Raw genomic sequence first — 44455 nt, 5'->3', positions numbered from 1 at the left:
ACTTCCGCCTCATCGAATCCGAGGCCGATTCGGAGGTCAAAGAACCGGTTCGCGTCAGCATTTTCGCCAGCTCGGGCGACCACATCGTCACCACGTCGCGCAACCGCGACGGCGACTATCTGGCCTCGACCGTGGTTCCCCTCGACGAAGTCGTGGTCACCGCCTCCAACCGCGCTTCGCTGTATGAGAGCTTTTACGAATCCGCGCTCAAGCAGAAGCTTCCGGGCGACGTCATCATGAAGCTGCTGCGGGTCCATTCCTACGATGTGGACTTCAAGCAGAAGGTTCGCCCTGGGGACACGTTCGAAGTCTTCTTCGAGGGCGACGGCACCAGCGAGAAAGCCGGCGAGTTGCTTTACACGTCCATGACGGTGGGCGGCGAGACTCGCAAATTCTATCGCTTCCGCACCCCTGACAACACGATCGACTTCTATGACGAGAACGGGTCCAGCGCGAAGAAATTCTTGATGCGCAATCCCGTGAAGGGCGGCCGCCTATCGTCGGGCTTCGGCACGCGCCGCCATCCGCTGCTCCGCCGCATCCGCATGCACACGGGCGTGGACTGGGCTGCGCCGGCAGGCACCCCGATCCTGGCCGGCGGCGATGGCACGATCGAGATGGCCGAGCGCCATGGCGGCTACGGCAACTACATTCGCATCCGCCATGCCAACGGCTTCGCCACCGCCTACGGGCACATGACCCGCTTTGCCACCGGCTCCAAGCCGGGCGCCCGCGTCAAGCAAGGCCAGATCATCGGCTATGTCGGCACGACCGGCCGCTCCACCGGCCCCCACCTTCACTACGAAGTCCTGGTCAACAACAAGTTCGTCAACCCGATGACGATCGCCGTGCCCCGCGGCCTCGAACTTGATGGTCGCAACCTGGCCGCCTTCCAAAAGGAACGCCGCCGCATCGATGCCCTGATGGAACTGGATCCCGTCACCAACCGCATCGCCCAAGCCGACATCCAATAGGGACTTTTCTCGCGCTTACCGCCTAGCGGCTACTTGAGCGCTTGATCCCTCGCCCCTTCACCGAGCGTTTGGCCTCCGGCACGTCCAAAGACTTGCGCGTACCCACCGAGCATCAGCGCTCGGTATGAAGTCGGAACCCTCAAGCCAAAATGGCCGGGGCAAGCCCCGGCCATTTCCAGATCAAACAAGAGCAGCGAAGCTGCCGAAGCTGCCCTAAGCCGCTTCCTTGGCCGTCGCGCCGTTGAAGGTCAGTTCGCCGGCGCGGACGGAGACGTCGACCGTTTCGCCGTCATGGACCTTGCCTTGCAGGATCATCTCGGCCATCGGGTCTTGCACGTATTTCTGGATCACGCGCTTGAGGGGCCGCGCGCCGTAGGCGGGGTCGTAGCCCTTGTTGCCGAGCCAGGTCTTGGCCGTCTCGTCCAGCGTCAGCGTGATCTTGCGATCGGCCAGCAGCTTTTGCAGGCGCTGCATCTGGATGTCGACGATGTTGGACATGTGCTCGCGGCGCAGGCGATGGAACAGGATGATCTCGTCCACGCGGTTCAGGAACTCGGGCCGGAAGTGCGAACGCACCACCTCCATGACCTGGGCTTCGACCGCGTCGGAATCCTCGCCCTCCGCCTGGTTGACCAGGAACTCGGAGCCGAGGTTCGACGTCATGATGATCAGCGTGTTGCGGAAATCGACCGTACGGCCCTGCCCGTCCGTCAGGCGCCCATCGTCGAGCACCTGCAGCAGGACGTTGAACACATCCGGATGCGCCTTCTCGATCTCGTCGAACAAAATAACCTGGTACGGACGCCGGCGGACGGCTTCGGTCAGCGCACCGCCTTCCTCGTAGCCCACATAGCCGGGAGGCGCGCCGATGAGCCGGGCCACCGCGTGCTTCTCCATATATTCGGACATGTCGACGCGCAGGATCGCGTGTTCGTCGTCGAACAGAAATTCGGCGAGCGCGCGGGAGAGCTCCGTCTTGCCGACGCCGGTGGGGCCTAAGAACATGAACGAGCCCAGCGGCCGGTTCGGATCCTGGAGGCCGGCGCGGCTGCGGCGCACGGCGGTGGAGACAGCCTTGACGGCCTCTTCCTGGCCGACCACGCGGCGGGCAATCTCGGTCTCCATGGCGAGCAGCTTCTCGCGCTCGCCTTCCAGCATCTTGTCGACGGGAATGCCGGTCCAGCGGGAGACGACGGCTGCGATCATGTCGGGCTCGACGACTTCCTGGGCCAGCCCGCCGGACGCGGACTCGCTCTCTTCGACCTTTTTCAGCTTGGCTTCGAGATCGGGGATCACGCCATAGGCGAGCTCGCCCGCTTTCGCGAGGTCACCCTCGCGTTGGGCCTTCTCGAGCGCTATCCGCGCCGTATCCAGATCTTCCTTGATCTTCTGCTCGCCGGCGAGCTTGTCCTTCTCCTCCTGCCAGCGCTGGGTGAGCACGTTGGCGCTCTCCTCGAGATTGACGATCTCTTTCTCGAGTTTCTCCAGCCGGTCCTTGGAAGCGGTGTCGGTCTCTTTCTTCAGGGCCTCGCGCTCGATCTTGAGCTGCATGAGGCGCCGGTCCATCTCGTCCAGCTCCTCGGGCTTGGAGTCCACCTGCATGCGCAGGCGCGAGGATGCCTCGTCCACAAGGTCGATGGCCTTGTCGGGGAGGAAGCGGTCGGTGATGTAGCGGTTGGAGAGCGTAGCCGCGGTGACGAGAGCCGCATCGGAGATACGCACGCCGTGATGCAGCTCGTACTTCTCTTTCAGCCCACGGAGGATCGAGATCGTGTCCTCCACGGTGGGCTCGCCCACGAACACGGGCTGGAAACGCCGCGCCAGCGCCGCATCCTTCTCCACATGCTTGCGGTATTCCTCGAGCGTGGTCGCGCCGACGCAATGCAGCTCGCCGCGCGCGAGCGCCGGCTTCAGCAGATTGGAGGCGTCCATGGCGCCGTCCGTCTTGCCTGCGCCCACAAGCGTGTGCATCTCGTCGATGAAAAGGACGATCTGGCCTTCCGCGGCCTCGATCTCGGAGAGAACGGCCTTCAGCCGCTCCTCGAACTCGCCGCGATATTTGGCGCCCGCGATCAGCGCGCCCATGTCGAGCGAGAGCACCTTCTTGTCCTTCAGGCTCTCCGGCACATCGCCTTTAACGATGCGCTGCGCCAAGCCTTCGACGATGGCGGTCTTGCCGACGCCGGGCTCACCGATCAGCACCGGATTGTTCTTCGTGCGGCGGGAGAGAACCTGAATGGTCCGGCGGATCTCTTCGTCCCGGCCGATGACCGGGTCCATCTCGCCCTTCTCGGCGGCCTCGGTGAAATCGCGCGTGTATTTCTTCAGCGCATCGTATTGCTGCTCGGCGCCCGCGCTGTCGGCAGTGCGGCCCTTGCGCAGATCGTTGATCGCTTCGTTGAGGCTCTGCGGTGTGATGCCGGCCTCTTTCAGGATCGCGGCGGTCTCGCCCTCGCCGGTCATGGCGAGTGCCTGCAGCGCGCGTTCGACCGTGACGTAGCTGTCGCCGGCCTTGGTCGCCATCTGCTCGGCCTGGTCGAGCGCGCGGCCAAGCGCGGGCGTCATCTGCGGAGACTGGGCGCCGGAGCCGGAGACCTTGGGCAGCTTGGCAAGCGCCGCATCGGTGCGGGCGAGCGCCGTCTTTGGGTCACCGCCGGCCCGGGCGATAAGCCCGGCGGCCATCCCCTGGTCGTCGTCCAGAAGTGCTTTGAGGAAGTGTTCGGGGGTGACTTGCGGGTTGCCGTCGCGCAGCGCAATCGTCTGTGCGGCCTGCAGAAAACCCTTCATGCGGTCGGAAAGTTTCTCGAAATCCATGTCGATCCCTCTTTAGGCGGCCAGAAACGAGGGCAGGCCAGAATTGATGAATTGGGGTGGGCACCACTGAGGATGGGTCATATCAGCGGCGTGTTAACGGACATATAGCGACGGTTTTCTCTCAGAAAAGAGGGGCTTGCCTTGCTCTGCCGCAAAAAATGGCAGCATCGCGATGCTATCGCGTCTTCAAGATACGCTGCCAGAGCGTACCGCCGAGATATTTTGAGAACACGACGAAATAAGCGATGACCGCGGCGAAGAAGACAAAGGCGGGCCCGCCTTCCAGCTCGAAGCCTTCAGCCGTCAGATTGCCCGTGGCGTAGCCGATGACATAGCCCGCGACGAAAAAGATGGTGAAGAAATCGAGAATGCCGGCCAGAACCTTCCGCCATGTGGAGACGGGCTTGGCTGTGGACGTGTCAGACTGTGTATCGGTCATGGGCCCCTCGCTCAAATCGCGCGGAGCCCAATCTAACCGTTTGCGCTGTGTGCGAGAAGCCGGAGGCGGCTAGTTCACAGCGCCGGAAGCGCCTTCGCTTTCCTCGGCGACCGCCACCTCGACAGGCTGATCGGAACCATTCCCTTCCGTGGCGCCGATCGCCTCGGCGGCAGGACTAGCTTCCGCGGCAGGCTGAGCTTGCGGGCTGGATTGCCCCTCTGCGGCTGCTTGAGACCCGTTCCGCCGCTGCCGGCCCCGTGCGCGGCTACGACCCTCGGCCGACGCACCGCCGGCCTCCTTGACGTCGGACTCGGCTCCCTCGCCCGCACCACTCTCAGCACCGTCGTCGCCATCCTGCCGGTTCCGGCCGCCGCTGCCATTGGACTGCTGCCCTTGCGGCTGATCTCCGGCCTGCGGCGCCGCGCTGGCGGCCTGCGAGTGAGCCGCCATGATGATGCGGTTGTAGTGCTCGGCATGCTGAAGGTAGCTCTCGGCCGTGACCATATCGCCCGACGCCAGCGCATCACGCGCGAGCGACATGTACTTCTCGGCGACATGGGACGCGGTCCCCCGGATTTTTACATCCGGTCCGTTTGATTCGTAATTCCGCGCCAGTGGGTTCTGGGGCTTCCGGCTACGGCCGCGACCCCTGCGATTCTGTTGTCCTTGCCTCATAAGCCCTATTCACCTGATTGGCGGCGCATACGCCGCACTCATCACTCCCTGGTCTGTGATCATCGGCCAAGACCAACCGAGCATGCTAAGCGCCCGGAAAGCCGGCTTGGCCTTGCTAGTTTTTTCAGCGGTTCTTGTTCTTGCTGCCTTGTCTCAGTCGGTGTCCGACGCGAAGCGAAATGCCTCTGGTGCTAGCGTCGGTACGGCAAATTTGTTTTGCGATACGACGGCTCCTGAACGTCTCGAGAGGCGCGGGGCGCCTGTCAATCGAGGTTCTGAAAGGATATCCGCGGTGTTGCCACGCAACCGGCGAAGCCTAATCCCTGCTGCGGCTCGCCATATAGTCTGATTTCTTGGGTAGAACCTAGCCTGAACATCCAGATTTTCCAAGCATATTTTTGGCTCATCGCAGGCTCCGACCTGCGCGTGGTCACGACAACTTGGCACAAACACAACGGGGAAGACCCGCAAGATCGGACCGAACTCCATCGTCTGCGACGATCAGCCCCCCTGCCCGAAAGATGTCCACAACGCTCCCAGCCTGAGTGCACCCGATCTCCGCCAGCAAGGCACCGCCCGGGGCAAGAAAACGCGGCGCGCCGGCGGCGATTCGCCGATACGCGTCTAGCCCATCGATGCCGCCATCGAGTGCAGCCAGGGGATCGTGGCGGGCGACCTCCGGTGCGAGCCCCTCGATCTCCGCGCTGGCGATATAGGGCGGGTTCGAAACGATGATATCGTAGCGCCCGGCCAGACCCTCGAACCAATCGGCGGTCGCGAACTGCACACGATCCGCAACACCGAGTGCCGCCGCGTTGTCACGGGCCAGTTCCAGAGCGCCGGGATTGATGTCGGTGCCGGTGCCGACCGCTTCAGGCAACTCGGCAAGGAGCGTCACGAGGATGCACCCCGACCCCGTTCCGAGATCGAGAAGGCGCAACGGCCGCCCGCGGAACCCGTCGCTTCCCGCCTGATCCAGGACGGCTGTGACCAATGTTTCCGTATCGGGACGGGGATCCAGCGTGTGCGCATCGATCTTGAAGTCCCGGCCGTAGAACTCGCGTGTCCCGCGGATACGGGAAACCGGCTCGCCTGCGAGGCGGCGCGCAACATAATCGTCAAAGCGCGTTTCGCATGGCGCGCTCAACGGTGCGCGGCCATTCACGATCAACGCTTCGAGCGACAACCCGGTCGCCACTTTCAGAAGGGCGCGCGCATCGAGCGCGGCCGTAGCGATCCCGCCTTCCCGCAGAACCTGGGTGGCGCGGGCCTGGGCCGATTGGAGGCTCAGGCTCACGCCTCGCTCTCCTCCATGGCCGCGAGCTGACTGGCCTGATCCTCGGTTGTCAGGGCCTCGACGATTTCGTCGAGCGCCTGCTCGCCTTCCAGAACCATCTGCAGCTGGTGCGAGGTGAGACCGATGCGGTGATCGGTGACCCGCCCTTGCGGAAAATTATAGGTGCGGATGCGTTGCGATCTGTCACCCGATCCGATCTGGCTGCGCCGGTCCTGGGCCCGCTCGGCGTCGAGCTTCTGACGCTCCAGATCGTACAGCCGCGCACTCAAGACCTTCATGGCCTTGGCCCGGTTCTTGTGCTGAGACTTCTCGTCTTGCTGGATGACCACGAGACCCGTGGGCAAGTGGGTAATGCGCACGGCGCTGTCTGTAGTGTTCACCGACTGCCCGCCCGGACCGCTGGCTCGGAACACGTCGATACGCAGATCTTTTTCGTCGATCTGGATGTCCACGTCCTCGGCCTCCGGCAGCACGGCAACCGTGGCCGCGGACGTGTGAATGCGCCCTTGGGCCTCGGTCTGCGGCACGCGTTGAACGCGATGCACGCCGGATTCGTATTTCATCCGCGCGAACACGCCCTTGCCCGTGACATTGGCGATGATTTCCTTGTAGCCGCCCGTCGCGCCCTCGCTGGCGGACAGGACATTGACCTTCCAGCCATGCCGGTCGGCGAAGCGCTGGTACATGCGGTAGAGGTCGCCTGCGAACAACGCCGCCTCGTCGCCACCCGTGCCGGCGCGCACTTCAAGAATCGCACTCTTCTCGTCGGCCGCGTCCTTAGGCAGGAGCTGCACTTTGAGCTCATGCTCGAGCGTCTCGATCTTCTCGGAGAGAGGCCCGATTTCCTCCTCGGCGAGGGCGGTCATGTCCGCGTCGGAACGGTCGTCGAGAATCTCCTGCAGCCCTTGCTTTTCGGTTTGGGCTTCGCGCAACGCGTTGATCGTACCGACAATAGGATCGAGCTCCGCGAATTCGCGGGACAACTCGACATAGCTGTCCTGATCGGCGCCGGAGGCGAGGCTGCCTTGTATGGCCTCCCAACGGGCAACGAGCTTATCGAGCTTCTCAGCGGGAATCGTGGTCATGGTTCAAGGAAATGAGGCTTAGAAATTGTTCGGCAGCCGGTCGGCTTTGCGGCTGCGCGGGTCGTCGGGATCGAGAACCGGATCCGACGTATTGAAACCCGACGAAAGGCCGCCGTCGCCCGAGGATCCGCCGAGCACCATCCATAGGCCAAGCAGCAGGATGACTGCAAGCAGACCGATGATCCCCCATTTCAGAAGGGGTGACCTGGAGGACTTGGGTTCCTCCTCTTCCTCATCCACGAGTTCGAGTTCGGGTTCGCCCGGAAAGCTGGCGTCGTCCGCCTGAGGATAATCGCCGCCCAGCGCCGGGTCCGGCACGGTGTTGGGATCGGGCGCATAACCGGGCTGCTGAGGATAAGGCTGCGGCTCGCCGGGGAAACCAACATCCGGAAAACTCGCGTCTGCCTGTGGCTGCGGTGCTGCCGGTTGAGGCTGCGGCGGCTGCCCCAGCTGATGGGCGGGACCGTCGGCGCCGGGCCAAGCCGTATCGAGCTGGCCGGGAGCCCCTTGCGGCGCCTGCGGCGCAGCGCCGGGCTGGGGCGCAGCGCCCGGCCAGGGTGCCTGCGGCCCGCCCTGCGGCTGTGGTGCGGCGCGTGGTTGCGGCGGCGTTGGTTGCGGTTGAAGCGGCCGCGGCGACTGAACCTGCGGAGCCTGTGGCTGCGGCGCTTGGGGGGGACGGGCTTGCGGCTGCGATGGTTGCGTCGCCTGAGGCTGGGCGGCCTGCGGCGCTCCCGCCGGCGCACTCGGCCAGGCCGGTGTTTGCTGCGGGGCCGCCTGCTGTGGCTGCGGCCTGGGTTGTTGCGGCGCCGGCTGCTGCTGAGGCTGCGGCGTTCCATTGGCCCAACCTTGCGGCAGCTGTCCCGCCTGCTGCGCCGGCTGGCCCTGTGGCGTAGCCGGATGGCCGCCCGCCGGCGGAACCATGACCGGAACGTCCTGGACGGGCTTCGGCCCCAGTTCGACGACGCCGGCTTCAAGCTGGGCGTAAATGCGGCGGAGCAAGGGACGCGTGTCGAGATTGAGAAGCGTGCCGTAGGCGCTGACCACGCGGCACGTCTCCGGCCATGGCGGCAGGGCAAAGATGGCACCCTGCTCCAGCGCCTGCACGACTTCGACGGGCGCCGCGATGCGCGACGCCAGATCCGCCTCCGTCAGATTGCTCGCGGCTCTGAGGTCCCGAAAAAGATCGGCCACTTCCGCGTCATAGCCGGCAGACATTACTTCCAATCCCGTGAGTGCAACGCCGCGACTCTCCTGGCCGTGCGGCCGAAGAGCCTACCCAATAGCATCCGATCCGGGCGCAAATCCGCGCAACCGGAAAGTCCCCCTATAGCAGATTAACACAAGCCCAATGGCTGAGAGTTTGCAAGCCTTTGGCGCGCGGAGCGGATTCTCAAAAATCGTCGCACGACTCCGAGATGCAGTTCCGTCTAGATCTGTACCCCTGTTTCGGCCGCAAAACGCTTCAATTCTTCGCGCAAGGACGTCGACTTGACATCAAGCAACTCATCCAGCCGCGCCTGCAGGCTGGACGCATCGAGCGACAACACCATGGCCTTGACCGGCCCCACCGAGGCTGGCGCCATGGAAATCGTGCGGAATCCGAGACCGATCAGCGCCATGGCTTCGAGGGCCTTCCCCGCCATCTCGCCGCACAGCGTGAGGGGCGTGTTGAACCGCTCGGCCTCGCGAACGATATGCCGCAGCGCGCGCAGTGACGTCGGGCTGAGCGAATCGAACCGGCTCGACACGCGCTCATTGCTCCGGTCCGCCGCAAACAGGAACTGCAACAGATCGTTCGACCCTACGGAGACGAAATCCGTCAGAGGCAGAAGGTGGTCGAGTTGCCACAACAGCGCCGGCACCTCGACCATGGCGCCCACCATCAGCTTGGACGGCTCCGGCCGGCCGTGGGTCTTCAGCAGGGTCAGTTCGTGGTCGATCAGCGTGCGGGCGGCCTCGAACTCCGACACATCGGAAATCATCGGCAGGAGGATGCGCATTTCGCGCCCGTGCGCGGCGCGCAGCAAGGCGCGGATCTGGGTGCGGAACACCGCGGGCCGGTCGAGGGCCATACGGATCGCGCGCCAGCCGAGGGCCGGGTTTTCCTCCGCCCCGCCGCGGAAATAGGGAATGACCTTGTCGCCGCCGACATCCAGGGAGCGGAACACCACGGGACGTCCGGCCGCTTGGTCGAGGATCGACTTGTAGAGCTTCGTCTGCTGCTCGAGCCGAGGAAACGTCTCGGAGATCATGAACTGAAGCTCGGTCCGGAACAGCCCGATCCCGTCCGCGCCGGATTGCTTCAAGTGCGGCAGGTCGAACAACAGGCCTGCATTGATCTGCAGATTGACGCGCTGATCGTCGAGCGTGACCGCCGGCACCTCGCGCAACGCGGCATATTGGGCCTGCTTGCGGGCCTGGAAGCGGACCTTGTCGGAATAGGCGTGGACCACTTCCTGAGTCGGCCGCACATGCAGCTCCCCGCCCTGGCCGTCGAGGATCACCGCGTCGCCGGGCTCGACCATCTCGACCACGCCCTTGCACTGGGTGATCGCGGCGATCCCGAGCGCGCGGGCAACGATCGCCACGTGGCTGTTCGCGCCGCCCTCTTCCAGAACGAGGCCGCGCAGCCGGTGGCGGTCGTAATCCAAGAGCTCTGCCGGCCCCATCGTCCGCGCGACCACGATCGCATCCTCCGGGAGCGCGCCGGTGGAGGCCGTCGCCGTCTCCCCCGAAAGGAAGCGCAATAGCCGGTTGGACAGGTCTTCGATGTCATGCAGCCGGTCGCGGAAACGCGGGTCCGGCATGCGCATCATCCGTGCACGCGTATCATTGCGAACGCGCTGCACAGCCGCTTCGGCGGTCAGACCCGTCGCGAGCGCCTCGTCAAGGCGCCGGCGCCAGCCATGGTCGTGGGCGAACATGCGGAACGCTTCGAGCACTTCATGATGCTCACCGGCGCGCGCGAGATCGCCGCGCTCCATCATCTCGTCAATCTGGCCGGTCAGTTCCTCGATAGCCTGCTGCAACCGGCTCCGCTCGTGCTCCGCGTCCTCGGCGATCAGCTTGGTGATCACGATCCGGGGTTCGTGCAACACGATGTGCCCCAGCGCCACGCTCTCGGAGATTGGCTGACCGACGAAACGGACGCTTTGATCGCGCCCCTTCTCCGCCGTCACCTCCTCGGAGAGGATCCCGCCCGACGCCAGCGTATCGGCGATGACCATTGCCGTGGTCTGCAGCGCCTCGACTTCTTCGTCGCTGTACTGGCGCATGGTGCGGTTCTGCACCGTGAGAACGCCGATCGTGTGCCCGCCACGCAGGATCGGCACGCCGACAAAGGAATGGTAGATCTCCTCGCCGGTCTCGGGGCGGAAGGAGAAGGCCGGATGGTGCTGGGCGTCCGCGAATTGCTTCGGCTCGGCCTGCTCGGCGACAAGCCCCACGAGACCTTCGCCGGGCTTCAAATGCGTGTTGTGGACCGCGCTCACATTGAGGCCCTCGGTGGCCACGAGTTCGAGCGAGCCGTCACGGCGGCGCAGGTAGAGCGAGCACACCTCGGCCACGATGTTGGAGGCGATCAGCATCACCACCTTGTCGAGGCGTGCCTGCGCACTCTCGTGTTCCGCCATGACCTCACGGAGGCGGCGGAGCATCTGCCTTGGAGCACCAACGGATGCAGCCATAACGATAAGTCCCGGACCATCCGCCTGGTCGGCGGATCTCGAGCTTCCCCACTGTGAACGGCTAGAGTAGCCTAATTTTTCGCGTCTAAGCGCCGTCCAACCCAAAAAGGGTATGCAAGGTTCGCACCGCAAGCTCGGCATAGGCGGCGTCGATCAATACGCTAATCTTGATCTCGGACGTGGATATCGCCTCGATATTGATGCCCTTTTCGGCAAGCGCGCTGAACATTTGGGCTGCAACACCCGCGTGGCTCCGCATCCCGACGCCAATGGCCGAGACCTTGGCGATATCCGTTGCTCCGCGCAGATCCAGGTAGCCGATCTCGTCCTTGGCCGATTTCAGCACCTCGAGCGCCCGATCGAGATCCGCGCTCTGGACGGTAAAGGTCAGATCCGTCGACTTTCCATCTTCGGACACGTTCTGAACGATCATGTCGACATTTATATGAGCGTCCGATAGGGGGCCGAACACGCGCGCAGCCACGCCCGGTTTGTCGGCCACCTTCAGCAGCGTCACCTTGGCTTCGTCCCGTGCGTAAGCAATTCCACTGACGACATTCTGCTCCATGATCTCATCCTCATGGCAAACGAGTGTACCAATCCCCTCGCCCGTGTCGGGGTTGCCGGGTATATCCGGCGCATCGAAGCTGGAGCGCACGAGCACGGGCACGCTCCATTGCATGGCCATTTCCACCGAGCGGGTCTGCAGGACCTTGGCTCCTTGCGACGCCATCTCCAGCATTTCCTCGTAGGAGATGCGATCCAGCCGGTGGGCCTTGCTGACGACGCGCGGGTCGGTCGTGTAGACCCCGTCCACGTCGGTGTAGATATCACAGCGATCGGCCTGAAGCGCGGCGGCGAGCGCCACGGCACTCGTATCGGACCCACCCCGGCCGAGCGTCGCGATCCGGTTGTTCGGAGCGATGCCTTGGAAGCCGGCACAAACGGCGACTTCGCCGCCGAGCATCGCCGCCTTGATGTTGTCCACGTCGATGCCGGTGATGCGGGCCTTCTGATGCGCATCGTCCGTATGCACGGGGATCTGCCAGCCCTGCCACGAGCGCGCGCTCACGCCCATGGACTGCAGCACCAGGGCCAGGAGCCCCGACGTCACCTGCTCGCCCGACGAGACAACCGCGTCGTACTCACGGCAATCGTAGAGCGCCGACACGTCCGCCCCTCCGTTGCCGTCGGCCTTGTAGCCCCAAGCCTCTTCGACCCAGGCGACAAGCCTGTTGGTCTGGCCGGCCATGGCCGAGACCACGACGGCGCAGGCGTTCCCGGCATCGTGCTCGCGCTTCACATGCGCGGCCACGCTGCGGATCCGATCGATATCCGCGACCGAGGTGCCACCAAATTTCAATACAAGCAGAGACATACCGGCTCACAAGAAGAGGGCCGGCCCTTGGGATCGGGACCGGCCGGAACTTTCGGGTCTTTCTACTGATAAGGGTTGCAGGCTGCAACAGGCACGCGGGACTTCGGCCATTGCTTTGACGGGGCGAGGCATGGCCTTGACAGGGCGCGGCGCGGCGCCGCCAATGCGGCCATGACCGCATCCCAGGATACCGCCGCGCCGGCGGCCCCTTCCACGCTCGACTCCGGCGAAGTGGCGCAATTCGCGAAACTCGCCGACGAATGGTGGGACGAAAGCGGGCCGTTCCGCCCGCTGCACCGGCTCAACCCGGCGCGGCTCACCTATATTCGTGACCGCATCTGCGCGCAGTTCGGACGGGACCCCAAGGACCCGCCGTGCCTCGAAGGTCTCAGCGTGCTCGATATCGGCTGCGGGGGCGGGCTCGTGTCCGAGCCCCTAGCCCGCCTCGGGGCGACGGTGACCGGCATCGATCCCGGGCCCGAGACCATCGCCGCCGCCAAGGCTCATGCGGACGGCACCGGCCTCGCGATCGGCTACGAGGCGACGACGGCGGAGGCCGTTGCGGAACAAGGCCGCCGGTTCGACGTCGTCCTTCTACTCGAAGTGGTGGAGCACGTCCCCGATGTGCCGGCGTTCCTCGCCCGGCTCGCGCCTCTCGTGGCCGATGGCGGCGTCATGATCCTCTCGACGCTGAACCGGACACTCAAGTCCTACGCGCTCGCCATTGTCGGCGCGGAATACGTCCTGCGTTGGGTCCCTGCGGGCACGCATCAATGGGACCGGTTCGTAACGCCCGAGGAATTGAAGGCGGCTCTCGCCGACGCCGGGCTGCAATCCACTGACCTTACCGGCATGACCTACGATCCGTTGGCGGACGATTGGCGGCTGTCACGCGATACGGACGTCAACTACTTCGTGACGGCGACGCCCGCAGCGCCTGTCTAGGGCACGCCGGCATCACACGTCATGCGAATGAAAAACGCGGATCACCGCAAAACCCTCAACGGAAATCCTATTTTCCGTATGATTCTCGCGATTCCTTGAGAAACGTCGGCCGCTCGGTTGAGAACCGTGAGGCGGTCATGTTAGCTTCGCGAACCTAAGCCAAAACAACGACACCTCCCTACGGGACCGCTTCGGCGCGTCGCCATGACGCCCCGCATGCCGTTTCAGAGACGGAATGCGGGCGCGTGCAATTTCGCGTGCTCATTCTAACGGGGGGGGCACTTAACCCGGGAGGACGAATGCTAGATGAACACCAATTCGACGAGATCAACGACGCCAAAGCGACGATGGATCATATCTACGATCACGCCGATCCGCGCGCCTATTTTCGCGAGCTTGAAAGTGTTGGGTACAAAATCCCTGGAACAGCCAAGCCAATCCTCCAACAGTTGATCGGGTTGCGGCACGAGAAGACCGATGAGACGGTCCACGTCCTCGACATCGGTTGCTCCTACGGCATCAATGCAGCGCTGCTGAAACACGACCTCTCCATTCAAGACCTCTACGATCGATGGACTCGCTTGGAGCAAGCCGGCACCACCGCCCAAGAGATCGTCGAGCAAGACTCCGACTTCTTTGCCCAGCTGGAACAGGTCGAAGACATCGAGGTGATCGGCCTCGACGTTGCCGGGAATGCGGTCGCGTATGGCGAGAGAGCGGGTCTCCTGGATCAAGGGCTCGCAATGGATCTCGAGACCGAGTCTCTCCCGCAGGATGTCTGGCCAGATCTCGCTCCAGTCGACTTGGTGACGTCGACTGGATGTGTCGGCTACGTGACGGAGAAGAGCTTCGAGGAACTCCTACCGGCGGTCACCAAGGGCAGGCGCCCCTGGTTCGCCAACTTCGTACTGCGCATGTTTCCGTTCGACGCGATTGCGGAGACCCTCGGCAGAGCGGGCTTCGTGACGGAGAAGCTCAGCCAGCGGCTGTTCGTCCAGCGGAGATTCGCATCCAGGGACGAGCAAGACAAAGTCGTAGAGCAACTGACCGAGCGGGGCATCGACCCTTCGGGCAAGGAGACGGAAGGCTATCTCCTGGCTGAACTCTACCTTACCCGCCCGCGCGACGAGGCGTTGGACATCCCGATCGAACGCTTGCTGGCGGCCTAAGTCCGGCGCACGGCCCTAGCGACAAACACCACGCCACGGCCTCAAAGGCCGTGGCCCAGCACCTCGGTACCTAGTACCCCGGTGCGCGGAACCAGTTGCCACGGCGCGGGGCGCGGCGGTACTGGCGCTGCTGATTGCGCGGCACGAACACGCGGCGGCGGCGCTCCGCCCGCGGCTCGATTTCATTGTAACCGTAGCGCTGGTAATTCCGGTTCGGGGCATAGCGCGGATAAACCGGCCGGCCATAGTCCTGGTACGGATCGTAACGGCGGTCGGGATGGGCGATCTTGTAGTCGCCGCCCGGTGTCGCCCCGGTCAGAACGACTTCCGTACGGTCGAGACCCGTCTCTTTCACGAGATTGAAAAAGGTCTCCGCGTTCTTCGGCGACAGGCGGACGCAGCCGTGTGACGCGGGCCGCCCCAGCTTCTTCACCTCTTTGGTCGCGTGGATCGCATGGCCCTTCTTGGTGAAGAACACCGCATGAGGCATGGGCGCATTGTCGAACTGCTTGCTGTACCAAATCTCGTTCATCGAGCTAGCCGTGAAGGTGCCGCCCGGCGTGGCATAGCCCGGCAGACCCGTGGATACCGGCCAGCGATATTCCTCGACGCCATCGACAAACACCGTCATTTCCTGCGCCGTCTTGTCGACAGTGGCGACAATGATTGGGGTCTTCGGCTCGACCGGGGCCTCAACGTCGGCCAGGTCGTCGCTCTTCAGCGTCTCGATGTCCGGATCGCTGGTCAGAGACGATTCCGGCTCCTCTGCCGGCGAGCGCGATGCGCTTCTGGCCGGCTCGTCCGCGTCAGCCTCGTCAGAGTCCGCGTCCGTCGCCGATGTGTCGGTCGAGCCGAATCGATCGTCCGGATAGACGGGCTGTGGTTGGGCATCGAGCCCCTTCGGCATGCTGAGATCGAGATCCGGCGAGGTCGCGTGCTTGTTCGTCTCTGCGGCAGCCGGATGGGCAAGCAGAAGGGCCGCGAAGCATACGGCCACCAGCGGCCGGAACGCCGATAGAAGGGTCCAAGGCCGTGGTTGCTGTTGAAAAGTGAGGCGCATGATTCGTTCCCTGGTTATGCGCGATCCAACCGTCCGGCACCCTCATCATTGCAGAGGCATCCCGACATTTCCACGGCACTTCGCGAATTATTGTTCAGGTATACGTGACAGCCCCAAACAAGAGGTTACCCCGTGGGTAACACGGCCCGGCGAACCCGGTCCGGCTAGTTGTGCTCGTCGGGCAGCTTGGGCAACGGCAGCGCCGGAATTCCCTCTTCATACAACGACTTAGCCTCATCGACCGTCGCCTCGCCGTAGATATCCCGTTCTTCGGCTTCGCCGTGGTGCATTTTCCGCGCTTCCTCGGCGAATTTGTCACCGACATCGTCGGCATTGGCCTTCAGATGCTCTCTCAGGCCCTTGAGAAAGGCGTAACTTTGGCCTTGCTCCGAATCTTGGGGGCCCGTCAGCGGCCCATCGGTCGTCGGCGTCGCCTCGTCCCGTGCCGGCGCACGCCGTTGGCCGCGCAGCACCGCAGGCGCCATGGGCGCCTTCTGGACGTTCGCGCTGCCGCATTCCGGGCAACGGATCACTTCAGCCTCGCATTGCTCGTCATAGGAGTCGCTGGACGAGAACCACGCGTCGAACTGGTGCCCGGTCCCGCATTTGAGGGAATAACGGATCATGACGCTTGCCGCTTCATGGGCTCGCCGTCAGGGGTCGCAATCTCGATCTCGAACGGCCGTCCATGGGTGAGCGCGGGGATCCGGGCCCGGACCTCCTCGACGAGGGCAAGGTCGATGTCGGCGAAGACGACGCACGGGTCGGCCCCCGCTTCGGCCAGGATCTCGCCCCAGGGCGAGATGATCATCGAGTGCCCGAACGTCCAGCGGCCGTTCTCGTGAAGGCCGCCCTGCGTCGCCGCGAAGACATACGCGCCGGTCTCGATCGCGCGTGCGCGCAGCAGCACATGCCAATGCGCTTCGCCCGTGTGCTTGGTGAAGGCCGCGGGAATGGCGATCATATTGGCGCCGGCGATGGCGAGCGCCCGATACAGCGCGGCAAAGCGCAAATCGTAGCAAATGGTCATGCCGAGCCGCGCGGGCACGCCGCCGGGCGTCAAATCCGCGAGGACCGCCTTGCTGCCCGGCGTGTAGTTGTCGGACTCCCGATAGGACTCGCCATTCGGAAGATCGACGTCGAACATATGCAGCTTGTCGTAGCGGGCGGCGACCGTGCCATCAGGCGCCATGAGATACGAGCGGTTGGCGATACGCCCGTCGTCCGCTTTGACGCCGAGCGATCCGATATGCAGCCACACGCCGAGCTCGGCCGCCAGAGCGCGGAACACGGCCAGCGGACGGCTTTCCCCTTCCGGCTGCACCTGGCTCCGGACGAGCTCGGGCTCGAGTTCCATCAGCGCGCTATTCTCAGGGGTCTGAATATAGTGCGCGCCGCCTTTGGCCGCTTCGCGGATCAAGGCCTCGGCCGCGATCAAATTGTCCGCGATCACCCGCCCGGCGCGCAATTGCACGACCGCGGCGCGAAAACGATTGGCAGTGTCAGAACCCATTCTCAAGTCTCGATCGTTGGTCCTCTCCGGACCAGTCCAGTAGTGTGCCAGCAGAGATGTAAGCCGTCCTGCGGCAGACCGCGCTACCTAAAGCACGAACGCCGCCGGTTCAACGGCCCGGGCCAAGGCCAGCACGTCCACACGCGCCGCGCCCGCCCGTTTCAGAACGCGGGCGCAAGCCTCGATCGTGGCGCCGGTGGTAATCACATCGTCCACCAGCACGACGGATTTGCCGACGATCGCATGCGCGCGCGACGGCGACACCTTAAAGGCTCCGGCGACATTGCGCCTCCGCTGCGCCGCCGACAAGCCCACCTGACTGGCCGTGCGGCGCGTCCGCCGCAAAACGAAACAATCGGCGGGCACACCCGTGTGACTTTCGATCCCCCGCGCCAGCAACGCCGATTGATTGAAGCGCCGCGACCACAGCCGCGACCGATACAGCGGAACCGGCACGAGCAGATCCGCATCAGCCAGGAGCTCGGACCCGGCCCGAACGAGCCAGCGGGCGAACAGGCGCAAGCCGTCCTGCCGGTCACGGTATTTGAAGCTCTGGATCAGATCGCGCATGGTCTGCGAATAGCGCGCCACGGCCCGGGCCCTGTCGTAGACCGGCGGCGCAGCGATCGCCGCTGCCGACAGATACGGTTCCCCCGTATCGTAAGGAAGCGGCACGCCGAGACGCGTACACAAAGGAGGCGCGATGAAATCGATGCCGGCGAAACACGGACCGCACAGGAGCCCGTGGGACCCGATTGGGGTGCGGCAGACCACGCATACGGGCGGCAGCACCAGATCAGTCGCCGCGCGCAGCACCGTGCGCCACGCGGAAGCGGTCTCTACCTTTGTTGCTTCAATGGACATCACGACAATTATAAGTTGTCAGCGATTGAATGAGGAGCCGCAATGAGCGAGGGCCCGCTTCTCTTCGACCGGCGCCTCTTGCGCGAGCGCAGAGCCCGCTTTGCCGCAGAGATCGAAGAGCGCGAAGTCCTGATCGGCCACGTCGCCGGCGAGCTAGCGGATCGGGTAGCGATCATGTTGCGCGCTTTTCCCCGGGCGCTCGATCTTGGCGCCTATCACGGCCTTCTAGGGCGGACCATCGCCGAACTGCCGTCCGTAGAAGAGGTGTTCTATGCGGAGAGCGTGCTCGCCTATGCGCGGCGCTGCCCGCCGCCTGCCGTTGTCTGCGATGAAGACTTGCTGCCGTTCAAGGACGGCGCCTTCAACCTCGTCGTGTCGGGCCTTGCCCTTCATCGCGTCAACGATCTGCCCGGCAGCCTCATCCAGATTCACCGGGCGCTTGCTCCCGACGGGCTCTTCATGGCCGCGGCACTCGGCGCCAATGCGCTCGGCGAATTGCGGGAATGCCTGCTCGAGGCGGAAGAGGAGATCGAGGGCGGGGTGTCTCCGCGCGTCGCCCCCTTCGCGGACGTACGATCCTATGGCGCACTTCTGCAACGCGCCGGCTTCGCCCTGCCCGTCACGGACACCGAAGAGCTCGAGGTGATCTACCCCTCGCCTCGAGCGTTGATGCAGGAAATCCGCGCGCTCGGCGGCGGCAATGTGCTCGTGGCCCGCAGCAAGAAACCCTTGTCACGGCGGGTGCTGATGCGCGCCGAAGACCTGTACCGGTCGCGCTACGGCACACCGGACGGCAAGATCGCCGCGACATTCCAGTTCGTTTTCATGAGCGGCTGGGCCCCGGACCCGAGCCAGCAGAAGCCCCTGAAGCCGGGCTCGGCGCAAAGCCGCCTGGCGGATGCGCTCAATACGACGGAGCAGCCGGGCGGCGCGAAGGCATCGTTCCCCCAAACCGATCCCAACGCCGATGATGAGCCAGATACGAAGAGCTAAATAAGCGCCGGACCGTTTCCCTCAGCCGTCAGTCGAGGCGTTGCGCACGCAATCGAGCAAGCCGGGCAGCAGGTCCTTGAGCGGCTCGTCGGCAGGCGGCATCGCATAGTCGTGCAAGGCAGCCGGATCGGCCCAGGCCAGCGCCTGCCCTTCTTTGGCTGTGACATTTCCCGACCACTGCCAGCACGCGAAGAGCGGCATCAGCAGATCGAAGTCCGGGTAGGAGAAACTCGAGAACGTCAGTGGGATGAGCGCCGATGGCTGGATCGCGATTCCGAGTTCCTCGTCGAGCTCGCGGACGAGGCCGTGTTCCGGCGTCTCCCCGTCCTCCAGCTTGCCGCCGGGAAACTCCCACAGCCCCGCGAGCGGCTTGCCTTCGGGACGCTGGGTAATGAGCACGCGACCGCTTCCATCTACGAGCGCACACGCGGCGACCAGCACAAGCGGCTTCGCGCCCGCAGATTCCGTCACGACCGGTAATCGGCGTTGATGGCGATGTATTCCTTAGTGAGATCGCAGGTCCACATCGTATCCGTGCCCTCACCAATGCCCACATCCACGGTGATGTCGATCTCGGGACGCTTCATATAGGTAGCCCCATCCGCCTCTTTGTAGGCGGGCGCCACCTCGCCGTCTTTCGCGACCTCGATGTCGCCGAACCAGATCGCCAACCGGTCGCGGTCGGCCGCCTCTCCGGCCTTGCCCACGGCCATGACGATACGGCCCCAGTTCGGATCCTCGCCCGCCAGCGCCGTTTTCACGAGCGGCGAATTGCAGATCGCCTTCGCAATGGTGCGCGCCGCCGCCTTGGACTCCGCTCCCTTGACCGTAACAGAGACGAACTTGGTCAGCCCCTCGCCGTCCTTCACGATCTGATGGGCAAGGTCACGCATGAGATCGAACAGAGCCGCACGGAAACCGCCGAGCCGCTCGTCGTTGCCGTCCGCAATGCGTGGGCACGAACGCCGCTCCGCCGCGCCTGTCGCGAACAGGAGCACCGTGTCGCTCGTGGACGTGTCGCTGTCGATCGTGATCGCGTTGAAACTGTCTTCGACCAGCGGCGACAGAACCGACTGAAGCGCGGCGGGCTCGATCGGCGCGTCCGTGAACAGGAAGGAAAGCATGGTCGCCATGTCGGGGGCGATCATGCCCGCGCCCTTGGCGATGCCGTTGAGCGTGACGGTCACGCCGTCGATCTCGCACGTACGCGTGGCGAGCTTCGGGAACGTGTCGGTCGTCATGATGGCGCGGGCCGCCATCTCATAAGCGTCGCCCTCCGCCTCGTCCGCCAGCCCCGCGAGGAAGCCCACGAATTTCGAGGGATCGAGCGGCTCGCCGATCACGCCGGTCGAGGCGACATACACATCCGCATCGAGACAATCGGCGATGCGTGCCGTGGCCCGCACCGTTTCTGCGACCGCCTCGCGCCCGCGCATGCCCGTGAAGGCATTCGCGTTGCCCGAGTTAACGACGAGCGCCCGAGCCATGCCGTGCCGCACATGCTCGCGGCACCATTCGACCGCCGCCGACGCCGTTTTGGACGTGGTGAACACGCCCGCCACGGCGGTCGATGGCTCGAACAGCGCCAAGAGCAAGTCGGTGCGGCCGGCATAGCGAATCCCGGCCTCGCACGCCGCGAGGCGAACCCCCTCGATCGGCGGCAAGACCGGCACGTGCACCGGGGCAAACGGCGAGACTTTGTCCATGTCCGGATTCATGGCCGAAACGCCGGCGACCCTAGTGGTCCTCGTTGAACTCTTCGTCGGGCAGCGGCGGCGCTTCGCCCCGCATGGCCGCATCGTCCATGGACCGCTTGATATCCGGATCGAGGATCTCAATGTCGGCATTGGACCGAAGGTCGCTCACGACCGTTTGGGCTTTGCGCACGACCAGCTGGCTCATGATGGGGTCTTTGACGTCATCGAACGTCGGGAGCTTCTGATCGCGTTTCTCCTCGACCTGGATGATGTGCCAGCCGAAGCTCGTCTTCACGGGATCGGAAATCTGACCCACGTCGAGCGCGAAGGCCGCATCCTCGAACGGCTTCAACATCTGACCGCGCGTGAAGAAACCGAGATCGCCGCCCTCGGCGTTCTTGTCTTTCGACTTTTCAGAAGCGAGCTTGGCAAAATCGGCGCCGCCATCGAGCTCCGCCTTGATCGCCTTCGCCTGATCTTCTGTATCGACGAGAATGTGCCGGGCCTTGATCTCCTGCTCCGGCTTCACCTTGGCGATGTTCTCCTCGAAGACCTTCTTCGCTTCGTCTTCGGAAACACCGCCCGTGACGTTCTTGTCAAAGTACGCATCCCGCAGCGCGCGCCGCCGGTGATAGGCCTCGCGTGCTGCAAACGTATCGGCCTCGTCCAGCTTTTCCTTTTCGCCGGCGCCGGCCAGAAGTTCGTTCTCGATCACGAACTGCATGAGGATACGCTTGCGGTCGTCGGGACGGACAGTTCCGAGCCGCGGGCCGACTTCGGAGGCGGCAAAGTCTAGATCGGACTGTTTGATCTCCACCCCGTTCACGCGCGCGACGACAGCGTCGGCGGCGATTGCTGGCGGCACAAGGAACATCGACGCTGCAAGGAGCAGCAAGGCTGACCACAATTTCACTGGATTAATCCTCGTCTTCGGCTCCGGCCTAATCACATCGACTGGTGGCGGAGCGGGTTTGGGTGCTTCCCCAGATGCCTTCTTAGCGTTGGCCTCGGGACTTGCCAACCCGCAGGAATTGACAGGATTCTAATTATTCAATAGTTCTAGAACTATGGATATTATAGAGGCTGTCGACGCGCTGGGCGGGCTGGCACAGGAAAGCCGTCTCAAGGTTTTCAGGTTGCTGGTCCGGGCGGGCTTCAACGGGATGGCGGCGGGCGATATCGCCGAGGCGGTCGGCATCCCGAAGAACACACTGTCATCCCACCTGGCTATCCTTGCGCGCGCCAACCTCGTCCAGGCCCGCAAAGAAGGCCGGTCCATGATCTACGCCGTGGATCTCGAAGGCACCCGGACGCTGCTCTCCTTCCTCGTGGAGGATTGCTGTCAGGGAGACCCGTCGGTTTGCGGCCCATTGATCGAGACGACGCTTGCGACGTGCTGTTCGGAGTGAACGGAGGAAACCGACATGAAACCCGGCGACGCTAACGATCCCCTGAACGTGCTTTTCCTATGCACGGGCAATTCCGCCCGTTCCATCATGGCCGAATGCATCATGAACCGCGAAGGCCTCGGAAAATTCAAGGCTTACAGCGCGGGCAGCATGCCGGCCGGCCAGGTCAATCCCTATGCCCTCAACCTGTTGCGGAAGCTGAACTACGACGTGTCCGGCTTGCGCTCGAAGTCCTGGGAGGAATTCAGCGGCCCCGAGGCTCCCAAACTCGATTTCGTCTTCACCGTCTGCGACAACGCGGCCAAGGAAGTCTGTCCGATCTGGCCCGGTCAGCCGATGTCGGCCCATTGGGGCCTCCCGGACCCGGCGGCGGTCGACGGCACCGACGCGGTGCGTGCGCTCGCCTTCGACGACACCTACCGCATGCTGTTTCAGCGCATCACGATCTTCGTCAACCTGCCGTTCGCAAGCCTGAGCAAGCTCTCGCTGCAGAAACAGCTCGACGAAATCGGCAAACAGGGCGCTGCGGCCACCAAAGAGCCTGCCTGACGGTGCCACGAGTGCCCCGCCGCTCGCGTTGACAAGGCAGAGGCCGCCACTTATGTCTCCGGCGTTGACCCCCGGCATTTCTCGCCGTTTTTTCTAGGGACCGGCGAACAACCGCCGGGGGTCTCATACTCCATTCGCCAAGGACCTCCAGGGCTCTAGGAAGAGCCCCGCGCGGCCCGGCTTACGCCATTGAGAGGCTAACGGTTCGATGCTTTCCCTCGGCGCCATTGCCAATAAAGTCTTCGGCTCATCCAACGACCGCAAACTGAAGAAGTACGATCCGGTCGTCGCGGCGATCAACGCCCTCGAGCCGGAGGTTTCCACCCTTTCCGACGAGGCGCTACGCGCCCGCACCGACGAATTCCGCGAACGCCTTGCCAAGGGCGAAACGCTCGACGATCTCCTGCCGGAGGCCTTCGCCACGGTTCGCGAGGCCGCCAAGCGCACGCTGGGCCAGCGCCATTTCGACGTGCAGCTCATTGGCGGCATGGTCCTGCACGAAGGCCGCATCGCCGAGATGAAGACCGGTGAAGGCAAGACGCTCGTCGCCACGCTCCCCGTCTATCTGAACGCGCTGACGGGCAAGGGCGTGCATGTCGTGACGGTGAACGACTATCTGGCCAAGCGCGACGCCGCCTGGATGGGGCAGATCTACTCCTTCCTGGGCCTCACCGTCGGCACGATCGAGCACGATCTGAACGACGAGCAGCGCAAGGCGCAGTACGCGTGCGACGTGACCTACGGCACGAACAACGAGTACGGCTTCGACTATCTGCGCGACAACATGAAGTATCTCGAAAGCGAGATGGTCCAGCGCGGACATCCCTTCGCCATCGTCGACGAGGTGGACTCCATTCTGATCGACGAGGCGCGGACCCCGCTCATTATTTCCGGTCCCCTCGACGACCGCTCCGATTTCTACAACACGATCGACGTGTTCATCCCCAAGCTCAACGACGAAGACTTCGAGCTCGACGAAAAGACCCGCCAGGTCTCGCTCACCGAGGAGGGCAACGAGCATATCGAACAGCTCCTCATCGAAGCCGACCTCCTCAAGGGCGATTCCCTCTACGACGTCGAGAATGTCAGCGTGGTGCACCACGTGCAGCAGGCGCTGCGCGCCCACAAAGTGTTCCAGCGCGACCGCGACTACATCGTGAAGAACGGCGAAGTCGTCCTGATCGACGAGTTCACGGGCCGCATGATGTCCGGCCGCCGGTTCTCCGAGGGCCTGCACCAGGCGCTCGAGGCCAAGGAACACGTCGAGATCCAGCCCGAGAACCAGACCTTCGCGACGATCACGTTCCAGAACTATTTCCGCCTCTACAACAAGCTCGGCGGGATGACTGGCACGGCGCTGACCGAAGCCGACGAGTTCATGGACATTTACGGTCTCGATGTCGTCGAGGTGCCGACCAACAGGCCCATGGCGCGCGCAGACGAGGACGACGAGGTCTACCGGACGGCGAAAGAGAAGTACGACGCCATCATCGAGCTGATCCGGGACGCGCAGGAGCGCGGCCAGCCGATGCTCGTCGGCACCACCTCGATCGAGAAATCGGAAATCCTCTCGGAGCTCCTGAAGAAGCGCAAAGTCCCGCACAACGTGCTCAACGCGCGCTACCACGAGCAGGAAGCGCACATCGTTGCGCAGGCCGGCGTGCCGGGCGCGATCACCATCGCCACGAACATGGCCGGCCGAGGCACGGACATTCAGCTCGGCGGCAATCTGGAAATGCGGCTCGAGGACTGGCTCGCCGAACAGGCCGAAAAAGGCAAGGAGCCCAGCCCCGAGGAAGTCGAAGCGAAGCGCGCCGAGATCGACGCGGACATCCAGGCCAAGAAGAAACAGGCTCTCGAGGCCGGCGGTCTCTACGTCGTCGGCACCGAACGCCATGAAAGCCGCCGTATCGACAACCAGCTCCGCGGCCGTTCGGGCCGTCAGGGCGATCCCGGCGCCTCCCGCTTCTTCCTGTCCCTCGAGGACGATCTGATGCGCATCTTCGGATCCGAGCGCATGGACGGCATGTTGCAGGCGCTCGGCCTCAAGGACGGCGAGGCGATCGTCCATCCCTGGATCAACAAGGCTCTGGAGAAAGCGCAAGGCAAGGTCGAAGCGCGCAACTTCGACATCCGCAAGAACGTCGTGAAGTTCGACAACGTGATGAACGATCAACGCAAGGCGATCTTCGAGCAGCGTCGCGAACTCCTGGCGGACGAGGACCTCGCCGAGACGGTCGCGGAAATGCGCCGTCAGGTCGTGGACGACTTGGTTGCCGAGGCGATCCCCGAAAAGTCATATCCCGAACAATGGGACCTGGAGGGGCTCAAGGAGAAGATCAGCACCGTCTTCGCTCTCGACCTGCCCATCGCCGATTGGGCGGACGAGGAAGGCATCGCCGAAGCCGAAATTCACGAGCGGCTGATCAAGGCGACCGACGAGGCCGCCGCCCGCAAGGCCGCAAGGTTCGGCTCGGAAACCATGCGGCAGCTCGAGCGCGCGGTTCTGCTCCAGACCCTGGACGGCCTGTGGCGCGAGCACCTCGTGACCCTCGAGCATTTGCGTCAGGTCATCGGTCTGCGCGGTTATGGCCAGCGCGATCCGCTGAACGAGTTCAAGAGCGAAAGCTTCACCTTGTTCGAGCAGATGCTCGCGCGCCTGCGCGAAGCTGTGACGGGGCAGATCATGCACGCGGAGATCGCGCAGGAATCCGACGCGCCGTCCCTGGACATCACCGACCTGCCGCCCATGGAAGCCCACCACATCGATCCCACCACGGGCGAGGACGAGTTTGCGTTGGAGGGTGCGGAAACCGCGCCCGCATCCGGCGCGGCTGCGCCGATGCGCACCCGCAAGGCGCCCGCCGTGGCGCTCGACCCATCCGATCCCTCGACCTGGGGCAAGGTCCAGCGCAATGCGCCCTGCCCGTGCGGGTCAGGCAAGAAATACAAGCACTGCCACGGGGCGTTTTAGCGACAACTATCTGCTTGAAGCCAACGCACCGGTGGCGCGGTAGGGCGAAAGCCTAAAGGGGGACCCCGCGAACGCCATGACGGTCGACCAAGCGCTCGCCTTCGCCATCGTCGTCGGCATGATGGCGCTCTTCATCTGGGGACGCCTGCGCTACGACGTCGTCGCGCTGCTATCGCTCCTGGCCGCGATCGCCGCGGGCATCGTGCCGCCCGAGAAGGCCTTCTCCGGATTCAGCGACGACATTGTCATCATCGTCGGCAGCGCCCTCATCGTCAGCGCCGCGGTCGGCCGGTCAGGCGTAATCGAACGGCTGGTGCGCCGGTTCGGCCCCTATCTCACGACAGTGTATCGGCAGATTGCCGCCCTCGTAGGCTCGGTCACCGTCATGTCCGGGTTCGTGAAGAATATCGGCGCGCTGGCGATGCTGATGCCGGTCGCGTTCCAGGTCTCTCGCCGCAGCGGAACGTCGCCGTCGTCTCTCCTGATGCCGATGTCGTTCGGCGCGCTCCTCGGCGGCACCGTCACCCTCATTGGGACCTCGCCGAACATCATCGTGAGCCGGGTCCGCGAACAGACCCTCGGGCAGCCCTTCGAGATGTTCGACTTCGCGCCTGTCGGCGCCTGCCTCTCGCTCATCGGCTTCCTGTTTCTGCTGGTCGGCTGGCGCCTCTTGCCAAACGACCGCAAAGGGATCGTCTCCATGGATGCGGCCTTCACCTTGGAAGGCTACACGACCGAGGTCGCCGTTCCCGAAGACTCCCCTGCCGCCAACATCACCGTCAAGGCGCTCGAGGATCTCAGCGAGGGCGACGTCGAAGTCATCTCGCTGATCCGGGGAACGGTGCGCCGCTTCGACCCGGCGGGAAACAACATCATCCGGGCCGGCGACGTGTTGATCCTGCGCGGCGAACCCTCCGCCCTGGAACGGCTTGTCGCGCTGGAGAAGCTGACACTGGTGCCTCATGCAGAGGGCAACGGGCGCGACACGCCCAGCGACGAGATCGGCATCATGGAAGCGGTCATCACACCGGATTCCGAGCTGATCGGCTATTCGGTCGGCCAGTTGAAACTCGCCGACCGGCACGGCATGGACCTCCTCGCCGTGAGCCGGACCGGACGCCGCATCGCCAACCGGTTGCGCGCGGTGAAGCTCCGCGCCGGCGACGTGGTCGTGCTCCAGGGCAATCTGACCACCATGCCGGAGACGCTCGGCGCACTGCATCTTCTGCCGCTGGCCGAGCGCGACTTGCGGATCGGGCGCCGGGGCAGCCTCCTGCCCCTTGCCGTCCTGACCGTCGCCATGGGGCTTGTCGCCTTCAGTATCGTGCCGGTGGCCATCGCCTTCTTTGGCGCCGCCGTCGTGCTGCTGCTCCTCCGCTCGCTATCTCTGCGCGAAGCCTATGACGTGGTGGAATGGCCCATCCTCGTCATGCTCGGCGCGCTCATCCCCGTCAGTGACGCGCTGCGCACCACGGGCGGCACAGATCTCATCGCCGGATGGCTGTCTGAGACCGCGTCTTATCTGCCGGCCTACGGGGCGCTGCTCCTGCTCATGGCCGCGGCCATGGCCGTGACGCCCTTCCTCAACAATGCGGCCACGGTGCTCGTCATGGCGCCCATCGCCGCGAGCTTCGCCGGCAATCTAGGCTACAACCCCGACGCGTTCCTGATGGGGGTCGCGATCGGCGCGGCCTGCGATTTCCTGACGCCCATCGGCCATCAGTGCAACACGCTGGTGATGGGCCCCGGCGGCTACCGCTTCGGCGACTACTGGCGGCTGGGCCTGCCGCTCTCCGTCATCGTGCTGCTCGCGGGCACGCCGCTCATTCTGTATTTCTGGCCTCTGTAGTGCCGGCGCGTTCGCGCTGACCGTGCCCCGCCACCGTCTCGGGGCAATGCTCCTCGACCACGCTGTCCACCGTGGCGGCGCTGCCCCGTTCGAACACGTAGGCCCCGTCGCAAACACTCACCTTGGGTGGCACGCGGTCCTCGGCAAACAGATCGTGTCCCGTTTTCAGATTGGCCCAAAACGGCGCCCATTTGTCTCCCGAGCGGAGGCTGAGATTCTTCTCGGTCATCCGAAAGGGAAAGGCGTGGACGGGGATACGCGCCTGGCCGTTGTCGAGCGCCGCAGTGACGAAGGCCCAGAGTTCGTCCACGACCCCATCGGTCACGGCAAAGCAACCGATCGACGCGCAGCCGCCATGCACCATCAGAAACGAGCCGGTGCGGCCCTTGCCGCGGTCATAGGCGTTCGGGAAGCCGAGATTGAACGACAGGTGCTCGACGCTGTTGGGATTGAGCGCGTCCTTCGTCACCGTATAGAAGCCCTCGGGCGCCTGCCGGTCGCCCTCCTTCAGCTTCGGCCCGAGGCGCCCGGACCACATGCAGATCGGATAGGTGGCGAAGCGCTCGAAGCGGCCGTTCTTCTGGACCCAGAGTTCGATCTCGGATTCGAGCTTGTAGATGCGGATGTAGACCGGCATGCCGGGCTTCACGCCGGCTTCGTTCATTCGCGCGGAGAAACGGGTCAGGTCCGGCGTCCCCGGCAAGGGCCAGCCGGCCCGGAAGTGCCCGCGATTTTCCTGGCGGTCCCAGTTGATCGTCACGCGATCGATGAGCTGCCGCCCCTCGGGCGTGAACAGGTAATACGCACCACCTGCGAGCACGGCCACCAGTACAGAGACGAAGAGTAAGCGCAGCATCGTCAGCCCTCTCGGACAAGCGCGGTTGTTGGACCCCCATGCTAGGGGTGCAAATCAGCCTGAGAAAGAGGGCCAGAGGATGATCCCCGAAACCGGGAACGCGCCTCCCGTCAGTTCTGGTAGGCGCCTCGCTGCGCGACCTTATCCTTGTCGCCGGCCTTCACCTTGCCCTGCACCTCCGGATCGGGTGTCGCCGGCCCCAGCGTCATCACGTTGTAGACGGGGGCCGCCTCGCCCACACGCAGCTTGATGTCTTTGCCGAGCGGTTCTGCGAGCGAAGACTGGGCCACTGCGCGTTGTTCCCGCTTGGGCTTGAACGCGATCATGGGAAGCTTCTGGTAGCGCGGGCAGGCACGCCTGGGGTCGGGATACCTCCCACCCGGAAAGGCGGCATTGAACACGTAGTGTTTGCCGCATACCGCAATCGGGGGCTCAAGCCGGGTGGCTTCGAAGTAGTCGTAGCCTTCCTTGAGGTTGACCCAGAAGTCGAACCACTTGCTGCTGGTCTGCGCCGCCAGGTTGGCCGTGGTCATGCGAAACGGAAAGGCATGGACCTGAAACTTCTCCTGCCCGCCGGCAAAGGCCTCGGCGACAAGCGCATAGATCTCTTCGATGACCGGGTCCGTCATGGCGTAGCAGCCGCGCGACTTGCACTCGCCATGAACCATGAGATTGGCGCCCGTCCGATTCAGCGACCGGTCGAACGCGTTCGGGTAGCCGATATTGAAGGACAGGTGGTAGTGGCTCTTCGGATTGAGCCGCTTCCTGTCGACCACATAGAACCCTTCCGGCGCCTGCAGGTCGCCCTGCTTTTGCTTCGGCCCCAGCCCGCCGGAGTATTTACAGATCGGGTAGGTCTTCAGGAGGTAGTAGTGCCCGTCGTCTTTCTGCTTCCAAACCTCGAGCTCGGCTTCGGACTTGAAGAGACGGATGAGGATGGGCTGCGAAGGGGTCATGCCCTTTTCGGCCATCAGCGCGCGCATCTTGCTCGACATGGGCCGCATATGCGGGGGGTAGTAGTCCGTGCAGCCTGCCAGGACGGCCACCGAGACGACCGCACAGGCCCAAAGAATGGCCCCTAAGATCGTGAAACGACGCATGCGGCGAGCCCTTTTGCACCCCCGGCAGAGTTCAATTCGGATTGGCTAGCGAGGCACGACCCTCGGCGCGATCAGGCCGTCCCCACAGCCCAATCGCTTCTAGACTATAGGATTTTCGCGCGGCAGTTGGACCAAAAAGAGACTTGGAGGGTCAGATGCACCTTCGCAGACGCGGCTTCGCGCTCTTTGTGCGTCGCGGCCCTTAGGACTCGCGTCCCCTAAGCTTCGCGCCCCATAGCCATGAATTTTTCGCGCCGCTCTTTTCTGATCTGGTCGGGCGTGTAGTCGTCGAACCAGGCGATGGCGTTCACGATGACATCGCCGGCGGCCCGCAGGACGGCCTCCGGGTCCCGATGCGCTCCACCCACGGGTTCCGGGATGATCCCGTCGACAATGCCGAAATTCTTCAGGTCCTGAGCGGTGATCTTCATGTTGGTGGCCGCGTCCTGGGCCCGCGCGGAATCCCGCCACAGGATCGACGCAGCGGCTTCGGGCGAGGCCACCGTGTAGATCGAGTGCTCGAGCATGAAGATCCGGTTCGCGGTGGCGAGGGCCACGGCACCGCCGGACCCCCCCTCGCCGATGATCAGCGAAACGATGGGCACGCCAAGACGCATGCAGCACTCGGTGCTCCGGGCGATCGCCTCGGCCTGGCCGCGCTCTTCCGCGCCGATACCGGGATAGGCGCCGGCCGTGTCCACGAGGCTCACCACCGGCAGCGAAAACTTGTCGGCCATTTCCATCAGCCGGACAGCCTTGCGGTAGCCTTCCGGGCGGGCCATGCCGAAATTATGCTTGATGCGTCCCTCTGTGTCGGAGCCCTTTTCGTGGCCGATGACCATGACGGACCGGCCCGCAAGCCGGCCGATACCGCCGATAATCGCCTCATCCTCGGCAAAATAGCGGTCGCCCGCCATGGGCGTGAAATCGCGCACGAGATCCCGGACGTAGTCGGTGAAATGGGGCCGCTCCGGATGGCGCGCCACCTGCGTCTTCTGCCAGGGCGTGAGCGCGGCGTAGGTTTCCACAAGGGCTTCGCGCGCCTTTGTTTCGAGCCGCGTCAGCTCGTCGTTGATCGGTACGGAATCGCCATCGGTCGCAAGAGCCTTCAACTCGGCGACCTTGCTTTCAAGCTCCGCGATCGGTTTTTCGAAATCGAGATAAGTACGCATGCAGCCCGGCTAAACCCGTTGGACGCCCAAACCTGTCCAAATACAGGTCATCCTTAAGACACAAGGCGGGCATCCGTAAGACAAAAGAGAAAACAACCAAAATTCGGCTCTAAGTGGCCTCGACGCGAGGCCCTGTCAACTGGGACCCATTGGCTGCCCGGCCGCAACAAGTCTAGCGCGGCTTCGTTAACTGCGCCTTGGCCAGCGGATGGTGCTCCTCGACCAGGCGCCGCAGACGTTCCTCGATCACGTGGGTGTAGATCTGCGTCGTGGAGATATCCGCATGCCCCAGGAGCTGCTGGACCGTCCGCAAGTCGGCGCCCCGTTCCAGCAAGTGACTGGCAAAGGCATGGCGCAACACGTGGGGCGAGACCCGCGCAGGATCGAGACCCGCCGCCAGGGCTAGGGCCTTGAGTTCCTGGCCGAAACGCTGGCGGGTCATGTGCTGCCCCCCGTCGCCGGTCGGGAACAGGAAGGGCGATGCCTTGAGCGCCGGCTCCTGCGCCAGGACGGCGAGATAGGCCGCGAGCGCGTCCCGTGCCGCATCGTTCAGCGGGACCAGGCGCTCACGCCCGCCCTTGCCCTTGATGGTCATGACGCGGTCGTCGACCGCAAGGACGTTGCGTGGCAAGGCCACAAGCTCCGAAACCCGCAATCCCGAGGCGTAAAGCGTTTCCAGGAGGGCGTTGAGCCGGTAGGCCCGGCGGCGCGGCGCGCCCTCGGCGGCGGTCTGGCAGGCTTCCTTGGCCGTTCCGATCAAGGTTTCCACCTCGGCAAGCGACAGGACCTTGGGCAAGGGCCGTCCCCGGCGGGGACTGTCGATCGCGGACGTCGGATCGTCTTTCCGCACCCCCTCAGCTAGCAGGAACCGGAAAAACTGCCGGATCGCCGAGAGTTTGCGGGCCCGCGACGTCGGCGCCAGCCCGTCGGCGGCCAAGACCTCGAGATAGGCCCGCACGTGATCGGCGCTGGCTGCGGCCGCATCCGTCTTATTGGCGGCGAGAAACGCGAGGAAACCGGAGAGGTCGCGTGAATAGGCCGAGACCGTATGGGACGCCGCCCCGCGCTCGGCCATGAGCATTTCCACGAACAGAGCCAGTTCCGAGGACGACGTTGATGGCAAAGAAGGGCTCGACCGGGCCATTTTCATGCCCCCGCCACGTTTCGGCGGAGGATCGGCCGGGAGCGCCTACTGGGCGCGATGGCTTGGCGGCAGGGCAAGGGAGGGCTCCTGCGCCGTAGCGGCCGTGGGCGAGACCGGCCGCGGCTCGGCCTTGAGGCCCCGCACGGCCTTGGTGATTTCTTTCGGCTCTGGCTGAAAATACTCAGCGAGCACATAAAGGCTTCCAGCGACGACACCGGCAATCGTCCCTAAGACCGCGAGGAAACGAAACAATGTTGGCATCGGGGCGCTCGTTTTCCTAATTATCGTCCAGTTTCGAACAGGGCCGCATTATGACTCAAAACGCCGCAGCACCTTAACCCCTCGCGAATCCCATCATGGACGATTCGGCGGCGCCCTGTCAGCATGGCCCCTTTTTAGCGGCTTCCGCTCCCGACTTAAACGTCCGTCGACTCCAATGTCTTATGACTTAGTCTTATGCCTCACCGTACTGCCGAACAAAACAGCGACCGCGACCGGCAACTCGCGGAAATCCGCCGCTCCTTGGGCCAGAACTCCCTCGTCCTGATCGGGCTCATGGGGGCCGGCAAGAGCGCCGTGGGCCGGCGCTTGGCGGCGTCGCTGAGCCTGCCCTTCACGGACGCCGACAGCGAGATCGAGGCCGCCGCGGGTCAGAGCATTGCCGAGATTTTCGCCGAGCACGGCGAGGCCTATTTCCGGACCGGCGAGCGAAAGGTAATTGCGCGGCTCCTGGAAAACGGTCCCCAGGTACTGGCGACCGGCGGCGGTGCCTATATGGATCCCGACACCCGAACCGCGATCAAGGAGCACGGGATTTCGATCTGGCTCAAAGCAAACCTGCGCGTCCTGATGAAACGTGTCGGACGCCGCGACAACAGACCCTTGCTGCAGGTGGACAATCCCGAGACCGTGATGAAAAGACTGATGGCCGAGCGGAACCCGGTCTACGCGCAGGCGGACATCACCGTGGAGAGCAAGGAAGCCCCCCACGACGTCATGGTGGGCAGTATTATCGACGCGCTTTCGGCCCGGCTCGCTCAAGAGACCGGCGATCCGGCGAAGGCGCAATAAGGCGCAAAGAGGAACGGAAGTATTTTGGTGCAGACGCAGACAGCCCACGGAACGAACAACGGCGAGACCGAGATCCAGGTCGCGCTGACCGCGCGCGGCTACCCGATCGTCATCGGCGAGAACCTGACCGCCGGCGCCGGTCAGCGCCTGAAGGCGTTGCTTCCGGGCGCGCGCTTTGCCGTGGTGAGCGATGCCAACGTGGCTGCGTTGCATCTTGGCCCGCTCAAAGCCGGCCTCGAAGAGGAGGGCCTGTTCCTCGGCTCGGCGGTCGTCGCCCCCGGCGAATCCAGCAAGAGTTTCCCCGTGCTCGCCAAGCTGAGCGAGACGCTTCTCGAACTCGGCGTCGAACGGGGCGATTGCGTCGTCGCGCTGGGCGGTGGCGTCGTTGGCGACCTCGCCGGCTTTGCCGCTTCGGTCCTGCGGCGCGGCGTCCGCGTCGTGCAGATGCCGACAACGCTGTTGGCCCAGGTCGATTCCGCGATCGGCGGCAAGACGGGCATCGACACGAAACAGGGCAAGAACCTGATCGGCACGTTTCACCAGCCGAGCCTCGTCCTGTCGGACATCTCCGTGCTCTCGACCTTGAGCGAACGGGAGTTCCGCGCGGGGTATGCCGAAGTCGCCAAATACGGCCTTCTCGGCGATGCGCCCTTCTTCGCCTGGCTCGAAGAGAACTGGCGGGAGATTTTCGCCGGCGACACGGCCAAGCGCCGCCATGCGGTGGAGACGAGCGCCCGCGCCAAGGCCGCCATCGTCATGGAAGACGAGCTCGAGACGAGCGGCAAGCGCGCCCTTCTCAATCTCGGCCACACCTTCGGTCACGCGTTGGAGGCCTTCGCCGGCTATTCGGATCGCCTGCTGCACGGCGAGGCCATTTCCATCGGCATGCGGCAGGCCTTCTCGTACTCGGTCGAGCGCGGCCTGTGCGCCGCCGACGATGCGGCCCGCGCAGAAGCCCATTTCAAGGCCGTCGGCCTGCCGACGGAAGTGTCCGCCATTCCCGGCGACAAGCCGACGCCCGGTGAGATGCTGCGCCTCATGGCCCAAGACAAGAAGGTCAAGGGCGGCAAGATGGTCCTCGTACTGACGCGCGGCATCGGTGAAGCGTTCGTCGAGGACGACGTTTCCATGGCGGAGTTGACGGACTTCCTTAAGCGGGAGTGCGCGCCCCAATGACGCTGGCTCTGGGACTGACGCTTGGCGCAATTGTCGGCCTTCTGATCGTCTCGGCCTTCTTTTCCGGCTCGGAAACGGCCCTGACGGCGGCGAGCCGGGCCCGCATGCATGCGCTGGAGGAAGACGGAAGCGCCCGGGCAGGCCTCGTGAACCGCCTGCTCGACTCGCGCGAGCGCCTGATCGGGGCGCTGCTGCTCGGGAACAATCTCGTCAACATCGCCGCTTCCGCACTGACCACGAGCCTCTTCCTGTCCGTGTTCGGAGAGGCCGGCGTCGCCTATGCCACGCTCGTCATGACGGCGCTCGTGGTGGTCTTCGCCGAGGTCTTGCCGAAGACCTACGCCATCTTGAACGCGGACAAGATGGCCCTGGCCGTCGCGCCGGCCCTCAAGGTTCTCGTCGCCCTGCTCGCGCCGGTGACGGCCGCACTCCAGTTCCTCGTGCGGCACACGCTGCGCCTGTTCGGGACGAATATCGACGACGACACGGAAGTCCTGTCGGCGCATGAAGAGATCCGCGGTGCGATCGAGCTGCACCACAAGGAAGGCGGCGTGGTGAAGGGCGACCGTGACATGTTGGGCGGCGTGCTGGATCTACGGGACCTCGACGTGTCCGACATCATGATCCACCGGACCAAGATGGAAGCCATCGACGCGGATCTGCCGTCCGAAGAGATCATCGATCGCGCGCTGCAGAGCTCGCATACGCGCCTGCCGCTGTGGAAAGGCGAGCGCGAGGAGATCGTCGGCATTCTGCATGCGCGAGTCCTGTTCAAGGCTTTGCGCGACGTCGACGGCGACAGCAGCAAGATCGACGTGATGGCGCTGGCGACCCCGCCCTGGTTCGTGCCCGACACGACGACGCTGAAAGCCCAGCTGGCGGCCTTCCTGAAACGGAAGGCTCATTTCGCGATCGTCGTGGACGAGTACGGCGAGGTGATGGGCCTGCTCACGCTGGAAGACATCATCGAGGAGATCGTCGGCGACATCACCGACGAGACCGATGTGGCCGCCACGGACGCACAGCCGCAAGCCGACGGTTCGCTCATCGTCGAGGGCCTGGTGCCGATCCGCGACGTGAACCGGCTCATGGATTGGGACCTGCCGGACGAGGAAGCGACCACCGTGGCCGGCCTCGTCATCCACGAGGCGCAGGCCATCCCCAACCCCGGACAGACATTCAACTTCCACGGTTTCCGTTTCGAGGTGCTCCGCCGGCACCGCAACCGCATCACACGCCTGCGCGTGGTGCCGCCGGACGAGGACGCCGACGAGGCGGAGGCGAAGGACGCCAAGCCGTCCGCGAACTCCGCGTCTTAGGGGACTTTAGGCCGGCTGCTTCGCCGCATCCTCGGGCGTCAGCGCCGTCACGGCCAGCGCGTGGATTTTTCCCGACAGCTCATCGGCCAGAACCTCGTTGACCATGCGGTGGCGCTCCAGCCGCGACTTGCCCGCGAAGGCTGGCGAGACCACAAGAACCGAGAAATGGCTCTCGCCCGTTCCGGGCGAGCCGGCATGGTGCGCATGGTGGTGGGAGTCATTGACGACCTGCAGCGCTTCGGGCGAGAAGGCCGCGGTCAGTTTTTCTTTGATGGTTTGTTCGACACTCATTCGGCTCGGCACTCTTAATCGCACGGAAGCAATCCCATGGGAGGATTGCTCCGGAGGACGGGGACACGCGGCTCGCCGCCATGCGGCAAACGCATCAGCTTAATCGGCCAGAGTACCGCCATTGTCATCGTCGAGCCATCCTTGTTGTGCCCAATAACGATTCCCATAATGCCGGTCACATGAAACTCGATTCAAAAATATTCGACCACCTGAGGGTCAAGCCCGACGAGGATCGCTTGCTGCGCGACTCCTCGCCCAAATGCGAGTGGGAGGGGTGCAACAATCCCGGACTCTATCCGGCGCCCAAGGGGCGCGGGATGGAGGGGAAGTACCATCGCTTCTGTCTCGATCACGTGCGCGAATACAACAAGGGCTACAACTATTTCTCCGGCGTGCCCGACGAGGAAGTGGTGGCGCAGCAAAAAGCCGACCAGATCGGCGACCGGCCCACCTGGTTCGTCGGCGTCAACGCGTACGGCAAGAGCAAGGGACGCGGCCGAGGTGCCCGCGGCGGCTACGGCTACCGTTTCGAGACCAAGGACCCCTTTGGGCTCTTCGGCGAGAGAGGCCCCGCGGGCGAAGCCCCGGGCAAGGTCAAGCGTCCGCTGAAACGCCTCGAGCGCAAGGCGCTCCGCCAGCTCAATCTGGAAGACGACGCCACCAAGCAAGACATCAAAACGCGCTTCAAGGAGCTCGTGAAACGGCTTCACCCGGACCACAACAACGGCGACCGGTCCTCCGAGGACAAGTTGCGTGAAGTCATCCAAGCCTATAACTATCTAAGGCAAGCGGGGCTCGCATAGCCTGCGCCGCCACACTCCCGCGAAATCGCCTTTTTGCAGGGGTCTCGGCGCCGTCCCTGTGACGCGATGCGCGCCCATCACCGATAAAGGTTCATCATCGACCATGACTCTTGAAACAGCGACGAACGACGCCGGTCTCCCGGATATGTCCGTCTCCGTACGACAAGTTTTCGGCATCGATAGCGATCTCGAGGTGCCGGCCTACTCCCAGCCGGACGAGCACGTCCCGGACGTCGACACGGATTATCTTTTCAACCGCGACGTGACGCTGGCCATTCTCGCCGGGTTCAAACACAACCGGCGCGTGATGATTCAGGGCTATCACGGCACGGGCAAATCGACGCATATCGAGCAGGTGGCCGCGCGGCTTAACTGGCCCTGCATCCGCGTCAACCTCGACAGCCATGTGAGCCGGATCGATCTCGTGGGTAAGGACGCGATCGTCATCAAGGACGGTCAGCAGGTCACCGAGTTCCGCGAGGGCATCCTGCCCTACGCGCTGCAGACCAACACGGCGCTCTGCTTCGACGAATACGATGCGGGCCGCCCCGACGTCATGTTCGTGATCCAGCGCGTGCTGGAAGTGTCGGGCAAGCTGACGCTGCTCGACCAGTCGAAGGTCATCCGGCCGCATCCGGCCTTCCGCCTGTTCGCGACCACCAACACGATCGGCCTCGGCGACACGAGCGGCCTGTATCACGGCACGCAGCAGATCAACCAAGGCCAGATGGACCGCTGGTCGATCGTCGCCACGCTCAACTACCTGCCCCACGACGACGAGGTCGAGATCGTCATGGCGAAGGTGAAATCGTACGGCAACGAAGAAGGCCGCAAGGTCGTGTCGAACATGGTCCGCGTGGCCGAGCTGACCCGCAACGCCTTCATGAACGGCGACCTGTCCACGGTGATGAGCCCGCGCACGGTGATCACCTGGGCCGAGAACGCGGAGATCTTCGGCGACGTCGGCACCGCGTTCGCGCTGTCGTTCCTCAACAAGTGCGACGAGTTGGAGCGCGGTCTGATCGCCGAGTTCTATCAGCGCTGCTTCGGCGAGGACTTGCCGGACTCAACCGCCAATGTGGCGTTGAGCTAAGGCCAAGCCCCTCGGACAATTAAGCCCGCAGGACATCCAGGAACACGTCATGGCTGGACCGAAACGGAAAGAGGCGCCCCTCGATCCGTTCAAGCGCGCGGTAACGCTGGCGACGCGAGCGATCGCCGCCGATAGCGGCGTGGAAGTCGTGTTCTCGAACGAACCGCCCGGACTTTCCGGCAAAACGGCGCGGATCCCCGAACCGCCCCGCGTACCCACGCGTGAGGAGTTGGCGGCCATTCGCGGCCACGCGGATGCCGCGGCGCTCACGGTCTCCTGCCGGGACGAAGCGCTGCACCGGCGCCTGGCACCCTCGGGCGGCGAAGCCCGGGCCGTATTCGAAGCCCTCGAGCAAGCCCGTGTCGAGGCGATCGGCGCGACGCGGATGGAAGGGGTCTCCCAGAATCTCGCCGCCCGCACGGAGCAGCGTTACGCGCGCAGCCGCATCACCGAGGAGACCGAACGCTCCGAAGCGCCCCTGCCCGACGCCCTTGCCCTCATGGTTCGGGAACGGCTGACAGGCGAGGCGCCGCCGGCCCGGGCGCGGCCGCTGGTCAATCTGTGGCGTCCGTGGGTCGAGGAGCGCGCCAAGACGCAGCTCGACCGGATGCAGGGCACCGTGCTCGATCAGGAAGCCTTCGGTCAGCTCGCGCGCGACCTCCTGACGGCGCTGAACATGGCCGACCAGCTCGATCAGGGCGAAGAGAATGAAGAGTCCTCCGAGGACGGCGAGTCCGAGCCGGATCAGACCGAGGACCAAGGGGACGCGGCCGAGGCGCAGGACGGCACTGAACTCGCACAAGAGTCCGAAGCCGAACCCGACGACACCGCCGAAGACACGCTCGAGGACCAGGAAGACGGACCGACCGACGAGCTGGACGACGACGCGGACTCGGCCGATCTGCCGCGCCGCTCCGATCCCTGGCGGCCCAATTTCTCGGTTCTCGATGACCCGTCTGCGTTCGGCTACAAAATTTTCACGGAGGCGTTCGACGAGATCGTCACCGCCGAGGATCTGTGCGACCCCGACGAACTCGACCGGCTTCGGTCGTTCCTGGACAAGCAGCTCGTCTCGCTCCAAGGCGCGGTGGCGCGGCTCGCCAACAGGCTGCAACGCCGGTTGCTGGCTCAGCAGGATCGCGGCTGGGACTTCGACCTCGAAGAAGGCACGCTCGATGCGGGGCGCCTCACGCGGATCATCATCGATCCCATGCACCCGCTGACCTTCAAGCAGGAACGCGACACCGAATTCCGCGACACGGTCGTGACCTTGCTGCTCGACAATTCAGGCTCCATGCGTGGGCGACCGATCATGGTCGCGGCCTGCTGCGCCGACATTCTGGCGCGCACCCTGGAGCGCTGCGGCGTGAAGGTGGAGATTTTGGGCTTCACCACGCGCGCTTGGAAAGGCGGCCATGCGCGCGAAGCCTGGCTCAACGCCATGAAGCCTCCCTTCCCGGGACGCCTGAACGATCTGCGGCACATCGTCTACAAGGCGGCGGACACGCCCTGGCGCCGGGCGCGGCGCAATCTCGGCCTGATGATGCGCGAAGGACTGCTCAAGGAGAATATCGACGGCGAAGCGCTGGCTTGGGCGCACAAGCGCTTGTTGGCGCGGCCCGAACAGCGTCGCATCCTGATGATGATCTCGGACGGCGCGCCGGTCGACGATTCCACGCTGTCGGTCAATTCGGGCGCCTATCTCGAAAAGCACCTGCGCCAAGTGATCCATGAGATCGAGACCCGCTCCCCCATCGAACTACTGGCCATCGGCATCGGTCACGACGTGACCCGCTATTACCGCCGCGCTGTCACCATCACGGACGCGGAGGAACTCGCCGGCGCGATGACCGACAAACTCGCCGAACTCTTCGACGAAGACGCGGCCCTGCGCGCGCTGCAACGCGCCAACCCGAGCGCCGCCCGCGCGAAACGGAAGGTGCTGCACTAGGTGCGGCTGATCCCGGCCAAGACCACGGCGGCTCTGGCAGCAGGGCTCGCCGCCATCGCCGTCTTATATCTCAGCGCATCCGCATTGGTGGCGAAGCCCTCCACGCCCCTGTCGGGTCCGACGGAGACGCGCGTCTCCGTGGTCCCGATCACTTTCGATCGCGACGACCCCACGAAGACGCGGTTCGGCAAGCTGATCTATCGCGGCGGGCTCAACCTGTTCGCCCGCTCGGTGCATTTCGGCGGCTATTCGGCCATGGCGCTCGATCCGACCGGCACCACGCTCCTGGCCCTGTCCGACGCGGGCTCCTGGATGCGCGCGACCCTCGAATACGATGGGAGCCGTCTTGCGAGCCTGTCGAACGTCATGCTCGGACCCATCCTCGACAAGGACGGCAGCCCCTTGCGCTCCGAGGCGGAGCAAGACGCCGAAGGCATGGCCCTTCTTTCAAGCAACACGAACAGCGGCAGCGCCCTCGTCTCGTTCGAGCGGGATCACCGCATCATGCGCTATCCCTTCACGCCGGACCGCTTCGGCCCGCCGAACGGGACCATTCCGCTGCCCAAGGCGGCACGCGCCATGAACGCCAACCAAGGGCTGGAGGCGGTCGCCACGATCCGGTCGGGGCGCATGGAAGGAACGGTGGTGGCGCTGCCGGAGTATCTGCGAGACCGGGCCGGCAATCTGATCGGCTGGCTGATCGGCGGGCCTTCGCCCGGTGCGATCACGATACGCAGGCTCGGGGGGTTCGACATCACGGACGCCGCCGGATTGCCCGATGGCGGATTGCTGCTCTTGGAGCGGCGCTTCCGTTATAGCGAAGGCGTCAAGATGCGTATCCGGCGGATTTCGCCTGCGGACCTCAAGCCCGGCAAGCTGATCACCGGCGAGACGCTGCTCGAGACCGACGATCTTTTGAATATCGACAATATGGAAGCGATCGCGGTTCACCGCGCGCAAGACGGCACCACCGTCCTGACGCTCATGTCGGACGATAACTTCAGCGCTTTTCAGCGCTCGCTGATCATGCAGTTTACGCTGCCGTAGGGCGACGCGGCGAGGTCGCGGCGCGGCGAAAGCCTTAAGAGGCCGCCTGCGCCTCGGTCGCCTTCTCGCTCGCCTTGGCGATCTCGCGCTTCAGGCGGCGTGCCTTCAGCGAGAGTTCGTCGTCGCCGGCCTTGAGCAGATAGGCGTCCAGACCGCCACGGTGCTCGACCGAGCGCAGGGCGCTGGCGGAGACGGTGAGGCGGACAGCCTTCTTCAGAGTGTCGCTCTGAAGCGTGACATTGCTCAGATTCGGCAGGAAGCGGCGCCGCGTGCGGCGCTTTGCATGGCTCACATTGTTGCCGGTGAGCACGGCTTTGCCGGACAGCTCGCAGCGACGGGCCATGGTCCTTGTCCTTCTAACGAAAATCTTGTGAATACCTGTCGCAGCTCGTGACGTTTCACCAGCGCGAGGCTCAAGGCCGGGACATATACGGGGATGACCGTTTTCGGTCAAGGTGCCATACGCTTTTCAGCCATTCAGAGGGTTTCCCGCCTGTGTTGGCCGAATTGACGAATCCGACTAATCCTGCTCACTGGCCAGTCAAGAGATAAGGTGGCCGGGGGGCCCTGGAGGGACTGCGATAGATGCGGGTCGCACGACACGTCTTGAGTATTGCGGCCAAAGTCGCCGCGGTGGCCGGGCTAGCGCTTGGCATCGCCGTTTTGGCGTTGGTCGCGCTGGACGCATCCCCCCATGGCATCGCGCGGGCCGAAACCGGCCCCGACGGCCCGGCGCCGGACGCTGACGCCAACTTTGGCGCCCGCGGCTCAATCCTGGACGAGACCGAACCCTTCCCCATCGAAGGCCTCTACAACGACAAGAACAAGCCGGGGGACGAGGACGACAGCGAGTTCGCGGAACCGAACCTGGAGCCCGCCCCCGTAGAACCTGAACAACGGGCCGGCCCGGTCGACACCTCGGCGCGCTTCCAGGCCGTCTACAATGTCAGCCTCGGCCGCTTCAACCTCGGCAATTTCAGCATCTCGGGCACGGTGCAGAACGGCCAATATTCCTTGCGCGGCAACGGCACCTTCTCCGTGCTGAAGGGCTGGGTGTTCAACTGGCAGGGCCGCCTCCACGGCTCGGGCGAGGCCACCACAGACGGCGCGAACCCCCGCTCCTACTCGTTCAGCCAGAGCGACGGCAAATACCAGGAGCGCCTCAGCATCGACTTCGGAGACGGCTATGTGCAGTCGGTGAAGATCTGGCCGAAGCCCCGCCCCTATCCCGGAGAGATCAAGGTCACGAAGGAACAGGTTCAGCGCGTGGTGGACCCGCTCTCCGGCGCGTTTCTGACGGCGCGCTCCAACGACACCCGCGCCAATCTCAGCGTCTGCAACCAGGTGATTCCCGTGTTCGACGGGCGCTCCCGTTACGATCTTGTCCTCAAGCCGAAGAAGCGCGTGATGGTGCAGAACCGGGGCAAGGGCAACTACTCCGGGCCCGCCGCCGTGTGCCAAGTGAAGTTCGTGCCGATCTCCGGCTATCCGCGCGGCGACCCGGGGATCGAGGAGCTGCGCCAAGCGGGCGGCATCGAAGCCTGGCTCGTCCCCTTGCGGGGCACGGGCATGTATGTGCCCTACCAAATCACGATCCCTGCCTTCGGCGGCTACACCGCCGTGGCAGTGGCCACGTCCATGCGCGTGGGCCGCGCCGGCCGCGCCGAGGCGCGCTGAGCCAAAGCCCGCTGAGCCACTTCGTGGCCCGGTCGGGACGGCGTGGTTAACGCGCGACCCCAAAACCACAACATGTCGTAGGGAACAGGGCCCGAAGATTTACGAACCCCTGATTCGTCGCCGGTCTGTTCACGGTGTGAACCTGCGAAAGCGCCGCCTCGCGACCGTGTGGCGACAATATCTAGTCCACATCGTGATCCGGACGGACATCGAGGCATACATCCCGTTGGCGAATACCAGCCCTTGGGGCGTGCTACGCTGAGGGCGCAACCTACGCGGGGGTCAGCTTGATGCATGTGCTCTTTTTGCTTGCGGACATCGTTGTGATGGGCGCTTCGCAAGCGTTCCCCCAACTGCCGTTCTGGCTCGGACAGATAATGTTCTGGGGAGGTTTGGCCGGCCTGTTTGCCTATTTTGCGTGGTTCGTCGTCAGGCCATTTAGATACTCACTCTGGCCCCTTGTAGAGACAGTGGTCGGGCCTCTCACCAGGAGAACAAGGATGCTACTCGCAGTGGCATTGATAGCCATTGGGACGGCTATTCTGGCCTTGGGCATTGTGATGCTCCGGGAAGACTGGAGCGCGCAAGGCAAAGTCTCCCCCGACATACTGGCAATCAAGAGTCAGCTCAAATTCGTGGACCCCCTCTTCAGAAGAGATATCCGAGAAGAAGGTGGCAAAAAGACTCTTGAGCGTGTTCAGATTTCCATCGTGATCCGCAACGACGCGCAATCGGACATTCAGTACGCGATCAACAATTTTGATCTCAGAGTTCTAGAGAAGGTACCCGAGAAAAAGACGGAGTACCCCAGCAAAGGTCCGGTCATGCAGCCAGGGCAAGTTATTACCTATGAAGGGCCAAAGGTTGAACTGGGCGGTGTCCCTTGTGACAAGGTACTGGGGACCTTCTCGACCGACATTGCGTATGGCCCACCCGGGCAGCTAGTGCATCATTTGAAGCCAGCTATGCGCTTCACCATCACACTGGACGAAAACTGCAATTCCACCAAGCAAGAGTGGTCGTGGGTGGTGGACAAGGAGTGACAGGCACCAAAGCGGACAAGGGGCTGTCCACCGCCTCCTAGAAGCGACGACTATGGTCGGACCGCCCTAGTGGACCCTACAAGCCCGGGGGTGACGAAGAGAGGCGCGCCACCGGGCTTCGTTAACGCGGCCCCCCAAAACCACAACATGTCGTAGGGAACGGTGCGCGAAAATTTACGATCCCCTGATTCGCCCCTGCTCTGTTCCCGTTGCGACCCGGCGTGGGCAAACCCGTGAGAGAAAAGAAAACTACATATAGCGCACGGGCCCAAGGCCGCTTACATGTGAGCGAGGCGCTCCACACCTGCGTCGTTGTTCCAGTTTGGAACGGAACATAAGTCGAATACGCTGGAGTCAGCGATTCGGACGGGATTCGTTCTCCCCCCGTTCGCGGCTGACACCGGATCGCCTTAAGAATTTCTCCGTATGTCCAAAGCCTTATCCACACAATCCACAGGCCGCCCGGCCACGGGTGCGCCGACGACAGGGGCTCACGGTCCGCCCAATCGCGGGCGTGGCGTGACCGCCGTGCTCGGTCCGACCAACACCGGCAAGACCCATCTCGCCATCGAGCGGATGCTCGCCCACGAGGTCGGGGTCATCGGCTTGCCGCTGCGCCTGCTCGCCCGCGAGGTCTACGAGAAGGTCGTCGCCAAGGCGGGCGCCGGCCAGGTCGCCCTCATCACCGGCGAAGAGAAGATCAAGCCGCCCCGCGCGCGCTTCTATGTCTGCACCGTGGAAGCCATGCCGCGCGAGCTGGAGGCCGACTTCGTCGCCATCGACGAGATCCAGCTCGCCGCCGACGGCGAGCGTGGGCACGTCTTCACCAATCGCCTGTTCCATGCGCGCGGCACGTCCGAGACCTTGCTGCTCGGCGCGGCGACCATGCGCGATGCCATCCGCGAGCTGCTGCCCGGCGCCAATCTCGTCTCCCGGCCGCGCCTGTCGAGCCTGTCTTATGCGGGCGAGAAGAAGATCACGCGCCTGCCCCGCCGCTCCGCCATCGTCGCCTTCTCGGCAAACGATGTGTACGCCATCGCCGAACTCGTGCGCCGCCAGCGCGGCGGTGCGGCCGTCGTACTCGGCGCCCTCTCCCCGCGCACCCGCAATGCGCAGGTCGCGCTCTATCAGAACGGCGACGTCGACTATCTGGTGGCGACCGACGCCATCGGCATGGGGCTCAATCTCGATCTCGATCACGTGGCCTTCGCGGGCGTGCGGAAGTTCGACGGCCATACCCATCGCAACCTGACCCCGTCCGAGATCGGACAGATCGCCGGCCGCGCCGGTCGCCATATGAATGACGGCACGTTCGGGGTCACGGGTCAGGCCGGGCCGTTCG

The 44455-nt window shown here is 64.2% G+C and carries 40 protein-coding genes (2 of these 40 running past the window's edge); 18 read left to right on the top strand and 22 right to left on the bottom strand.

The window, feature by feature from the left end; translation table 11 throughout:
• Window positions 1–974: the 3' end of a peptidoglycan DD-metalloendopeptidase family protein gene (locus tag DCY11_RS10045; RefSeq protein WP_159079934.1), read on the top strand. 1045 nt of this gene lie to the left of the window's left edge; the window shows 974 of its 2019 coding nt (coding positions 1046–2019); its start codon lies beyond the left edge, outside the window; the stop codon is at window positions 972–974.
• A 213-nt stretch (window positions 975–1187) separates the two neighbouring features.
• On the opposite strand, the gene clpB is transcribed toward DCY11_RS10045, so the two are convergent.
• The 8 genes from clpB to DCY11_RS10005 form a co-directional block, all read right to left on the bottom strand.
• Complete coding sequence (clpB, locus tag DCY11_RS10040) at window positions 1188–3788, bottom strand: ATP-dependent chaperone ClpB (RefSeq protein ID WP_108682774.1); 2601 nt, start codon at window positions 3786–3788, stop codon at window positions 1188–1190.
• 175 nt (window positions 3789–3963) lie between these two features.
• Window positions 3964–4227: an RDD family protein gene (locus tag DCY11_RS10035; RefSeq protein ID WP_108682773.1), complete on the bottom strand. Its 264-nt coding sequence runs from the start codon at window positions 4225–4227 to the stop codon at window positions 3964–3966.
• A 69-nt stretch (window positions 4228–4296) separates the two neighbouring features.
• Complete coding sequence (locus tag DCY11_RS16175; protein WP_108682772.1) at window positions 4297–4902, bottom strand: DUF4167 domain-containing protein; 606 nt, start codon at window positions 4900–4902, stop codon at window positions 4297–4299.
• A 430-nt stretch (window positions 4903–5332) separates the two neighbouring features.
• On the bottom strand, window positions 5333–6199 hold the full coding sequence (prmC, locus tag DCY11_RS10025; protein WP_174202146.1) for a peptide chain release factor N(5)-glutamine methyltransferase: 867 nt from the start codon (window positions 6197–6199) through the stop codon (window positions 5333–5335).
• A complete protein-coding gene (gene prfA / locus DCY11_RS10020) occupies window positions 6196–7284 on the bottom strand; it encodes a peptide chain release factor 1 (RefSeq protein WP_108682771.1) in 1089 nt (362 codons plus the stop codon). The genes prmC and prfA overlap by 4 nt, the downstream gene beginning before the upstream one ends.
• Before the next feature lie 18 nt (window positions 7285–7302).
• Window positions 7303–8499, bottom strand: a complete 1197-nt coding sequence (locus tag DCY11_RS10015; protein WP_108682770.1) for a RodZ family helix-turn-helix domain-containing protein — start codon at window positions 8497–8499, stop codon at window positions 7303–7305.
• Window positions 8500–8711: 212 nt separating this feature from the next.
• Window positions 8712–10970: a phosphoenolpyruvate--protein phosphotransferase gene (gene ptsP / locus DCY11_RS10010; RefSeq protein WP_108682769.1), complete on the bottom strand. Its 2259-nt coding sequence runs from the start codon at window positions 10968–10970 to the stop codon at window positions 8712–8714.
• 85 nt (window positions 10971–11055) lie between these two features.
• Window positions 11056–12348: an aspartate kinase gene (locus DCY11_RS10005; RefSeq protein WP_108682768.1), complete on the bottom strand. Its 1293-nt coding sequence runs from the start codon at window positions 12346–12348 to the stop codon at window positions 11056–11058.
• A 171-nt stretch (window positions 12349–12519) separates the two neighbouring features.
• On the opposite strand from DCY11_RS10005, the gene ubiG reads away from it, so the two are divergent.
• Complete coding sequence (ubiG, locus tag DCY11_RS10000) at window positions 12520–13293, top strand: bifunctional 2-polyprenyl-6-hydroxyphenol methylase/3-demethylubiquinol 3-O-methyltransferase UbiG (protein WP_108682767.1); 774 nt, start codon at window positions 12520–12522, stop codon at window positions 13291–13293.
• Between the two features lie 299 nt (window positions 13294–13592).
• Entirely contained in the window at window positions 13593–14462 is an 870-nt protein-coding gene (locus tag DCY11_RS09995) for a methyltransferase type 12 (protein WP_108682766.1), read from the top strand.
• Between the two features lie 70 nt (window positions 14463–14532).
• Here the strand turns inward: DCY11_RS09995 and DCY11_RS16170 are convergent, their stop codons facing one another.
• The 4 genes from DCY11_RS16170 to DCY11_RS09975 form a co-directional block, all read right to left on the bottom strand.
• Window positions 14533–15522, bottom strand: coding sequence for a L,D-transpeptidase (locus DCY11_RS16170; RefSeq protein ID WP_371515002.1), 990 nt, complete (start codon window positions 15520–15522; stop codon window positions 14533–14535).
• Window positions 15523–15686: 164 nt separating this feature from the next.
• A complete protein-coding gene (locus DCY11_RS09985; protein WP_108682765.1) occupies window positions 15687–16148 on the bottom strand; it encodes a DUF1178 family protein in 462 nt (153 codons plus the stop codon).
• Window positions 16145–17035, bottom strand: a complete 891-nt coding sequence (locus tag DCY11_RS09980; RefSeq protein ID WP_108682764.1) for a carbon-nitrogen hydrolase family protein — start codon at window positions 17033–17035, stop codon at window positions 16145–16147. Before DCY11_RS09980 ends, DCY11_RS09985 begins: the two co-directional genes overlap by 4 nt.
• 87 nt (window positions 17036–17122) lie before the next feature.
• Entirely contained in the window at window positions 17123–17899 is a 777-nt protein-coding gene (locus tag DCY11_RS09975; protein ID WP_108682763.1) for a ComF family protein, read from the bottom strand.
• 42 nt (window positions 17900–17941) lie between these two features.
• Here DCY11_RS09975 and DCY11_RS09970 point away from each other — a divergent pair, with 42 nt between their 5' ends.
• Window positions 17942–18892: a class I SAM-dependent methyltransferase gene (locus DCY11_RS09970; RefSeq protein WP_108682762.1), complete on the top strand. Its 951-nt coding sequence runs from the start codon at window positions 17942–17944 to the stop codon at window positions 18890–18892.
• A gap of 21 nt (window positions 18893–18913) precedes the next feature.
• Here the strand turns inward: DCY11_RS09970 and DCY11_RS09965 are convergent, their stop codons facing one another.
• Genes DCY11_RS09965 through DCY11_RS09955 form a run of 3 tightly spaced genes read right to left on the bottom strand, consistent with a single transcriptional unit; the run spans window position 18914 to window position 21502 of the window.
• The gene (locus DCY11_RS09965) at window positions 18914–19363 is read right to left on the bottom strand and encodes a (deoxy)nucleoside triphosphate pyrophosphohydrolase (protein ID WP_108682761.1); all 450 of its coding nucleotides are present in this window, start codon (window positions 19361–19363) and stop codon (window positions 18914–18916) included.
• Window positions 19360–20598, bottom strand: a complete 1239-nt coding sequence (argJ, locus tag DCY11_RS09960; RefSeq protein WP_245409334.1) for a bifunctional glutamate N-acetyltransferase/amino-acid acetyltransferase ArgJ — start codon at window positions 20596–20598, stop codon at window positions 19360–19362. The genes DCY11_RS09965 and argJ overlap by 4 nt, the downstream gene beginning before the upstream one ends.
• Window positions 20599–20629: 31 nt before the next feature.
• On the bottom strand, window positions 20630–21502 hold the full coding sequence (locus tag DCY11_RS09955; protein ID WP_159079933.1) for a peptidylprolyl isomerase: 873 nt from the start codon (window positions 21500–21502) through the stop codon (window positions 20630–20632).
• A gap of 154 nt (window positions 21503–21656) precedes the next feature.
• Here DCY11_RS09955 and DCY11_RS09950 point away from each other — a divergent pair, with 154 nt between their 5' ends.
• The 4 genes from DCY11_RS09950 (at window position 21657) to DCY11_RS09935 (ending at window position 27370) form a co-directional block, all read left to right on the top strand.
• A complete protein-coding gene (locus DCY11_RS09950; RefSeq protein ID WP_108682758.1) occupies window positions 21657–21998 on the top strand; it encodes a helix-turn-helix transcriptional regulator in 342 nt (113 codons plus the stop codon).
• Window positions 21999–22013: 15 nt separating this feature from the next.
• Window positions 22014–22547 carry an arsenate reductase ArsC gene (locus tag DCY11_RS09945; protein WP_108682757.1) on the top strand — a complete coding sequence of 178 codons (534 nt, stop codon included), beginning with the start codon at window positions 22014–22016 and terminating at the stop codon, window positions 22545–22547.
• 208 nt (window positions 22548–22755) lie between these two features.
• Window positions 22756–25521 carry a preprotein translocase subunit SecA gene (gene secA, locus DCY11_RS09940; protein ID WP_108682756.1) on the top strand — a complete coding sequence of 922 codons (2766 nt, stop codon included), beginning with the start codon at window positions 22756–22758 and terminating at the stop codon, window positions 25519–25521.
• Window positions 25522–25597: 76 nt separating this feature from the next.
• Window positions 25598–27370, top strand: coding sequence for an SLC13 family permease (locus DCY11_RS09935; RefSeq protein WP_108682755.1), 1773 nt, complete (start codon window positions 25598–25600; stop codon window positions 27368–27370).
• Here DCY11_RS09935 and DCY11_RS09930 read toward each other — a convergent pair.
• The 5 genes from DCY11_RS09930 to DCY11_RS15925 all read right to left on the bottom strand — a co-directional run bounded on the left by DCY11_RS09930 (window position 27345) and on the right by DCY11_RS15925 (window position 31903).
• Window positions 27345–28226 carry a murein L,D-transpeptidase family protein gene (locus tag DCY11_RS09930; protein WP_208430441.1) on the bottom strand — a complete coding sequence of 294 codons (882 nt, stop codon included), beginning with the start codon at window positions 28224–28226 and terminating at the stop codon, window positions 27345–27347. The two genes, DCY11_RS09935 and DCY11_RS09930, sit on opposite strands and share 26 nt — an antisense overlap.
• Window positions 28227–28336: 110 nt before the next feature.
• Window positions 28337–29326, bottom strand: a complete 990-nt coding sequence (locus tag DCY11_RS09925) for a murein L,D-transpeptidase family protein (protein ID WP_108682754.1) — start codon at window positions 29324–29326, stop codon at window positions 28337–28339.
• A gap of 218 nt (window positions 29327–29544) precedes the next feature.
• Window positions 29545–30498, bottom strand: a complete 954-nt coding sequence (locus DCY11_RS09920) for an acetyl-CoA carboxylase carboxyltransferase subunit alpha (RefSeq protein WP_108682753.1) — start codon at window positions 30496–30498, stop codon at window positions 29545–29547.
• 172 nt (window positions 30499–30670) lie between these two features.
• Entirely contained in the window at window positions 30671–31642 is a 972-nt protein-coding gene (locus DCY11_RS09915; protein WP_108683779.1) for a site-specific tyrosine recombinase XerD, read from the bottom strand.
• A 45-nt stretch (window positions 31643–31687) separates the two neighbouring features.
• The gene (locus tag DCY11_RS15925) at window positions 31688–31903 is read right to left on the bottom strand and encodes a hypothetical protein (protein WP_069443665.1); all 216 of its coding nucleotides are present in this window, start codon (window positions 31901–31903) and stop codon (window positions 31688–31690) included.
• Between the two features lie 195 nt (window positions 31904–32098).
• On the opposite strand from DCY11_RS15925, the gene DCY11_RS15920 reads away from it, so the two are divergent.
• Genes DCY11_RS15920 through DCY11_RS09900 form a run of 3 tightly spaced genes read left to right on the top strand, consistent with a single transcriptional unit; the run spans window position 32099 to window position 35208 of the window.
• The gene (locus tag DCY11_RS15920; protein ID WP_174202145.1) at window positions 32099–32713 is read left to right on the top strand and encodes a shikimate kinase; all 615 of its coding nucleotides are present in this window, start codon (window positions 32099–32101) and stop codon (window positions 32711–32713) included.
• A gap of 27 nt (window positions 32714–32740) precedes the next feature.
• Complete coding sequence (gene aroB / locus DCY11_RS15915) at window positions 32741–33889, top strand: 3-dehydroquinate synthase (RefSeq protein ID WP_245409333.1); 1149 nt, start codon at window positions 32741–32743, stop codon at window positions 33887–33889.
• Window positions 33886–35208, top strand: coding sequence for an HlyC/CorC family transporter (locus DCY11_RS09900; RefSeq protein ID WP_108682752.1), 1323 nt, complete (start codon window positions 33886–33888; stop codon window positions 35206–35208). The genes aroB and DCY11_RS09900 overlap by 4 nt, the downstream gene beginning before the upstream one ends.
• Before the next feature lie 6 nt (window positions 35209–35214).
• Here DCY11_RS09900 and DCY11_RS09895 read toward each other — a convergent pair whose 3' ends face one another.
• Entirely contained in the window at window positions 35215–35499 is a 285-nt protein-coding gene (locus tag DCY11_RS09895) for a BolA family transcriptional regulator (RefSeq protein WP_108682751.1), read from the bottom strand.
• A 179-nt stretch (window positions 35500–35678) separates the two neighbouring features.
• On the opposite strand from DCY11_RS09895, the gene DCY11_RS09890 reads away from it, so the two are divergent.
• The 4 genes from DCY11_RS09890 (at window position 35679) to DCY11_RS09875 (ending at window position 40393) form a co-directional block, all read left to right on the top strand.
• A complete protein-coding gene (locus tag DCY11_RS09890; protein ID WP_108682750.1) occupies window positions 35679–36302 on the top strand; it encodes a J domain-containing protein in 624 nt (207 codons plus the stop codon).
• A 103-nt stretch (window positions 36303–36405) separates the two neighbouring features.
• Window positions 36406–37395 (top strand): cobaltochelatase subunit CobS, encoded by a 990-nt coding sequence (gene cobS / locus DCY11_RS09885; protein ID WP_108682749.1) that lies wholly within the window; start codon window positions 36406–36408, stop codon window positions 37393–37395.
• Window positions 37396–37444: 49 nt separating this feature from the next.
• On the top strand, window positions 37445–39346 hold the full coding sequence (gene cobT / locus DCY11_RS09880; protein WP_108682748.1) for a cobaltochelatase subunit CobT: 1902 nt from the start codon (window positions 37445–37447) through the stop codon (window positions 39344–39346).
• Complete coding sequence (locus tag DCY11_RS09875) at window positions 39347–40393, top strand: esterase-like activity of phytase family protein (protein ID WP_108682747.1); 1047 nt, start codon at window positions 39347–39349, stop codon at window positions 40391–40393. It abuts the gene before it with no gap.
• Between the two features lie 34 nt (window positions 40394–40427).
• Here DCY11_RS09875 and rpmB read toward each other — a convergent pair whose 3' ends face one another.
• Entirely contained in the window at window positions 40428–40736 is a 309-nt protein-coding gene (rpmB, locus tag DCY11_RS09870) for a 50S ribosomal protein L28 (protein WP_069443657.1), read from the bottom strand.
• A gap of 242 nt (window positions 40737–40978) precedes the next feature.
• On the opposite strand from rpmB, the gene DCY11_RS09865 reads away from it, so the two are divergent.
• The 3 genes from DCY11_RS09865 to DCY11_RS09855 form a co-directional block, all read left to right on the top strand.
• Complete coding sequence (locus tag DCY11_RS09865) at window positions 40979–42070, top strand: DUF3108 domain-containing protein (protein ID WP_108682746.1); 1092 nt, start codon at window positions 40979–40981, stop codon at window positions 42068–42070.
• A 287-nt stretch (window positions 42071–42357) separates the two neighbouring features.
• Window positions 42358–43113 carry a hypothetical protein gene (locus DCY11_RS09860; RefSeq protein WP_159079932.1) on the top strand — a complete coding sequence of 252 codons (756 nt, stop codon included), beginning with the start codon at window positions 42358–42360 and terminating at the stop codon, window positions 43111–43113.
• Window positions 43114–43539: 426 nt separating this feature from the next.
• Window positions 43540–44455, top strand: the 5' end (the start) of a protein-coding gene (locus DCY11_RS09855) for a helicase-related protein (protein ID WP_108682744.1). Its footprint extends 2300 nt past the window's final position; 916 of the gene's 3216 nt are visible here — the first part of the coding sequence; the start codon lies at window positions 43540–43542; its stop codon lies beyond the right edge, outside the window.

This window comes from Methyloceanibacter sp. wino2 (assembly GCF_003071365.1).
Lineage (GTDB): Bacteria > Pseudomonadota > Alphaproteobacteria > Rhizobiales > Methyloligellaceae > Methyloceanibacter.
The sequence above is the reverse complement of the archived record's forward strand: the minus strand, read 5'-3'. Positions and strand labels throughout refer to the sequence as shown.

What these genes read in the sequence shown, in the direction of transcription:
- DCY11_RS09945 (WP_108682757.1), top strand. Translation starts at nt 22,014, where the DNA reads ATGAAACCCGGCGACGCTAACGATCCCCTGAACGTGCTTTTCCTATGC.
- DCY11_RS10005 (WP_108682768.1), bottom strand. Translation starts at nt 12,348, where the DNA reads ATGTCTCTGCTTGTATTGAAATTTGGTGGCACCTCGGTCGCGGATATC.
- DCY11_RS09970 (WP_108682762.1), top strand. Translation starts at nt 17,942, where the DNA reads ATGAGCGAGGGCCCGCTTCTCTTCGACCGGCGCCTCTTGCGCGAGCGC.
- prfA (WP_108682771.1), bottom strand. Translation starts at nt 7,284, where the DNA reads ATGACCACGATTCCCGCTGAGAAGCTCGATAAGCTCGTTGCCCGTTGG.
- DCY11_RS09920 (WP_108682753.1), bottom strand. Translation starts at nt 30,498, where the DNA reads ATGCGTACTTATCTCGATTTCGAAAAACCGATCGCGGAGCTTGAAAGC.
- DCY11_RS09935 (WP_108682755.1), top strand. Translation starts at nt 25,598, where the DNA reads ATGACGGTCGACCAAGCGCTCGCCTTCGCCATCGTCGTCGGCATGATG.
- DCY11_RS09900 (WP_108682752.1), top strand. Translation starts at nt 33,886, where the DNA reads ATGACGCTGGCTCTGGGACTGACGCTTGGCGCAATTGTCGGCCTTCTG.
- DCY11_RS09865 (WP_108682746.1), top strand. Translation starts at nt 40,979, where the DNA reads ATGCGGGTCGCACGACACGTCTTGAGTATTGCGGCCAAAGTCGCCGCG.
- DCY11_RS09980 (WP_108682764.1), bottom strand. Translation starts at nt 17,035, where the DNA reads ATGGGTTCTGACACTGCCAATCGTTTTCGCGCCGCGGTCGTGCAATTG.
- DCY11_RS09950 (WP_108682758.1), top strand. Translation starts at nt 21,657, where the DNA reads ATGGATATTATAGAGGCTGTCGACGCGCTGGGCGGGCTGGCACAGGAA.
- DCY11_RS16175 (WP_108682772.1), bottom strand. Translation starts at nt 4,902, where the DNA reads ATGAGGCAAGGACAACAGAATCGCAGGGGTCGCGGCCGTAGCCGGAAG.
- DCY11_RS09915 (WP_108683779.1), bottom strand. Translation starts at nt 31,642, where the DNA reads ATGGCCCGGTCGAGCCCTTCTTTGCCATCAACGTCGTCCTCGGAACTG.
- DCY11_RS09930 (WP_208430441.1), bottom strand. Translation starts at nt 28,226, where the DNA reads ATGCTGCGCTTACTCTTCGTCTCTGTACTGGTGGCCGTGCTCGCAGGT.
- DCY11_RS09890 (WP_108682750.1), top strand. Translation starts at nt 35,679, where the DNA reads ATGAAACTCGATTCAAAAATATTCGACCACCTGAGGGTCAAGCCCGAC.
- secA (WP_108682756.1), top strand. Translation starts at nt 22,756, where the DNA reads ATGCTTTCCCTCGGCGCCATTGCCAATAAAGTCTTCGGCTCATCCAAC.
- cobT (WP_108682748.1), top strand. Translation starts at nt 37,445, where the DNA reads ATGGCTGGACCGAAACGGAAAGAGGCGCCCCTCGATCCGTTCAAGCGC.
- DCY11_RS10035 (WP_108682773.1), bottom strand. Translation starts at nt 4,227, where the DNA reads ATGACCGATACACAGTCTGACACGTCCACAGCCAAGCCCGTCTCCACA.
- DCY11_RS10015 (WP_108682770.1), bottom strand. Translation starts at nt 8,499, where the DNA reads ATGTCTGCCGGCTATGACGCGGAAGTGGCCGATCTTTTTCGGGACCTC.
- ptsP (WP_108682769.1), bottom strand. Translation starts at nt 10,970, where the DNA reads ATGGCTGCATCCGTTGGTGCTCCAAGGCAGATGCTCCGCCGCCTCCGT.
- argJ (WP_245409334.1), bottom strand. Translation starts at nt 20,598, where the DNA reads ATGGACAAAGTCTCGCCGTTTGCCCCGGTGCACGTGCCGGTCTTGCCG.
- cobS (WP_108682749.1), top strand. Translation starts at nt 36,406, where the DNA reads ATGACTCTTGAAACAGCGACGAACGACGCCGGTCTCCCGGATATGTCC.
- clpB (WP_108682774.1), bottom strand. Translation starts at nt 3,788, where the DNA reads ATGGATTTCGAGAAACTTTCCGACCGCATGAAGGGTTTTCTGCAGGCC.
- rpmB (WP_069443657.1), bottom strand. Translation starts at nt 40,736, where the DNA reads ATGGCCCGTCGCTGCGAGCTGTCCGGCAAAGCCGTGCTCACCGGCAAC.
- DCY11_RS09895 (WP_108682751.1), bottom strand. Translation starts at nt 35,499, where the DNA reads ATGAGTGTCGAACAAACCATCAAAGAAAAACTGACCGCGGCCTTCTCG.
- DCY11_RS09995 (WP_108682766.1), top strand. Translation starts at nt 13,593, where the DNA reads ATGCTAGATGAACACCAATTCGACGAGATCAACGACGCCAAAGCGACG.
- DCY11_RS09925 (WP_108682754.1), bottom strand. Translation starts at nt 29,326, where the DNA reads ATGCGTCGTTTCACGATCTTAGGGGCCATTCTTTGGGCCTGTGCGGTC.
- DCY11_RS09975 (WP_108682763.1), bottom strand. Translation starts at nt 17,899, where the DNA reads ATGTCCATTGAAGCAACAAAGGTAGAGACCGCTTCCGCGTGGCGCACG.
- DCY11_RS15920 (WP_174202145.1), top strand. Translation starts at nt 32,099, where the DNA reads ATGCCTCACCGTACTGCCGAACAAAACAGCGACCGCGACCGGCAACTC.
- ubiG (WP_108682767.1), top strand. Translation starts at nt 12,520, where the DNA reads ATGACCGCATCCCAGGATACCGCCGCGCCGGCGGCCCCTTCCACGCTC.
- DCY11_RS16170 (WP_371515002.1), bottom strand. Translation starts at nt 15,522, where the DNA reads ATGCGCCTCACTTTTCAACAGCAACCACGGCCTTGGACCCTTCTATCG.
- DCY11_RS15925 (WP_069443665.1), bottom strand. Translation starts at nt 31,903, where the DNA reads ATGCCAACATTGTTTCGTTTCCTCGCGGTCTTAGGGACGATTGCCGGT.
- DCY11_RS09985 (WP_108682765.1), bottom strand. Translation starts at nt 16,148, where the DNA reads ATGATCCGTTATTCCCTCAAATGCGGGACCGGGCACCAGTTCGACGCG.